Consider the following 57,671-nt stretch of genomic DNA (forward strand, 5'->3'; position numbering starts at 1 on the left):
CAGTTTGCCGCTCGCGGTGCAATGCAACGGCACACGCGTACCGGGTTGCAGATGCAGGCGCAGCGGTTCAGTGGTCTCCACGCGCTCGAGATAGAGAACAGTGTCGTGATCCAGCGCGGTGAGGTTGCAGGTTTCGCCGAGCGTGTCCACCAGCGAGCGCAGCAGCGAACGGCAGGCGCGCCCGAAGGTGTTGTTGGACAGCGTGGTGAGCGCGAGCTGCGCCGCTTTCGGGCCCAGCGTGATGCCGCGGTCCGTGCCGCGCGAATCGGGCAGATGCGTCACATAGCCCTGCGCTTCGAGCGATTCGATCAGCCGCATCAGCGTTGCTTTGGGAATGTGCAGGCGCAGCGAGAGTTGCGAAAGCGAAAACGGCTGACCCGCGGCTGCGAGTTGTTCGAGCACGGCCAATGCGCGCAGCGCCCGTGAATCCTCGGCGAGAGGTTCACCGCGTGGGGACGAGCAGAGTGCTTGCATACGCTTCCTTGCTGTCGATCAGTGGCTGTCCAGCGTCCGCGTACGCCGCGCGGGCCGGCGGGTCATTTCTAAAAGTGAAACAAAAACCGCAGTTTCTGTTTCAGATGAGCCGATAGTAGCGGGAATTTCTTGAACAGGAAACGGGCTGAACATAAATTTCAACGAAACATACCGTTTTTTATAAAACATGCAGGAGACAGGTCACATGGCAGACCGATTCGACTTTGTCGTCGTCGGCGCGGGATCGGCGGGTTGCGTGCTGGCGAACCGGCTTTCCGAAGGCGGCCGCTACTCGGTATGTCTACTCGAAGCCGGCCCCGCCGATCGCTTCATGTGGATTCATATCCCCATCGGCTATGGCAAGACGATGTTTCACCCGGTCTACAACTGGGGCTTCTATACCGATCCCGATCCGAACATGCATAATCGCCGGCTCTATTGGCCGCGCGGCCGCACGCTGGGCGGCAGCAGTTCGATCAACGGCCTGATCTATGTGCGCGGACAGAAGGACGATTACGACCACTGGGCCCGCCTTGGCAATCGCGGCTGGGGCTGGAAAGACTGCCTGCCGTACTTCAGGCGGCTGGAACACAACGAACTGGGCGAAGGTCCGACGCGCGGTGTCGACGGACCGCTGTGGGCCTCGACGATCAAGCAGCGCCATGAACTGGTCGACGCGTTTATCGCGGCCTCGAACTCGTTAGGCGTGGCAAGCATCGACGACTTCAACACGGGCGATCAGGAGGGCGTCGGCTACTACCAGTTGACTACCCGCCGCGGCTTTCGCTGCTCGACGGCCGTCGCTTATCTGAAGCCTGCGCGGCAACGCCAGAACCTGCATGTGGAAACGGATGCGATGGCTTCGAAGATTCTGTTCGAAGGCTCCCGCGCTTGCGGCGTGCAGTACCGGCAACACGGCGAGCTGCGGGAAGTGCGCGCCAATCGTGAAGTGATCCTGACCGCCGGGGCGCTGCAGTCTCCGCAATTGCTGCAACTGTCCGGCGTGGGACCGGCCGCGCTGCTGCGCGAGTTCGGCATTCCCGTGGTGGCTAACCGCGCGGGCGTCGGCGAGAACCTGCAGGACCATCTGCAAATCCGTCTGATCTATGAAGTGACGAAGCCGATCACGACCAACGATCAACTGCGTTCATGGACCGGGCGCGCGAAGATGGGCCTGCAATGGGCGCTGATGCGCAGCGGCCCGCTTGCGGTCGGCATTAACCAGGGCGGCATGTTCTGCCGGGCCTTGCCGGAGGAGTCGGCGACACCGGATATCCAGTTCCATTTCTCGACCTTGTCGGCGGACTCCGCGGGCGGCAACGTCCACGACTTTCCCGGCTGCACGTATTCGATCTGTCAGTTGCGCCCCGAATCGCGCGGCGTGGTGCGCATTCGCAGCGCCGATCCGCGTGAGGCGCCGTCCATCCAGCCGAACTATCTGGACACGGATCTGGACCGGCGCACGACCATCGCCGGCGTGCGTTTCGCGCGTCGCGTCGCGGCGGCCGAGCCGATGAGCGGGCTGATGAAACGCGAGGTGCGGCCAGGCGCGGACGCGCAAACCGACGACGAACTGCTCGATTTCTGCCGGGAGTACGGACAGACAATTTTCCACCCGTCTGGTACAGCGAAGATGGGCGCGGCAGGCGATCCGCTCGCGGTGGTCGACGAACGTCTGCGCGTGTACGGCACCCAGGGGCTGCGCGTGGTCGACTGCTCGATCATGCCGACGCTCGTGTCGGGCAATACCAATGTGCCGATCGTGATGGTGGCTGAAAAAGCGTCGGACATGATTCTGCACGACGCAAGCGGTGTCGATCGAGGTGTGGCGACGACGCCCGCGGCGAAAGTGGCCGCATAACATAGCAGGTGCAAAACAACGGCGGGCACTATCCGCCGCAATACGCAGCCGCGGGACGGCCAGCGAATGGACGCCCCGGAGGCTGCACATAAACCGCCCCGGAGGAGACAACTGGGGTTCCCGGCCGGCCGTGCGTATCGACACGCACGGCATGGCCGTCCATTGAGGAGCTGCTGCTATGGCAATCGATCCCCGCGCTATCCGTCGCGTTGCGTTCGCCAGTGTGATCGGCGCAACCGTCGAATGGTATGACTTTTTTCTTTACGGCGTGGTCGCCGGCATCGTATTCAACAAGCTCTATTTCCCCGCCAACGATCCGCTCGTGTCGACGCTGCTCGCCTATTCGACCTTTGCGGTGGGCTTCGTGACCCGGCCGCTCGGCGGCGTGATATTCGGCCATTTCGGCGATCGGATCGGCCGCAAGTCCGCGCTGATTCTGACGCTCGTCATCATGGGGATTTCGACGGCTGGCGTCGCGTTCATTCCCACCTACGCCCAGATCGGTATCTGGGCGCCGATCCTGTTGTTGTCGCTGCGCGTGTTGCAGGGCATCGGGCTCGGCGGCGAATGGGGCGGCGCGGTGTTGATGGCGTATGAATATGCGCCGCCTGAACAACGCGGCCTGTACGCGAGTTTGCCGCAGATCGGTTTGTCGATCGGACTATGTCTCGCATCGGGGATGGTCGCGGGCCTGTCCCGCTTATTGCCCGAAGCGGCCTTCCTGTCGTGGGGCTGGCGGATCGCATTCGGCGCATCGCTCGGTCTCGTTCTGATCGGCCTGTATATTCGCGCCAAAGTGATGGAGACGCCCGAATTCCTCGCGCTCAAACGCAATCGGCGCGAAGCGAAGATTCCGTTCGTCGACATGATCACGCGCTATCGCGGCGCCGTGATGCTCGGCATGGGCGCGCGTTATATCGATGGCGTGTTCTTCAACATTTTCGCTGTGTTTTCGATCGGCTACCTTACGCAACATGTCTCGATGAGCCGCACCGACGCCTTGCTCGGCGTGATGATCGCGGCGGGCGTGATGTGCTTTTTCATCCCGCTGTTCGGCAGCATGTCCGACAAGCTCGGCCGCGCGCGGGTGTATTTCTGGGGCTCGCTGATTTGCGGCGTGTCGGTGTTTCCGGCTTTCTGGCTCATTGAAATGCAGCCTGCCAACACGTTGTTGATCTGGGCGGCCATCGTGGTGCCATTCGGCATTTTCTACGCGATGGTGTACGGTCCTGAGGCGGCATTGTTTGCCGAACTGTTCGACGCCAAAGTGCGCTATACGGGTATCTCGTTCGTGTATCAGTTCTCCGGCATCTTCGCGAGCGGACTCACGCCGATCATTGCGACGATCCTGATGCGGCTGAACGGCGGAAAACCGTGGACGGTGTGCGCGTACGTGCTGTTCTCGGCATTGATATCGGCGCTGTCGGTGCGCGCGATCGAGAGGAAGCGGGGCGGTGCGTTCGATGCGGTGGTGCACGCGCAGTCTTGATTCGCAATTTGCTTTGGGTCGCAGAAGCGCGGCGCGCGGCGGCGTGCAGCACGTCGCCCACTAAGGCGCGCTCCCGGCCGCACCTAAGCTCGCGCCGCGTCATTCCCGAAACGTCTTCGCAGTCTCTTCCGCCGCGTGGCGCAAGTCAGGCACGAAGGCGAGCAGATCGTCGAGCGTGACTCTGCCCACCGGCGCCTGCACGGCAATCGCCGCGCAGGCGCGATTGCGATCCAGCATGACAGGCACCGCAATCGCGATCAGCCCTTGCAGATGTTCCTGATTGTTGATCGCGAGAAGCCGCCGCCGCGTGGTGGTCAGTTCCTTGCGCAACGCGTCGCGATCGGTGATCGTCCGTTCCGAATAACCGCGCAGCGGCAGCGTCTCGATTACGCGTTCGCGTCTGTCCTTCGGCAGAAAGCTCAGCAGCAGCTTGCCGCTCGCCGAACAATGCAAGGGCACATGCGAACCCGGTTGCAAATGCATGCGCAGCGGCCATTCGGTTTCGACGCGGTCCACATAGACGACATCGTTGCCGGAGAGCATGGTCAGATTGCAGGTCTCGCCGATTTTCGCCACCAGCTGTTCGAGCAGCACGTGGCGAGCGGCGGCCGGTCCCGCATGCATGAGCACATTGACCGCGAGCATGCGCACACGTGGCGAACATTCGTAAAGACGATCGCCCGCGCCGCGCGTGACGAGCCACGCATCCATCAGTTGCACGAGGATACGGTGGACGGTCTGCTTGGGCAGGCCGAGCGCATTGACGAGTTCCGTCATCGAAAGCGGGCCGCCCGCTTCGGCAAGCGTTTCGAGTACGCGAAACGCGCGCACTGCAGCTGCATTCGACTGGTTTGACGTCGACATCCCACTCCCTCGCCAGCGTATTCACAGCGTTGATTTTGCATCGACTTCATTGCTTTTCGGGACTATGGAAAGTACCGAATTTTGCGTTTTCCGATGCTGGCAAACGCACTGCAGTGGATAGCTCGAAAAACGGGACTTCGCCCTAAGCGCGGCTGGCTAGATTGATAGCACTGCAATCAATTCATTCACGCGGAGCGAATCCATATGAACGTCAGGGCCACAGGAGCCGAAATCGCAGGCCACCATGCGGACGGCGAAGCCGAGCGCATCGTCGCCACGCTCGTCGCGAAAGCGCGCGCGGCGCAGCGTGCTTTCGAGAATGCAGGACAACAGGCGCTCGATACCGCCGCCGACGCCGCCGCGTGGGCCATCATGGAGCCAGAGCGCAACCGGCAACTGGCGGAACGCGCCGTGCACGATACGGGTCTCGGCAACGCCGACGACAAGTTCCGCAAGAACTATCGCAAAACGCTCGGCTTGCTGCGCGACCTGCACGGACAGAAGACCGCCGGCGTAATCGCGGAAGACAGGGCGAGCGGCATCGTCGAGATCGCGCGCGCAGTGGGCGTGGTGGCGGCGATCACGCCGTCGACCAATCCGGCGGCGACACCGGCCAACAAGATCATCAACGCGCTCAAATGCGGCAATGCAGTAATCGTCGCGCCGTCCCCCAAAGGTTACTCGTCTTGCGCGTTGTTGATCGAGTTCATTCACGCGCAATTCGCCAAAGCCGGTATCGATCCGGACCTCGTGCAGATGCTGCCCGCGCCGATCAGCAAGGCGGCGACCGCCGCGCTGATGCGGCAGTGCGATCTGGTCGTCGCCACCGGCTCGCAGGCGAATGTGCGCATGGCGTATGCGAGCGGCACGCCCGCGTTCGGCGTGGGCGCGGGCAATGTCGCTTCGATCGTCACGGCGTCCGCCGATCTGCATGATGCGGCGCGCAAGATCCTGCGCTCAAAAACTTTCGACAACGCGACGAGTTGCTCGTCCGAAAACAGCGTCGTGATCGAAGACGCCGTCTATCAGCCGATGCTGGCCGAACTGGCCGCATGCGGCGGGGTACTCCTCGACGCCGCGCAGAAGGCCCGCTTGCAACAGGTGATGTGGGTCAATGGCACGCTCTCGGAGCAGTGCACGGCGAAGTCCGCCGAGGTGATCGCACGCGTGGCGGGTCTGGATGAAATCGCCGCGCGTCACCCGGCCTTTCTGATGGTGGAAGAGAGCGGCGCGGGCACCGACTATCCGTTTTCCGGCGAGAAACTCGCGCCGGTGCTCGCCGTGTATCGCGCCGCCGATTTCGATGCCGCAGCCGACGTGGTGCGCGGCATCTACGCGTACATGGGCGCGGGCCATTCGGTCGGACTGCATTCGACCGATACCGCGCAAGCGGTTCAGCTTGGCGTGACATTGCCGGTCGCGCGCGTGATCGTGAATCAGGCGCATTGCCTCGCCACCGGCGGCAACTTCGACAACGGCTTGCCGTTTTCGCTGTCGATGGGCTGTGGTACGTGGGGCCGCAACAACTTCTCGGGCAATCTGGGCTTCCGCCACTATCTGAACACCACGCGGGTCGCGTACCCAATCGAAGAGCGCGTGCCGGAAACGGACGAATTGCTCGGCGATTTCTTCGCGAGGTACGGCCGATGAACACGCCCGCCACCCTTCGCGCGCTGATCGACGAGCGCGCCGCGCAGCATCCGGACAAGCCCTTCCTGCTGGCCGCACTCGACGACGACGAAACGGCGGTTCCTGACCGGCGCGCGACCGTGCTGACGTTTCGCGAACTGCGCGACGACTGCCGAGTGATCGAGACACGCTTCAGGGAAGCCGGCCTGCGGCCGGGCGATGTGATTTCCGTGTTCATGGGCAATGGAATCCAGACGGCCCGTCTGTTGCTAGCGGCCATGTACAGCGGGCTGGTGGCCAATCCGCTCAATCTTTTGTGTCAGCCCTCGCAGGTGCGCTATATCGTCGACCATTCCGATACGCGGATGATCTTCACCGCGCGCGACACGCAGGCGGTGATCGGCACGGCCGTGGCCGAACTGCGCGCTGCTGGCTTGACGCGCGAGATCGCGTTGATCCAGACCGAACCGGACGATGCCGAACCGCCTTCGCTCGCAAAGCGTGAACCTGCTTTGGCCGAAACCGCGGCACATGGCGCGAACGCTGCCGCCGCGCCAGCGCTCGCGAAGCGCGGCCGCGCGCCGCGGCACACGGCGGATGCCGCAACGGCGCACGAGCCCACAGCAGACGAGGTCGCATTGCTGATGTACACCTCGGGCACGACGGGCACGCCCAAAGGGGTCCTGCTGACGCATCGCAATCTAATGGCGAACGCGCGCAACATCAGCGCCGAGCACCGGCTGACGTCGGACGATCGCGTGCTCGCGTCGTTGCCGCTCTATCACATCAACGGTCTGGTGGTGACGCTGCTCGCGCCGCTGTTCCATGGCGGCTCGGCGGTGATGACATCGCGCTTCTCCGCCCGCACGTTCTGGCGCGACGTCGCGCTTCATGCCTGCACGTGGATCAACGTGGTGCCGACGATCGTCGCCTATCTGCTCAATGCCGACGAAGCCTGCACCTACGATCTGTCGGCGCTGAAGTTTTGCCGCAGCGCGTCGGCCGCATTGCCCGCCGATCATCATCGCGCGTTCGAAGCGCGTTTCGGGATCGGCGTGATCGAAACCATGGGCATGACGGAAACCGCCGCGCCGGTTTTTAGCAATCCGTATGAGATGGACCGGCGGCGCGTCGGCAGCATCGGTCTGCCCTCGGGCGGCGAAGCCCGCGTGATCGACCGTGAGGGGCGCGAATGCGCCGCCAACGAATGCGGCGAACTGGTGTTGCGCGGCGAGCAGGTGATGGGCGGCTATTACAAGCGGCCCGAGGAAACGGCCGCCGCCTTCACGACGGACGGCTGGCTGCGCACCGGCGACCTCGGTTATCGCGACCAGGACGGCTACTTCTACATCAACGGCCGCGCCAAGGAACTGATCATCAAGGGCGGCGAGAACATTGCGCCGCGCGAAATCGACGAAGCGTTGTTGCGTCATCCCGATGTGCTGGACGCGGCGGCGGTCGGCGTGCCCGATCCGGCATACGGCCAGGAGATCGTCGCTTTCGTGGTGGCGCGCACGAGCGAGGGACGTAGCGCGCCCGACCCGGCGGATCTGCGCGAGCACTGCGTGCGCGAACTCGGGCGCTACAAGACGCCGAAAGAATTCCGCTTCGTCGATGAACTGCCGCGCGGACCTTCCGGCAAGGTGCAGCGGCTCAAGCTGGTGCCCACCTGACGCGGTGCCGCTCGCGAGCGGGCAAGGCGCGGGCGGAGACAGGCAGGCAGTCGCAGTCCGGTAAATCGGGCGGCCGCTCGCGGCCGTCGTCGATACATAAAAGAGATAGGAGACAGCATGGAAACGCGTATCCGGCGTGTCAAGACACGCCATATCATCCTGGCGGTCATGTGCCTGATGTACTTCATTTCGTACATCGATCGCGTGAACATTGCCGTGGCCGGCCCGTTGATTCGTCACGAGATGGGCCTCACGACCGTTCAGCTCGGCCTGGTGTTCTCGGCCTTTGCTTATCCGTATGCGGCGATGCAGATTATCGGCGGCTGGCTCGCCGACAAGTACGGGCCGAAACTGGTGCTCACGGTGCTATCGCTGATCTGGGGCGTGGCGACGCTCGCCACCGGTTTCGCGGGCAGCGTCACCATGCTGGTCGTGATGCGCTTCGCGCTCGGCATCGGCGAAGGCGGCGCGTTTCCTACCGCGACGCGCGCCTTCACTTACTGGATGCCTGTAGCCGAGCGCGGCTTCGCGCAAGGCATCACGCACAGCTTTGCGCGCCTGGGCGGCGCGATCACGCCGCCGCTCGTGCTGGCCGTGGTGGCGACCGGCGGCTGGCGCGACGCGTTCATCCTGCTCGGCATCGCGAGCCTCGCGTGGACCGTGCTCTACCTCTTCGTGTTCACGAATTCGCCGGAACAGAACCGGCGCATCACGGCCGAGGAAACCGCGGAGATCGGCTACCGCGCCGGCGATTGCGACCGCGCCAAACATGCGGCCACGCCATGGCGCAAACTGGTGCGCCGCATGTGGCTCGTCACGTTCGTCGACTTCTGCTATGGCTGGTTGCTGTGGGTCTATCTGACCTGGTTGCCGTCCTATCTGCGCGAGTCGCGCGGATTCGATCTCAAGCAACTGGCGCTCTTCACCGCGCTGCCGCTGCTCGCGGGCGTGGTCGGCGACACGCTCGGCGGCGTCGTGTCGGACAAGCTCTTCAAGATCACGGGCCGCCTGCGCTTCGCGCGCTGTGCGGTGCTGGTGGTGGGCATGGGCGGCTCGCTGGTGTTTCTGCTGCCGATGGTGTCCGCCACCGATCCGCTCACGGCCGTGTGGTTCCTGTCGGCTTCGTTCTTCTTCCTCGAAATCACCAACCCTGTGCTGTGGACGTTGCCGCTCGACATCGCCGGCAAGTATGCGGGCACGGCCGGCGGCATGATGAACACGGGCTTCGGCGTGGCGGGGATGGTGTCGCCGGTGGTGTTCGGCTATCTGATCGAGAAGACCGGCAGCTACAACGTGCCGTTCAATATCTCCGCGGGGCTGCTCGCGGTCGGTATGCTGGCGGCGCTCTTCATCGACACCAGCAAGACGGTCGAGGCCGATGAAGAACGCGAGCGCGCCGCCGGCGTCGAGTTGGGCGGCATGCCGTCTTTCCTGCACGCTGGAGCGGCGGTGCGGCTGGAGCGCCATCACTTGCGCCGGCCGTTGCGGTGGCGCAAGTGATACGAGTGACGCAAGCGGCACAAATGAGTAAGTGACGCGAGTCATGCAAGGCGGGCGCGTATGCAGCGCCCGCCGCTGTTATTGCGCCGCCTTGAGGGCCCGCAAGCGCCAGATCAGGCTCGACGTATCGAATCGATTGCCGCCGAGCGCCTGCACGTCCGCATAAAACTGATCGACGAGCGCGGTCACCGGCAACGACGCGCCATTGCGCTTCGCTTCGTCGAGACAGAAGCCGAGGTCCTTGCGCATCCAGTCGACGGCAAAGCCGTAATCGAACTTGCCGTCGATCATGGTCTTGCCGCGATTGTCCATCTGCCAGCTGGCCGCCGCGCCCTTGCCGATCACTTGCAGCACCAGCGGCATGTCGAGGCCCGCGAGCTGGCCGAAGTTGATCGCCTCAGACAGTCCTTGCACCATGCCGGCGATGCAGATCTGGTTGACCATCTTCGCCAGTTGCCCGGCGCCGACGGCCCCGATCAGCGTGACGGCCGCGGCGTAGTGCGCAAGGACCGGTGATGCCTGCTCGAAGACGGCGGGCTCGCCGCCGCACATGATCGTCAGCTTGCCGTTCTGCGCGCCGGATTCGCCGCCCGACACGGGCGCGTCGATGAAATGCAGACCTTTCTGGCGCGCGACTTCCGCTAGCTCGCGCGCGACGTTCGCCGACGCCGTCGTGTGATCGACGAACGCGGTATTGGGCGCCATGCCCGCGAACGCACCGGTATCGCCGAGCGTGATGCTGCGCAGATCGTCGTCGTTGCCGACGCACGCGAGAATCAGGTCGGCGCCGTTCGCCGCTTCACGCGGCGTGTTTGCGGCCCGGCCGCCGTACTCGGATACCCATTGCTGCGCCTTCGACGCCGTGCGGTTGTACACGGTCACGTCGAGGCCCGCTTTCGCGAGATGGCCGGCCATGGGATAGCCCATCACGCCGAGGCCGAGAAAGGCGACGCGGCGGACGGTGGCGGTGGAGGGCTGCGCGGTTGGATGATTCATTGGGGCTCCGTGGAGTGGGCTGGGTTTGGGGTTGGGGCAATCATTATGACAAGGCTGGCGTTTTTTAGCCGTGACGCGCCGTTGTGCCGCCGCTGCCGCCCGCGCCGCTTGCCGAAGATGACAAAAATCTCATTTTTCCGCCATGTTGGCACTGCGGCAGCGCCGTAGCATCGGTCGCACCTCGTCAACACATCACGCATCCATGCTCACCCGCAACCTTGCTGCCGTACTTGCGATCGCTGCGGTGAATCCGGCCTTTGCGCAAGCCGATGCGGCGCTCGTGGAAGGCAATCGGCCTTCGCCATCGACCGCACTGGCCGCGGCGTCCGACGGCGCCGCCTTGCCGCTCGACGAGGCGCTCGGCATCGCCGCCGAGAACAACCCGCTGCTGCGCGGCGCGCGCGCCGACGCCGATGCATCGCGCGGCACGTTCATGCAGGCGGGCGCCCGACCCAATCCGCAGATCTCGCTGCTGCAGGAGGGGTTCGGCCGCACGGAGCGCACGTCGACGGCACTCGTCAATCAGACCGTCGAACTCGGCGGCAAGCGTCAGGCGCGCCTCGACGTCGCTTCGTATGGACGCGAGGTGGCGCTCGCATCGCTCGATGCGCGCGGCGCGGCCTTGCGCTCAGACGTCATTGCCGCGTTTTACGGAATGCTCGCGGCTCAGCGCCAGTTGCAGGTCGCGCGGGAATCAGCCGACATCGCGGCGAGGTCCGCGGAACTGGCGGAGAAACGCGCGCGCGCGGGCAAGGTGTCGCCGGTCGAGGCGACCAAAGCGCGGGTCGCCGCCACCGGCGTTCAGATCGAGCAGGCCAACGCCGCCTCGCGGCTGACCATTGCCGCGGAAAAACTCGCCAACGTGACGGGCAGTCCGCTCGTGCGAGGACGCCCCGCGACCGGCGATATCGAAAGCGTGCCGGCGATCGAACCGCTTGCCGAACTATTGCCTCAACTGATCGACGCGCCGCTTGCGCGCGCCGCGAAGGCCGAGAGGTTGCGGAGCAACGCCGCCATTGCCGTCGAGCGCGCGAAGCGCATTCCGGACATCACGTTCAGCGCGGGCATGAAGCGGGTTGTGACCGGCGCGGTGCCCGACAACCAGGCCGTGGTCGGCATCTCCATTCCGCTTCCGCTTTTCGACACCAACAAAGGCGCGCTGCTCGAATCGGTTCACAAAGCCGAGAAGGCAAGCGCCGACTTCGACAGTGAAAAGGCGCGCCTGCAACTGGAGCTGACTCAGGCGTACGCCAATTACGAGCGATCGAGCCTGGAGGCGCGACGCCTGAAAACCGATGTCCTGCCGGCCGCGCGCGAGGCGCTCGACGCAATGTCGCGCGGTTATGAGCTCGGCAAGTTTGGCTTTCTCGATGTCCTGGATGCGCAGCGCACGCTGTTTCAGGGCCAGTCGCAATACGTCCAGGCATTGACCGATGCGCACCTGGCCTACGCCGAAATCGGCCGGCTTGTCGGTGTCCCGCTTCGCAACAGTGCGCCTCGCTTACCTTGAAGGATTTTTCATGCTGCGCAGAAAACTCATCGTCGCCACTGCGGTGACCCTCAGCGGCGTGAGCGTCGCGCTCGCCGTGTTCGCGATGACGCGGGTGTCGTCGAATACTGGAGATACTTCGGGCGCCGTCGAAGCATCGGCAAGCGCGCAGGGTTCGTCCGGCCAGCATGGCGGCACCGTGTTCAGAGACGGTGCGCTGGCTGTCGAAGTCGTCCTGTCCGAGAAACCGGGGGACGCGCGGCTCGTCGTCTATCCTTTCGTCGACGGCAAACCCGCGGACAAGGACCTGGTCGTGTCGGGTTCCATTACGCGTTACGACGGTTCGATGCAGCCATTGCAATTCGCGTCGGCAGGTCAGAAGCTGACGTCCGCCGAACCGATCGCGAAGCCTCACGTCTTCGACGCATTCATTCATCTCAAGTGGCGCGGACAATCCGCATCGTTCGTGTTTTCGCGGGCCGATGGTGCAATCGCGCTCAGCGCGGCGCAAATCGAGGCGGCGCAGATTCGTCTCGACCGCGTCGGTCCCGCGCAGATTCTCACGACATTCCAGCTTCCTGGTGAGATCAGATTCAATGAGGATCGCACGGCCCACGTCGTGCCACGCGTGGCGGGCATCGTCGAGCGAGTCGATGTTTCGATCGGTGAGAAAGTCGCGAAGGGGCAAGTGCTGGCGGTCATCGCCAGCACCGATCTTGCCGATCGCAGAAGCGAATTGCTGAGCGCGGAGCGCCGGCTCGCGGCCGCACGAACATCGTATGAACGCGAAAAGACGCTCTGGCAGGAGCGCATCTCCGCCGAGCAGGACTACCTCCAGGCGCAGGTCCAGTTACGCGAAGCCGAGATCGCCACGCAGAACGCCCGCGCGAAGCTTGCCGCGCTGAATGCCCCGCCATCGGCCGGCGCCTTGAACCGTTACGAATTGCGCGCGCCGTTTGCTGGAACGCTGGTCGAGAAGCACGCGACGCCCGGTGAGGCGATCGCCGCGGATGCCAAGGTCTTTATTCTCTCGGACCTCTCGTCCGTGTGGGCCGAAATGGCGGTGCCGGCGCAGCGCCTGAACGATGTGCGTGTCGGCCGCGAAGCCACGGTCAGCGCCACCGCGTTCGACTCGAAGTCGAGTGGTCCGATTGCCTACGTCGGCGCGCTGCTCGGCGAGCAAACCCGCACCGCGCCGGCGCGGGTGGTGCTGCCGAATCCCGATGGCGCGTGGCGGCCGGGCATGTTCGTCAATGTGTCGGTGGATGCCGGCAAACAAAGCGTGCCGCTCGCGGTGGCGAGCGACGCGCTGCAGGAGATAGACGGCGGGCCCGCCGTCTTTGTGCAGTCGCCCAAGGGTTTTGTCGCTCAGGCGGTCGAGACGGGGCGCCGTGACGACAAGGTCGTCGAAGTGGTGAAAGGACTTCTGCCGGGCCAGAAGTATGTCACCGCGAACAGTTTCGTCCTCAAGGCTGAACTCGGGAAGGGCAGTGTCGAGGAACATTGACGCCCCGACGCCATGAACCCGTCATGACCTGCGATGACTTGCAGTAAGCAGACCGCTTTCCCGAGCCTCGGTTTCCAAGGACCCTCCGCATGTTTGAAAGACTGATTCGCTTCGCCATCGCGCACCGCTGGCTGGTCATGCTGGCCGTTGCCGCGGTCGCGGGATGGGGCGTGTACAGCTATCAGAAGCTGCCCATCGACGCCGTGCCCGACATCACCAACGTTCAGGTGCAAATCAACACTTCAGCGCCGGGTTATTCGCCGCTCGAAGCCGAGCAGCGCATCACCTATCCGGTAGAGACCGCAATGGCCGGACTTCCCAATCTGGCGCAGACGCGCTCCATCTCCCGCTACGGGCTCTCTCAGGTCACGGTGATCTTCAAGGACGGCACCGACATCTACTTCGCGCGTCAGCTCGTCAACGAGCGGATTCAGGAAGCCAAGGACAAGCTGCCGCCCGGCGCGACGCCGGCGATGGGGCCGACCTCCACGGGTCTCGGCGAGATTTATCTGTGGACGGTGGAGGCCGACGCGTCGGCCGTCAAGCCGGACGGAACCCGCTACACGCCGGCAGATTTGCGCGAGCTTCAAGACTGGGTCGTGAAGCCGCAGCTTCGCAACGTGCCGGGCGTCACCGAGGTGAATTCCATCGGCGGCTTCGTGAAGGAGTTCCGGGTCGCACCGAATCCCGCCAAGCTCATGTCATACGGCTTGACGCTCGCGGACGTGGTGCGCGCGATCGACCGTAACAATGCGAATGTCGGTGCGGGCTACATCGAAAAGCGCGGCGAGCAGTATCTCGTGCGCGTGCCAGGTCAGGCCCGCTCGGTCGAAGACATCGCCAATGTCGTGCTCACCAACGTGGGCGGCGTGCCGGTTCGTATCAAGGACGTCGGACAGGTGGACATGGGCCGTGAATTGCGCACGGGCGCCGCGACGTCGAACGGCGAAGAGGTCGTGCTCGGCACCGTGTTCATGCTGATCGGAGAGAACAGCCGCACCGTCGCCAAGGCGGTCTCCGTCAAGATGGAAGACGTCAACCGTACCTTGCCACCAGGTGTGCGCGCGATTCCCGTGTACGACCGCACCGTGCTGGTCGAGAAAGCCGTGCAGACAGTGAAGAAGAACCTGCTCGAAGGCGCGGTGCTCGTGATCGTCGTGCTGTTCCTCTTTCTCGGCAACATGCGCGCGGCGCTGATCACGGCGCTCGTCATTCCGCTGTCGATGCTGATGACCTTCACCGGCATGGTCAATGCGAAGGTGAGCGCCAACCTCATGAGTCTGGGCGCACTCGACTTCGGGATCATCGTCGACGGCGCGGTGGTGATCGTCGAAAACTGCGTGAGGCGCCTTGCTCACGCACAGACGCTCGCCGGGCGGCCGTTGACCCGCGAGGAGCGTTTCGCCGAAGTCTTCGGCGCGTCGCAGGAAGCGCGCCGCGCCCTGATATTCGGTCAATTGATCATCATGGTGGTCTATCTGCCGATCTTCGCGCTCACCGGCGTCGAGGCAAAAATGTTTCACCCGATGGCGGTCACGGTCGTGATGGCGCTGGCTGCCGCGATGGTGCTGACGGTCACCTTCATCCCCGCCGCGGTGGCGCTGTTCATCGGCAAGCGCGTCGAGGAAAAGGAAAACCGCTTGATGGGCTGGGCGAGGCAAGCCTATGAGCCGCTGCTCACCGCTTTCATGACGCGCCCGAAACGTGTGTTCGCCGGCGCGGCGCTGATCGTCACGCTGAGCATCGGTCTAGCGGCGCGACTCGGCAGCGAGTTCGTCCCGAGTCTGAACGAGGGCGACCTGGCCGTTGCCGCATTGCGTATTCCGGGCACGAGTCTGTCCCAATCGGTCAGCATGCAAATGTCTATTGAGAAAACGTTGAAGCAACGCTTCCCGGAGATCGAGCGCGTGTTTGCCCGCACGGGGACGGCGGAAATCGCCGCGGACCCGATGCCGCCCAATCTGTCCGACGGCTACATCATGCTCAAGCCGACGGACACGTGGCCGGACCCGAACAAGTCGCGCGCCAAACTCGTCGAGGAAATCGAAGCGGTGCTCGCTGAACTGCCGGGCAATAGCTACGAGTTCTCCCAGCCGATTCAACTGCGCTTCAACGAATTGATTTCCGGCGTACGCAGCGATGTGGCGGTGAAACTCTTCGGCGACGACATGGCGGTGCTCAGCGGCACGGGCGAGAAGATCGCGGCGGCATTGCAGAAAGTGCCGGGCGCTTCGGAAGTGAAGATGGAACAAACCAGCGGCTTGCCGGTTCTCACCATCAACGTGGACCGGGACAAGCTGGCGCGCTACGGCGTCACGGTCGGTGACATTCAGGACACGGTCGCGGCGGCGGTCGGCGGCCAGAAAACCGGCACGCTGTTTCAGGGCGACCGGCGCTTCGATATCGTCGTGCGCTTGCCGGACGAACTTCGCTCGGATATCGAAGCGATCAAGCGCCTGCCGATTGCGTTGCCATTCCCCGCGCCGGTGAGCGGCAGCGCGCCGCTCGCGCAGGCGCCTTATGTGCCGCTCGCCGAACTGGCCACCGTCGACGTCGCCCCTGGTCCCAACCAGATCAGCCGCGAAGACGGCAAGCGGCGCGTCGTGGTGAGCGCGAATGTGCGCGGACGCGATGTCGGCTCTTTCGTGGCGGACGCGCGCGAGCAGATCCGTCAGGACGTTCAGGTGCCCTCGGGTTACTGGTTGTCGTGGGGCGGACAATTCGAGCAGTTGCAAAGCGCGACCGAGCGCCTGAAGCTGGTCGTGCCGCTGTCGCTCTTCATGGTGTTTGTCCTGCTGTTCATCATGTTTAATAATGCTAAGGATGGCTTGCTGGTGTTCACGAGCATTCCGTTCGCATTGAGCGGCGGCGTGCTGTCGTTGTGGTTGAGGGACATGCCGCTTTCCATTACGGCGGCGATCGGTTTCATTGCGCTGTCGGGTGTCGCGGTGCTGAACGGGCTCGTCATGATTTCCTTTATTCGAAACCTGCGCGATGAGGGCACGGAACTGGACACGGCTGTCCGTGAGGGCGCCCTGACGCGGCTGCGGCCGGTCCTGATGACGGCGCTCGTCGCGTCGCTCGGCTTTTTGCCGATGGCATTCGCCACCGGCACGGGCTCGGAAGTGCAGCGGCCGCTGGCAACGGTGGTCATTGGTGGCATCCTGTCGTCCACGGCGCTGACGCTGCTGGTTTTGCCCGTGCTGTACCGGGCCGCTCATTCGTCGTCATGGCGCGCTGCTGCCCTGAGCCGGCTGGCGAAAACTTCGCCCGCCCAGCTACTGCGCCGGTTCGGCATTTTTTCGAGGTAGTGTGAATGCGGATTTTGTTAGTGGAAGACGAGCCGAAGACCGGCGCCTATCTTCGCAAGGGGCTATCGGAGGCGGGATATGTTGTCGATTGGTCGGAAGACGGCGTCACGGGTCAGCATCAGGCGGAGACGGAAGACTACGACCTGCTGATCCTCGACGTGATGCTGCCGGGACAGGACGGTTGGACGCTGCTGCAAAACCTTCGCCGCACGCGGCTCACGCCCGTGCTGTTTCTCACCGCACGCGACGATGTTGGGGATCGTGTCAAGGGACTGGAGCTCGGCGCCGACGACTACCTCGCGAAACCGTTCGACTTCGTCGAGCTGATCGCGCGCGTGCGGTCGATCCTGCGGCGCGGCAAGCCACGTGAATCCACCTCGCTGAAGGTCGCGGATCTCGAGCTGGATCTGACGCGGCGCAAGGCAACCCGTCAGGGCGACGTGATCCTGCTTACAGCCAAGGAGTTCACGCTGCTGTGGCTGCTCATGCGCAAGGAAGGCGAAATCCTGCCTCGCGCGACGATCGCCTCGCAGGTGTGGGACATGAATTTCAACAGCGATACGAACGTGGTGGATTCGGCAATCAGGCGGCTGCGCTCCAAGGTCGACGACGCCTACGAACCCAAGCTCATTCACACCGTAAGAGGCATGGGCTACGTGCTGGAAAACCGGGACGGCGGCAATTGATCAGGCGCGTGGTGCCGCGAACGCTGCGGGCGAGGCTCACTGCTCTCATCATCCTGTCGACCTCGGCGATCCTCGCGTTGAGCGGCTTCGCGCTATATGAGGCGCTGCGCAGCCGCCTCGAGTCGACCTCGATCGAGCATATGGCCGGCACGATGGCGGCGTTGCGCACGCATCTGGCGGGGATCCAGAATGCCGATGGCATTGCCGGCAATGCGGAGACGTGGATCGACCTGTTGCATGGGCACCCGAACCTGGCGCTCGCCATCTACGATACGATGGGGCAGCGCCTGTCGAGCACCCTGGGGTTTCGGCCCTACCCGCCGATCCCCGCAACCGGGGCGAGCGGTGCGGCCGTGAATCTCGCGCCCACCGGTTCGAATCTTCGATACCTGGTGGAAAGCGTGCCGCTCAATGACGGAATCGGGCCATTGGTGCGCGTCGCCGTTCAGTACGATGGAACCAGTGATCAGGCTCTGTTGCGCGCGTATGCGTACACCGCGGTGGTCATCGAAGTATTAGGCGTGGTGCTCGCCGCCGCGTTTGCGTACGGCATCGCCATGCTGGGCCTGCTTCCGCTGCGCAGGCTGGTGGCTCGGGCAGAGGAGATGTCGACAAGCCGCCTGGCGCTGCCTCTGCCAGAACTGGAAGCGTCGGGCGAGTTGAAGGAACTGGAGCACGCCTTTAACGGCATGCTGGCGCGGCTCGACGAATCGTTCACCCGGCTGAGCCAGTTCTCCTCCAATCTTGCCCACGACATGCGCACGCCGCTCACCAATCTGCTCGCCGCGGCTCAAGTGGCGCTGTCACAGCGTCGGAGCGCGGAAGACTACCGGGACGTGATCGAATCGAGTGTGGACGAGTATCAGCGACTGTCGCGCATGATCGAAGACATGCTTTTCCTCGCGCGCTCCGATCAGGCTGACGCACCGCTGTCCTTGCGTTCGCTCGACGCGGTTGCGGAGGCCGAACGCGTCGCCGGCTACTACGAGACCATGGCCGAAGATGCGCAGGTCACGATCGAGGTGACGGGCGAGGGCACCGTGCAGGCCGATCTGCTGCTCTTTCAACGCGCGCTCAGCAACCTGCTGTCGAACGCGCTCGTGCAGGCGCCGCAAGGCAGCACGATTACCATCGACTGCAAGCAGGAGCCGGGCTCGACCACGCTGAGCGTGTCGGACTCGGGAGCGGGAATCGACGCTCGTCATATCGAGCGCATATTCGAGCGGTTCTATCGTGTCGACCCGTCGCGGCACGGTTCGGCCTCGGGCACGGGGCTGGGTCTTGCCATCGTGAAGTCGATCATGAACAGCCACGCAGGACAGTGCGGGTGCGAAAGCCGGCCTCATGTCAGCACCCGTTTCTGGCTGCAATTTCCCCGGCGCGAATGTTCGAATAACGGCCTGACCATGTCCATGACGGACGACGCCGCCCGCCCATAAAGATTGAGCGAGCGCGCGTCCGCGCGCAACGGGCAAAGGTATGCCGCCGGAGAGGCTCGCTTCCGGCGGCATGCGCCGCTATTTGTTCGCGACGAGTTTGTCATGCTGATCCATTGACGGTGCCTTCTCACCGGCATGCCGCGTAACCGCGTGCGTCTGCTTGTTCCGGGCAATCGTGTTGGCATCCGGCGGGTATTGTGTCTTGCTGGTTGGCGTCACGCCGTCATGCTGGGCTTGAACGAGTTCGTGGTTCACCTGCTCGCGAGACTTGCCTTGCGCCTGCGCGGCTGGTGAGAGTGCGCCGATCATCGTCACGGCAACGACGGACAGGGTGAAGAGTCTTGCAGCATTCATGTCGAGATCTCCTTTGTGGCGACCGCCGGTCGGCGATTCGTGAGTCCAGTATGAATCGCAGGCGGTGTGCCATCGTGACCGCAACATGAGAAAAATGTCAGGACAAACGGTATCGACAAAGCGGCATCGAGCGCCGCTTGCATGAGATTTTTGTCATCTTGGCGTGATGCTGGCGGCGACCTTCGCGGAGCAGGATGACTCATCTTCTTCTACGAATGACGAGGCGGCGAATGCGCGCGTTACTGCAGAAATCTGCCTTGCTGATGATCCTGGCCGCCGGTCTCGCAGGATGTGCGAGTAGCGGCAGCAAGCCAGCGGCTTCCGCTAATACGTCGGCTTCCACGCAAAAGGCGCCGACGGATCTCGCGCCAGGCGAGCAGATCGACTACGCCGGCCATCGCTGCGGCAATCCGAATCTGTATGTGAAGATGCATCTGTGTGTCTTTCCGCGCCGATAGCGTGGCCTATTTGCCGGCCCTCGTAAGAAGGCCGGCACGTCCGCGAGATCAGCTCGGATCCGCGTACTTCAGCGTCCAGCCCAACGTGCGTTGACTACCCGCCGTCAGCGCAAACGGAAGCGTCGTACAAGCGAACTTTGAATGCAACTGCCCAATTGGCGTGGTCGACAACGGATTGGTGACGCCGGCCGCCATCTCGAAGTTGGACAGCGCGCAGCTGTCGAAACCCGTGGTGCCATAGCTGGTCGCATTGCTATTCGCGTATTTGACCGAAAACCCGTCGCTATTCGCCGTGGTGTTCTGGAAGTCCGCAAACGACGTGAAATCCGTCTCGACCGCCATGTTGCCGGTCAGCGTGGCGGAGCTCAGCGTATCGGTCCGGGTCATCGAGCCATGATCGAACGTCAACACCGTATGCACTTGCAAGTCGATGTCGGTGGCGTACGTTGCATTCTTGGCGGCTTGCCGGAATTTGGCAGTGTCGAACGACACGACAACCTGACCGTTGTTTTCCTGGACACTCAGATTCTTGTAGTACGTGACCGGGATGTAGGTCTTCCCGTTATACGTAACCTGCGGAATCAACAACGCGTAGCCCAGATCCGTGGTTCCGTAGATCAGCTTGTCGGAGAACGGTGTCGGGTAATACGGCGTGTACGAGTTGTAATCGGGTGCCTGGCTCAGGTTGAGATTGATGACGCGTTTGCCATCGCGCACCGTAACGAGCGCCGCGCTGTACGGATGAGCCGTATCGCCCGGCAAGTTGTACCAGGTCAACGTGTAATGCGGTCTTGCATCCAGCCACGCTTGCAGATCAGTGTCGGACATGGGCGCCTTGCTGCCGAAACCCAGCTTGTCCCACCACGCATTCACGTACATAAACTGATGCAGCAGGCTGAAATTCTCACCCATGACGCGAGGTTTGCCGCGATACGTATCGGTCCCGCGGCCTTTCACCCACATATTTACGGATGGCGTGGGCAGCGTCGGGTCGTACCAGAACGTGTCGTAGCGATAGGCCGCCTTGTAGATGAACGAATAGGCGACCTGCATTTCCTGCGCGGTCAGTACGCCTGCATTGGCCGCAGCCGTGAGGACTTCCATGAAGGCCGAATCGCCGTATGGCCCGATGGATCGGCCGTAGTTGAAACCCTGGCCGTCGGCATTGAGTTGCGGAAGAATCAGATCGACCGATTTGCGCAGATACGATTTCAGTTCCGGCGTCAGATTGGCCTCGTTGCCCATTTCCAGCGTTCGCTCCGTCACTTCGCCGATCAGCAGCGTGCTGTATCGGTCGAAGCGCGCCTGGTCGTAGTAGGTGGTGTGCGTATTCGACGCTTCGTCGGAAAAGCCGCCGGATGAATCGTTTCGAATGTGATTGGTGAGCGTGTACAGAAGCGCGTCGCGCGCGCCCATCGTTGCCACGGTTGGATCGGTCTTGGACGAGAAGCTCGGATTGCTCCAGCCGAGTTTTTGCCGCAAGCCCGCAATGCCGTAGGAAACCGCGTAGTAGTTTTGAGCGGTATTGAGCGATGCAACGTCGATCGGCACGCCTGCCGCCGGGCACGTATTCGTTTTGCCGCTTGCGTCCGCGCCGAACATGTCGCAGAAGTTCAGCCGATTTTGCAGCGTGGTCAGCATGGCGTCGCTGAAAACTTCATTGAGCATGCCGTGCGCCTTGAAATTGTTCAGCGCAACGAGATAGTAGTACTCGCCCCAGGAGGTATTCGCATACACGTAATCGGCGCCGTGCATCTGCGTCATCATCGCGGTCGTTATTTTCTGGTACGTCGCAAGATAGTCCGCGTATTTCGGATCGCCCTTCGCTTTCATATCGATCAATATGTACGACAGGCCGAGCGCCAGCTTACCCGGCAGGAATTTATCCCCCGTGTTGGTATCCAGCACATGAACGGGGCTGCCATCGCCAAGATCCATCACCACTTGTGTGAAATCAGGCGCTTTCTTGATGAGGTCGAAGAGCGCTCTCATCTGTCCCATCATGGTGATGGGAACGCCGGCACCCGACGGCACGCTGGTGTCCGACGCGCCGTAGACAATGCCGTGAAGAGAGACGGCTCCGCCTTTCGACGGATCGCTCGGGGTGTCGCTCACGCTGCCACCGCAAGCGGTGACGAGAAGAGCGGTGAGCGTACTGAGTGCAAACGCAAACGAGGTTTTTCCTGGTGAAAGCATGTTGTCTCCGGATTTATTTGATCGATGCGTGATTCACATTTTTGATTTACCTATTACTTGCCTTTTCTTCTCCTTTGATAAGTAAAAGTGAATGCATTTTTCATTGCCGGATTCGACGCTATTCACCTGCGGGTAAGGCCACGGTGACTCGTCCTGGTATCCGACGCGACACTACGACTGGTGCTGACCTCGGCGACAACCTTCAATAACAGTCATATGTCGTCAGACAACATGAATCAAACGAACACTGCCGACCTGACGCCTGCGCCACGCGGTCACCGTCGCATGCCGCTATCGCTCACTCGCAAACGTATGCGGGTGGAATATCAGCCGAATCGGACAACAGTGAAGCATGCCGCGCCGAGCGCGGCAATGAAGAACCTAGCACTGAAATATTTGGTAAGTGGTAGGAGATCATATCTCTAGCAAGATGGCAAGTGTCATGTGAAACGGCCGCAAGGGGCGGTGCCGACCTTGCCGATGAAGGCCGTGCAGATAGCCGGCCGCAAAGTGTCCTTTTTACGTCCGCGCGCAATGGCGATAGACATCGGGTTGAAGGCGAGGGCAATAGCGCGGGGAATAGAATCTGCCTGGATTCGCTGGCCGTTGAATGCGCGATTCGAGGTCGGCGACGCGAACGCGAGTGTCTTCGCGAGTGCATTGAAGTTCTTTGCCGTTGCATGCGGACGCGGTGCTTCGCCGAACTTGCCGGTCCGCGTCGAGATATGGCGGGCCTATCCGCGGTCTATGCACATTCGAGAACAATCCTCTCCACACAGGGCCCTTATTCTCAAGCGGCCACCTTTCTAGACTGTCGTCACTGAATTACGAACAGGGCTGTTCGTAGCAGAGCAAAGCGAAGTCTGGAGGTCGTCATCATGAAGTCCCTTATTCAAGCCGTTGTGGTTGCCGCTGCCCTTGCCGCGCCGGTTGCCGTGTTCGCTCAATCGAACTCGCCTGTGACCCGTGCGCAAGTGCGTGCCGAGTTGATCGAACTCGAACAGGCCGGCTATAACCCGGCCCGCGGCGAAGATCCGAACTATCCGGCTGATATTCAGGCCGCCGAAGCGCGCGTCGCGGCACGGCACGCGGCGACAGGTTTTGGCGGCACCACGAGCGGTTCATCGGACGCGGGACGTGCGCCGGTTTCCAGCGCGGATTGGAATGCGATGTACAACCATCCGTGATGAGTGGTGCGTGAGTTTTTCAGCGGCGTGCGTGACGGCGTCATTGGCATCATCGAGCGGGCATGTGGTGACGTCGAAGTGATCGAGGTTCAACAAGCCGCCGCGGAGCAACGCCGTCATGCGCGTGACCGCTTCGGCCGTCGTTCGACGATAGCCGCGCCCGGCACTGCGTATGCCGGGCGCTACGCGTTCAAGCCTCCGACCCGGCCTCCTCATCGACCAGTTCGGCGATGTCATGTACGTCCACCGTGCAACCCACCCGGTTTCTCACGCCGCGGCCCCACGCCTGCACATGCGCGCCCGGCGTCAGATACGCGACGAGTTCGGCCGCGGCATGCGGCGGCATGCGCAGCGAAGTGCCGTCTTCCAGCAACGCGCCGCGCAATTCGCCCTTCGGTCCGTAGAGCGGCATGACGACTTCGCCTTGCACATCCATCGGCTCGCCGTCGTGCTCATGGCCGTGGCCGTGCTCATGTTTCGGGCCGTGTTCGTGAGGCCGCGGGCCTTCGTCGACGATCTCGATGCCTTGCCGGCTCGTCAGCGAAATGGCGGCGATCAGATCGGCGCCGCGCGGTTTCACGCCGCGTATGCGCACCGTGTCGCCCGGCGCGATATGGCGCGCGATCAGTTTGCCCAGATGCGGCGGGAAATGCACCTGCTGCTGCGTACCGTCGGCGTGCTGAAGAATGAAGCCGTCCGCATCGCCGTGCGGATTGAGCAGGAACAGCACGACTTTGCCGCGCGTTTCCGGCAGGCAGGCGGGGTCGATCCAATGCATGGTGAAACTCCTTTGTTCGAGTGATGAGTCGGGACTACCTGGGCGGGGTGTCGTAGAGCACCGTGAGATTGCCGGGTGTACCGAAGGCGGTGGCTTGCAGTGATTCGCCATAGCGATTACGCGTGCCGTAGCCTTGCGCCGCGATCGTCGCGCCTGGCTGCAACAGGTTCGCGAAGCGCGCGGCCGCGGGCGGCGTCAGCTTGATCACGGTGCCGTCGGTAAGGAGTACGCCGTCGGGTTCGCCGCGCGGCGCGCTGGTGACCCGCAGCACGCGGCCCGTGGCATCCAACTTGACGAGCCCGACGCCGGCGAGCGACTTCGGCAGACGCTGGGCATCGACCGGCGGCGGTTGATCGACGATGCTGCGCCCGTTGTTCGCGTCGGCGATCTGGCTGGCGCGCAGCGTACCGCCGGGCTGCGCGACGCCGTTCACGTTGACCGTGGCGCCCGGCGGGAAGGTGGCGGCCACCTGAGTGCCGATATGCGGCGGGAACCGGACTAACGTGTTGTCGGCGAGCAGCATGCCGTCGACATCGCCTTCCGGGTTGATCACATAGCGCTGGACCACGCCGCTCACACTCGCGGGAGCGCCATCACGAGGAGCCGCGGCGAAGGGCGGCGGCGGTGGCATCGGTGCGCCGGCGCTCGGCGCGGGCGGCGGCATGGTTTGCGCCGCGCAAGCTGCCGTCGCGGCGGTGACGGCGAGCGCGGCCGCCGCGCGTGCGATCGGGTTGAAACGGTTCATTGTCGGACTCCTTCGACTGCAATGTCGTGCAGGAGTCTTCGCAACCGCTATGCCATGCCGCTATGGGTTGTCGCGTAAGGCTTTCCGCCGTAGCGTCCGGTTGATGATGTCGCCTGGCTGGACGGCGGGTGTCGCCCAGTTGGACACCGGCAAGCGCATCAACCGAGCTTGTACGCGGCGATCTTCGTATAGAGCGATTGACGGCTGATGCCGAGGCGGCGCGCCGCTTCCGCGCGATTGCCCGCGCTCTGCTGCAACGCGCGTTCGATCGCTGCGCGCTCCAGCCATTCGATCGCCTGCGGCAGCGGCAGATCGAGCAGCGCGGCGGGAATCTCGCTCACGCCGGCGCGCGGCGCGGTGAGAAAAGCCAGATCGTCGGCGGTCACGAGCGGGCCGCGTGCGAGCGCGGCGACACGCTCCATCGCGTTCTTCAACTCGCGGACGTTGCCGGGCCACGCGTGCGCGAGCAGGCTCCGCTCGGCATCGCCGCTCAAGGTCCGCGCGGGTCCGGCCAGATTCGCGGCGGCGATGAGAAAGTGCGCGGCCAGCGGAAGAATATCGTCGGGACGATCGCGCAACGGCGGCAGATGAACCGGAATCACGTTGAGCCGGTAGAACAGATCCTCGCGGAACGTGCGCGCCGCGACTTCCGCCGCGAGGTCGCGGTGCGTCGCGGCCACGATCCGCACGTCGATGGCGACGCTCGTGTTGCTGCCGACCGGCGTCAGCGTGCGCTCCTGAATCACGCGCAGCAGCTTGGCTTGCATCGGCAACGGCAGGTCGCCGATTTCATCGAGAAACAGCGTGCCGTCGTTCGCTTCGACGATGCGGCCGGCGCGCTGCGTCACCGCGCCGGTGAAGGCGCCGCGCGTGTGGCCGAATAGTTCGCTCTCCAGAAGTTCGGCGGGAATCGCCGCGCAGTTGATCGCGACGAACGGCGCGTGGCGGCGCCGTGACGCGTCGTGCAGGACGCGCGCCGCAACTTCCTTGCCGGTGCCGGTTTCGCCCGTGATCAGCACGGTCGAATCCGTGGCGGCGGCGCGGCCGATCTGCTTTTGCGCGTCGCGCAGCGCCTCGCTGTTGCCGAGCAGGCGAGGCGTGCCGTCGGTGACGTCTTCGTTCGACGCCGGCAGCGCCGGGCCCGACGTCCCGCGATTGGACGCTTCGATCTTGCGCAGCAAGGACGCGATCGCGTCGCGCCCGACCGGCTTGGTCAGGTGCTCGAAGGCGCCGAGCCGCATCGCGTGAATGGTGTTGTCGCTGGTGGCGAAGGCGGTCAGCACGACCACCGGGAGCGCGGCGCGCGCCGGCATCGCGCGCAGACGCTCGAGCACGTCGATGCCGCTCAGGTCCGGCATCCTGATGTCGAGAAACATGCAGTCGATGCGCGTGTCGCTGGCTAACCTCGCAAGTGCATCGTGGCCGCTGCCTGCCTGCTCGATGACATGGCCAAGGTCGCCGAGCGTTTCGGCGAGGCTTTCGCGGAAGGCGTCGTCGTCGTCGACGATCAGGATGTGCGCCATGGGATCTCGATCACAAAACAGGCACCGCGCTCGCGCGCTTCATAAAAGGCACGGCCGCCATGCGCGGCAGCGATCTCGCGTACCACGGCGAGGCCAAGCCCCGAACCGGCAGCGTGGCCGGTCACGAACGGTTCGAAAATGCGCTCACGCTCGGCGTGCGGCACGCCGGGACCGTCGTCGCTCACTTCGATCCGCAGCGCCGCGGCGGGGCGCGCCGCGCGCAGCGTGACGTGGCCGCCGGATGGCGTATGACGCAGCGCGTTGAGGATCAGATTATCGATGGCGCGCGCCAGTTGCTCCGCGTCGAAACAGGCCTGCGCGGGAAGCCCTTCGGCGCACTCCAACGCGAGTGCGATGCCGGCCCGCGCGGCCGCGTCCTGATGCCATTCCATGCGCTCGGCGAGCCAGCTGCGCAAATCGACGGCGTGGGCGTCGATACGCACGGGCTGGGTCAGCGCGAGCAAACCCGACAGTTGCCGTTCCACCCGCTGAATCTGTTCGAGGATCGCGCCGAGTGCGCGCTGCTTGCGTTCGGTGTCGCCGTTCAGGGCATTTTCCGCCTTGAGCCGCATCGCGCCGATGGGGTTGCGGATCTCGTGCGCCATCTGCGCCGAGAACCGGCCGATTGCCGCGAAGCGTTCCGCGGCCGCGAGCTGCGTATGCAGATCGCTGGCTTGCTGCTGCAAGGACGTGGCGCGCGCGCCGTAGACGTTGAACGCGTGGACGATCTTGTCGAGGTCGGGCTCGCCGGTCGGGGCAATCGGCGTGAACAGGTCGGCGGGGCGGCTCAGGCTGGCCTCGATGCGCGCGAGATTGGCGCGCCAGCGTCGCAGCAGCACGCCGAGCGCGATGGCGATTCCGACGATCACCGCGAGCAATACCGCAAGGGTGGTCACGAGCGCTTTGCCCGACGGCCCGAGCGGAGGATGCACGCGCGACAGTGTCCACGCAAAGAGGCCGTCCCGATGCGGCACCGGACAGGCGGTGACGATCACGGCATCCTGCTGGCCTTCGACGAATTCGGATGCCGCCGCACGTGTCGTGGACGCCGCGCGCAAGGTGCGCAGAATCAGCGGCGTCTCGGCATCGGGGATGTCGCGCTTGATGCCGCTGCCCTGATAGGTCGGAAACGCGTACGCGTCGAAACTGCCGCGCGGCGCGCCTTCCGGCCGCCAGAAGCCGCCTTCCACGCCGTCCATTTGCGCGAGCACGATGTCGAGGATCGCGTGCATCAGGTCGGTGTTCGGTCCATTGGGCGACGCGGGTTGCGCGGCGGGCGCGGCGGCCGCGGGTTGACCGGCGCGTGGCGCGGCGATCGGCTCCGCCGTCCGGTCGATCGACAGGTCGTAGCGCGACCCGATCGTCTCGCAGCCGGCCAGCCCCTGCTGACGCGCGACGCTGATCTGCCGTCCGAGATTCGCTTGCGCCATGAACCACACGAGCCCGATCAGGACCGCGCACATCACCGCAACCAGCAGCCAGAAAACGATCAACTGACTGGCGAACGATAAACGTCGGGGAGCAGCGGCCATGAGTGCGTGGTGAAGGATTGGAGCTAGACAGTAGCAAAATTCCGGCCCGTGGTGCGCGAGTCACCATCAGGCGTTCGACGACGCTGCAAGCGGACAGGCGCGGGCTCGCTGTTGCGCCGCTGGACAACCGCTGTCTACGAACCGGACAGCACTCCGCGTCACCGCTGGCCGCTTCCCCACACTCGCGGCGTTCACGCGCCAATGGCATACGAGTTGCGTCAGGCTGGCCGCCGTCCCGGCACTCGTCGCCAGTGAGGTCGTCCGCATGTTGAAGCCGATACGCTCGAACCGTTCGCCACGCGGCGCGCGGGACCGCTGTGCCGCGCCGGGGGCATCGTGAAAGCCAACGCGCGCTGGAGGCGCTGAATTTCTTCGTGGCCGATGTGCAAGCCGGTATCGGACCGTTTCTCGGCGTGTTCCTGCAGGCGCGCGGTTGGGGCGCCGATCAGATCGGCACGGTCATGACGATCGGCGGCATCGCCGGCATGCTCGCGACTTCGCCGGCCGGCGCGCTGGTCGACGCGACGCGCCATAAGCGCAGCCTCGTCGTGTGCGCCGGTCCGATGACCATGCTCGCGTCCGGCTTGCTGTGGATCTCGCACGGCTACTGGATGGTGGCCGCGTCCCAGGTGGCGACCGCGATCACCGGCGCGGCGATCGGCCCGGCCTTGGCGGGCATGACGCTGGGCATGGTCAGGCAGCAGGGTTTCGACCGGCAGTTCGGCCGCAATCAGGTGGCCAATCATGGCGGCAATGTGGTTGCGGCGGCGCTGTCGGGTTGGCTGGGCTGGCGTTACGGGTTCGGCGCGGTGTTCGTCCTGAGCGCGCTGTTTGGCTTGTTGTCGATTGCCGCCGTGGCGTCGATTCCGCGCGATGCCATCGATCACGATGCCGCGCGAGGCGCCGGCGCCGACACGTCAGATGAAGGCGGCAAAGCACCCGCGAGCGGTTTGCGGGTGCTGTTGCAATCCCGTCCGTTGCTATTGCTCGCCGCGGCGCTCGGCCTGTTTCATCTGGGCAACGCGGCCATGCTGCCGCTCTACGGGCTCGCGATCGTCGCGGCCCATCAGGGCGAGCCGAGCGCGTTCACCGCGCAGACCATCGTCATCGCGCAACTCGTGATGGTCGCGGCCGCGATGCTGGCGACCCGGCTGATCCGCTGGCGCGGCTACTGGTGGGTGATCCTGCTGACTTTCCTCGCGCTGCCGTTGCGCGGGCTGATCGCCGCGTCGGTGATTCACGCGTGGGGTGTGTGGCCGGTGCAAGCGCTCGACGGCATCGGCGCGGGATTGCAGAGCGTCGCGGTGCCGGCACTGGTAGTGCGGCTGCTGGAAGGCAGTGGGCGGGTGAACGTGGGGCAGGGCATCGTGATGACGGTGCAGGGCGCCGGCGCGGCGTTGAGCCCCGCGTTGGGCGGAATCCTCGCGCACCGTTTCGGTTATCCCGCCGCGTTCATCGCGCTCGGCGCGGTGTCGACGGGTTCGCTGGTGTTGTGGCTGGGCTTCGGGGCGTCGCTCAGACATGCGTGCGCGGCACGCGACGCAGCGGGCCGCGATGCGGTCGAGGCGCCATTCCCAGTGTCGTGACACCCGTTTTCGCAGCCGCTTGGTACGCCGCTTGCTGCCCGCTGATGTTTTTATCGCAAGCTGTCACACATGCCCCGAACCCCCGCTACTTGCCAAAGGTGGAGTGCCCGTGAGATCCGGGTCTTGCACGAAATGCCGCGCGTGCTGGTCGTCGACGACAACGCCGGCGCCGCCGAGGCGCTCGCCACCTATCTCTCCTACGAAGGCGTGGAAGCCCGTGCCGCCAATGGCTGCGAGCAGGCGCTGCGGTGCGTGCGAGACTGGGTGCCGGACGTCGTGGTGCTCGACATCATGATGCCGGAGCGCGACGGCTATGAAACCGCGAGCGCGCTACGCAGCTATCTGCCGACGCAAAGTCTGGGCATTGTCGCGTTCACGTCGCTCGATGAGGATCACGTGAAGGAAACCGGCAAAGCGCGTCACAATTTCGACGGATATTGTCAAAAAGGCACGGCCCCGACGGCGCTGCTCGCGTTGATGCGCAAGCTTTGGCGGGAATAGCTGCGCGGCGTCGCGCTGCATGCGTCACGTTGGCGCAAGCAGCGGGCGCCGACCTCAAGCCAACTCGCTCTCCACTGGCTCCTCGACGATCTGCTTGAGAATCGCCTCCATCAACCCCGGAAACCGGGCGTCCAGTTCCGCGCGCCGTAGCGAATTCTGATGCACGGTGCCGGCCACGCGCGTGCGCACGAGGCCTGCCTCACGCAGGATCCGGAAGTGATGGGACACGCTCGACTTCGGGCGGCCGCCGTCGAGTTCGCCGCAGGTGGCCTCGTCGACCGACGCTAGGCGCCGGACAATCTCCAGGCGGACCGGGTCGCTCAGGGCATGAAAGAGCCGCCCGAGCGCGAAATCCTCGGCGGCGGGGTGGTTATAAGTGCGCATCCTGCAAATGATAAAGGTTTCTGCGATACTTCGTTATTCGATGTTTATCGAACTACCGTACAAGCAAGTCCAGAGGAGTTTAGCCTGATGTCCGCATTGTTCCAGCCCTACAAGCTCAAAGACGTTTCCCTGCGCAACCGGATCGCCATTCCGCCGATGTGCCAGTACACCGCCGAAGACGGCGTGATCAACGACTGGCATCGTGTCCATCTGGCCGGTCTGGCGCGCGGCGGCGCGGGGCTGGTGATCGTCGAGGCGACGGCCGTGTCGCCTGAAGGCCGTATTACGCCGGGCTGTGCGGGCATCTGGACGGACGAGCAGGCGCAGGCTTTCGCGCCGGTCGTGGCGTCGATCAAGGCCGCTGGCTCGGTGCCGGGCATCCAGATCGGCCACGCGGGCCGCAAAGCCAGCGCGAACCGTCCGTGGGAAGGCGACGACCACATCGCCGACGACGACAGCCGCGGCTGGCAAACCATCGCGCCGTCGGCGATCGCGTTCGGCGGCAATCTGCCGAAGGTGCCGAAAGCCATGACGCTCGCCGACATAGCGCGCGTTCGCGAAGATTTCGTCGCCGCCGCCAGGCGTGCGCGGGACGCGGGCTTCGAATGGCTCGAACTGCATTTCGCGCATGGCTATCTCGGCCAGAGCTTCTTCTCGACCCACTCCAACCAGCGCGACGACGCTTACGGCGGCAGCCTCGAGAACCGCAGCCGCTTCATGCTCGAAACGCTGGCGGCGGTGCGCAAGGTGTGGCCGGAGCATCTGCCGTTGACGGCGCGTTTCGGCGTGATCGAGTACGACGGACGTGACGAGGAGACCTTGGTCGAATCGATCGAACTGGCGAAGAACTTTAAGCGCGAAGGGCTGGATATGCTGAGCGTCAGCGTCGGCTTCTCCACGCCGACGGCGGCGATTCCGTGGGCGCCGGCGTTTCTCGCGCCGATCGCCGAGCGCGTGCGGCGCGAGGCCGGCATCCCGGTTTCGTCGGCCTGGGGCATCGATACGCCGGAACTGGCGGATCGTTCGGTGAAGGACGGGCAACTGGATCTGGTGATGGTCGGTCGCGCGCATCTGGCCGATCCGCACTGGCCGTACCATGCGGCGAAGAAGCTCGGCATCGAGCGTCCGTCGTGGACGTTGCCGGCGCCTTACGCGCATTGGCTGGAACGCTATAAGGTCGCCTAAGCTTCCGCCCCGAGTTTCCTGTATCGATTGATCGTGCCGCTTGTCGCGCCAATTCATGCGCCGGGGCAGGCGGCACATCTCATTCTGTCTCCACGCGAGCGGCCGGCGCCGCGCCTTGCCACGCGCTAGACCGACTGCAGCGCCCGGAGCATCTCATGTCCGAGCGCTCTGCGCGCTCGTGCTCGCCTATTTCCGGGGGCAATCGCAATCGGAGATCGCGCATACGCTCGACGCGCCGGTCGGCACGGTCAAGAGCTGGATCAGCCGTGGACTGGAGTCGTTACGCGCCATGGCCGATGCGCGACATGTGTCACATGCGCCACAGCACGGTGGGCTCTACTGATCCGTTGGCCGTGCTGCGTAATCACGGATGAATTGCCCGCGTGCCGCGCGACCAACCTCATGTGTACTAGCGGAAAAGGAATCGACGCGCTTGCGGAACGGCCCTTGCTGCAAGGTCATTTCATTGACCTGACACGGAGGCTTGACGCATGACCCCTTATATCGTCGCTCACATGATGTCCTCGCTCGACGGCCGCAGCCTGACGGACGGCTGGCACCTCGACTTCGCGTCGGACCTGTATGAAGACACGGCTGCCACTTTCGAAGCCGACGGCTGGATCTGCGGGCGCGTCACCATGCAGGAGATTTCGCACGGCACGGATTATCCGAAAGGGCTCGCCAAGGGCGCGGTGCCTCGCACCGATCATTTCGTCGAACGCAAAGCGGACCAATACGCGATTTCGATCGATCCGCAGGGCCGCGTGGCGTGGAAGACCAACACCGCGCTCAAGTCGCATGTGATCGAAGTGCTGACCGAACAGGTTGCCGACGACTACCTCGCGTATCTGCAGTCGATCGGCGTGTCATACGTGTTCGGCGGCAAGACCGAGATCGATCTCGGCAAGGTCGTGCAGACATTGGCACGTGAGCTCGGCGTGAAGAAGCTGATCGTGGAGGGTGGTTCGCATGTGAGCGGAGCGTTCGTGAACGCCGGTCTTGTCGACGAAGTGAGCGTGCTGATTTTGCCGCTGGTGGATGGGCGCAGCGAACATCCTTCCTCGTTCGAAGTGGCGATGGAGAAGTGGCAAGCGCCCGCGTATCTGAAGCTCACATCCGTTGAAAAGAAGGACCACGATTCGGTGTGGCTGCGCTATACGAAGGCCTGAAACGTGAACGGCAGAGTGGGACCGAAATCCGACTCTGCCGAGCGCTGTTCACGATCACTCCGGTTCGACAAACCGGCCGTGCATTATCAGCCTTTGGTGTGCTCCGTCGACAGCCAGCCGCCGCTTACGCCGATCTCGCCAATCTGCTTGGCCACCGCGTCGGCGAGGCGCTTCGCGTCCGCTGACACGCCGGCACGTTTGGTTTCGGATGCGGCGTGCAAGCCGCCGCCCACCGCCGCCGAAGTCGCGATGCTGCCGGCCGCCGCGCCCACGCCCGCGGTCTCGACCATGCCAGGCGCCTTGCCGCTGTCGGCGTTGGCGGTGAAGGTTTGCACCAGACGCGGTGTGCCGCCCGCGGGCTTATACAGAATCTGCACCGAGCTGCTGACCTGACTCTTGCCCGCACCGAGGCCGATCAACATGCGGCGACGGCGATTGCCCGAGTCGATCGTATCGAAGCTGCCTTGCACGAGCAGCACATTCTGATCGGCCGGTGCGGGGACGTCCGAGCGGATCGCACGCAGACCCATCGACTGCAATTGATGCACGATTTCGTTGGCGACCTGCTCGCGGACTTCGGCGGACTCGGCGGCTTGCTTTTGCGCAGCGGACGAACCTTCGAGTTGCGTCTTCACTTTCTGCATCATGCCGCCGTCCAGTTTGACCTGATCCGAATTGGCGTCGAAGGTGTAGACATAGATGTTGTCCGGGCGCACCTGGACCGGCGTGCTCGCCGTGCTTGCATCCTTGATGCTGCTGCCGGCGCAACCGGTCAGCAGCGCGCTGCAGCAAACCATCGTCACGCAGGCCAAACGGGCGGCATTTTTTCTGAGGAAATTCACTGAAGTCAACATGTTGATCCTGTCGTCGGCACGCGGTGCCGGAATGTTCGAACGGTTCTCTCGATGATCGGGCAACCGTGGGATCGTTGATCATCGGCGAAACGTCTCGCTCTTGAAGCACCCTTGATCTCATGCGTTCTGTTTCGTACGCACCGGCAGCGAAACGAAGTATGGTCGCGTCACTTCCCGAACTCCATTCAACAATTATTTCGTCCTATGTCACGGCGCGGACAGACACGCCGAAGGCGTCGCGCGGGGCTTTCGCGTGTCGCGAAAGTCAGAGGACGTAGCGGGAAAAGAGAGGCTGTGCGGATGTGGATCGACCGCGCCGGCAAGCGGCGTGAAGTTGTACAACTACGCGTGCAACCGTGCGTGCGGCGCCATGCGTATCGGCCATCAGTTCAAGGCGAGCTTGATGATGCAGCCAAGGACAAAAACCAGTAGGACGGCGGCGACGGCCAAGTTCAGCGGGTAGCGCATTCTTCACCAGGGCACCAGTGTTGCAGTGCTCATATCCTAATCACCTGACGGAAGATGAGAAGGGGTCAGTGAAGCGGCAATGTGGGAAAGCTAACGCAGCATGCTGAATGGTTAGACGGCCTACAGGCGGGAGCGCTTCCAAGCGGGCGCTTCGACCGCTTGAGTTGCCGTGCGGCTGTTTATCGAAAGAAAAATGCTCGCGTGCGCAGCGCACTAGCTTGCGTGTCGCACGGTCACTCAGCTAGCGAGCCACGCGGGGATGAAGCACGGCATGGACTGATCACGTGGTTCATGTGCGGCGTCACGGCGAAGCTGACGTCGTGACGCCACGGCAAGAATTTACTGCGCCAGAGCCGGCGGCGGCATCCCGCCCGGCGCGCCATGCGGCGCCTTGTTCGCGGCGGCGAGGTCTTCCGACAGACTGGTGCGCAGCGTCGCGATCGCCTGATCGGGATTGGCGGGCTTCAACTGCTCGCGAGCCAGCGAGTCATACACGTAGTGGCGCAGCATCGGATCTTGCGTCTTGTTCAGCACGTCGTGATACACGGCGATGATTTCGCCTTGATGTCCGCTCATCGCATACAGGCGGCGCAACTGTTCCAGATCGTTGATCACCGCGAAGCCGGGACCCATCGGACCCATCGGACCCATCCGGCCATGCGGCGGCCCGTCGCCGCGCTGCGGCTCGCCATGCGCCTGAGGGGCCGCGGGCGGCGGCGCTTCCTGGGCAAACGCGGCCGTCGCGGCCAGAGTCAGAACGGCGCTGAGCGCCGTGCTCAAGATTGCTTTTTTCATGAACTCGCTCCCATCGAGACAGGGCCGGCGCTACAGCGCGCCGGCACATGAGCAACGATAGTCGACATGCCGGTTCGTAGGGTTACTGAAGCCGCCTTGTAACTTACCGGGCCTTCCATGCCGCGCGGGCAATGGCCGTCTAGTCCCGTCGACAGGTAGCGCGCGAGCCAGGGTGTGCCCGCTGGCGCATTGTTTCCGGATGGCGCATGATTGAGCGATGTGCCGTCCGACCCCAGAACCCGCTCGTTCCAGCGGACGCTCGGCGCACGCGACGCCGTCAGTGCATGCGTCACGGAAACACCACGCGGCGATGCACCGCCGGCGAGTATTCAACCGTTAAGGAGGATTTCGCATGGACCGACCTGACGCCGCCAATCCGTTTGGCGATTTCACCAAAATGCTGGAGCAGTTCAAGCTCCCCGGCTTCGACGTACCCGCCATCATGGAAGCGCGACGCAAGGACATGGAAGCACTGGTTCAGGCGAATCAGACGGCCTTCCAGGGGATGCAGTCGCTTGCGCAGAAACAGGCCGACATGTTGCGCTCGACCCTGAGCGAATTGCAGTCGCTGACGGGCCAGTTGTCGGCCGGTGGTGCCGCGCCTTCGGGCAAAGCTGCCGAGTTGATCCAGCAGAGTCTGCACAAGTCGCTTGCCGATATGCAGCAACTGGCTCAAGCAGCGTATCAAACGCAAGCCGAGTCGTATGCGGTGATCGCAAAACGCGTAGAAGAAAACGTGCAGGAGCTCAAGTCGCTTTTGCAGCAGCAAAAAAAGTAACGGACGCTGATGCGTCGAATCGCTGACGCGTTACGTTTGAATGACCGATGCCGCGGATGACTTTCGAGTCCTCCGTGGCATTTTTTTGTTCCGCGAATCACGCTCATGGAATCGATTTTCTCTTCACACGAAAAGCCTTTTGGGGCGTCGTATTGTCAGAGGAAAACAGGCATTTTGCTCAACTTTTTCAGCACCCACTTACATTGGCTGCGCAATGCTGCGCGCGTTATTTTTTTCTGCATGGACCTTGGACAGTTTGCTTCGCTGTTGGCTTTTAGCGAGCCGTGAAGCAGAAATGCTGGGTCAAAGCGCCGCCCCTTGGTGATCTGGTCCCGAAATATCAAATACGCTAGAACGATGCCGCGCGACGGAAAGGTTTAAATCCTTTTGCAAACGATTGCAGCGTCTCGCCGCGATGGTTAAAGTTTCACGCCGCCACTCCGTAGACGCATTCACGCTGCTCAACCCGTGTGAATACAACACGGCAGCACCGGCGAAGCGTGCGCCCCTTGTTTCCCGTCCGTGATCGGCTCGGCGCCTGGTCACGAGCGTTTCACCTCGAAGGAAGTCACTTGAAACCGATGCTCTATTCCAGCATTGCCCGCGCGATGCTCGGAGCAAGCTGTGCGCTGTCGTTCGCCGCGCACGCGACGCTCGGCCAGAACGTCAGCACCGTCGACGGCGATCAGTCCCGCTTGCGCGCGGTGGCTCACACGTCCACTACGCAAAGCGCGTATTCGGTACACCTGATGACGCTGCCGTCCGGCACGCTGGTGCGCGAGTACGTCGCGCGCAACGGCATCGTGTTCGGCGTCGCGTGGGAAGGGCCGACGCTGCCGGACTTGAAATCCATACTGGGGTCTTCATTCGACGTGTACGTCGCCGCCACCGCGAAGCGCCGCGGCACGCCGCTCGCGGTTTCCAGCAGCGACCTGGTCGTGTACTCCGGTGGGCATCTGCGCGCTTTCTCCGGCTATGCCTATTTGCCACAAGCGGTGCCCGCGGGCGTTGATGTCGGCGTTATTCAATAATGGAGCGGATCATGCGACATAGGTCTTCGTTCAAGACTTTGCTGTGCGCGGCGCTGCTCGCGTTGCTCGTCAGTGCGTGCGGCGGCGGGGGCGGCAGCTCCAGCGGCTCGGGCAGCGCGGCCGGCACCAATGGTTCGACCGGCACTTCGTCCGGTCCCTCCGTGGCCAGCACCTCGCCGTCGTCGCAGACGCTGGCCGCGAACGCGGTGAGCGTGACGGTCGATTCCGGCGTGAGCGATGTGCCGAACATGCCGTTCGTCAGCCTCACGATCTGCACGCCGGGCACGACGCAATGTCAAACCATTGACCACGTGCTGGTCGATACCGGGTCGTGGGGCCTGCGCCTATTCGCATCCCAGTTGCCCGCTTCGATGACGCTGCCGCAACAGAAAGACGCGTCGGGCCATCTGGTTGCCGAATGCATGCAGTTCTTCGACGGCTACACGTGGGGCCCGGTCAAGCTCGCCGATCTGCAGATTGCCGATGAAAAAGCCGCCTCGCTGCCGATCCAGGTCATCGACCCGAACTACGCAACGCTACCCGCCGATTGCGCGAACTTCGGCGCATCGCGCAATACGCCGGACACGTTGCAGGCCAACGGCATTCTCGGCATCGGCGTGTTCAAGCACGATTGCGGCGCGAACTGCGTGCAGCAGGCACTGGCAGGCACGTACTATGGCTGCAGCGGCACGACATGCACGTCGATTCCCCTCGTCGAAGAACTGCAGGTGGCTAATCCGATTCCGTACTTCGCCGCCGACAACAACGGTTCGATGCTGAGCCTGCCGACGGTATCGGGCGCCGCGCAGTCGGTCACCGGGCAACTGGTGTTCGGCATCGGCACGCAGACCAACAATTCGCTGGGCGGCGCGCTGGTGATCGGCGTGAATCCGTCGAATGGCACCTTCACGACCGTGCAGAATGGCACCACGTATTCGCGCAGTATCCTGGACAGCGGCTCGACGGGCCTGTTCTTCCAGACCAGCGCGTTGCCGGTCTGCGCGAGCCCGAACAGTGCGTACTACTGCCCGGTGTCGACCGAGCAACTGAGCGCGCTGATCCAGGGCGTGAACGGCGCCACGAGCACGGTGAATTTCAGCGTCGGCAATGCCGCGACGATTGCGCAGATGTATAGCGGTAATTCGGCGTTGCCGCTGCTGGCGGGACCGGCTTTCGTCACGTCCGCGATCTTCGATTGGGGGCTGCCGTTTTTTTATGGCCGCAATGTGTACGCCGCAGTCGAGCAGCAGCCGACGCCCGGCGGCACGGGGCCTTACGTCGCGTATTGAATCGGTTGAAGCCATAGACGTCCACATTCGATTCCGGCAGCGTCGCGTAAATCGACTTTCTGACGTACGCGAGATCGATGCTTTCGCTCCAGCATGTCATGAAATGGAATTTGACCGGCACGCGCGCGGTATGAGCGATCGCCTTGCACGTCTCGATGGTTTCGAGCGCACCCGGCTAGCGCCGCCTCGTAGCCCGCTTCGCCGGGGCTGCCTGAGCGGCGACAGGCGCGGGCTGCAACGGCGGCTCGGACGCCACGGGCTGCTGCGGCACAGGTGTCACGTCCACCGATTGCAGCGGCGCGGGTGAAGCCTCGATCGGCGCCGCCGGCTGCGCGCCGGCTTGCGCGGCACCCTGACCCGGCGGCGTCGCCGCTTCTCTCGGCTGCGACTTGTCGCCAGCCCCTTCGATCACGCGATGCACGAAGCGCAGCTTCTCCACCACCGGCGCCGCCAGCGTGAACGGATACCCGTCCGGCATGCCGAGACTGCGATTCAGGCTGTTCAGCGCATAGGTGAGCGGAAACCAGCGTTTCATCAGATTCTCGAAGCTCGCGTCTTCCACCGGCGTGCGGTCGGTCAGCGTCGGCTCGCTCGGGTCGTCGGGCAGGAGCGCCACACCGTACGAGGTCGACGTATCCAGCACGTCGACGATCAGCATGTAATGCGCCCACGTCTCGGCCCAATCTTCCCAGGGATGCATCGTGGCATATGCGCTGATATACGACGCCTGCCACTCGGCCGGCGCGCCGTCGCGATAGTAAGCCTTCAGCGCCTCGCCATAATCGACGCTCTCGTCGCCGAACAGTTTGCGGAACGGCTCGAGCCAGCGCGGGTTGTTCTCCACCAGTTGGCTGAAGTAGTAGTGCCCGGTCTCGTGGCGGAAATGGCCGAGCAAGGTGCGGTAGGGCTCGCCCATCGCGGTACGGACTTTCTCGCGATACGCGTCGTCGGCCTCGGCGATGTTCAGCGTGATGAGCCCGTTATCATGGCCAGTCATGACGCGCGAACCGTCGCCGCCGTCCTCGAGGAATTCGAAGGCGAGGCCGTGCTCGGGATCGGCCTGGCGCGACTTCACGTCGAGGCCGAGTTCGGCCAGCGTGTACAGCAGACGGCGTTTGGCCATCTCCAGCCGGTACCAGTAGAGCCGGTTGTCCGGCGCGCTCAGATTCGGGATCGTGAGGGTCAACTGGCAGGCGCGGCACAGCACGTCCGGCGAGTCGGCGGGAATCATCCAGTTGCAGACGTTTTCGACGGCATAGTTATGGCATTGACGGAACAGCGCGCCTTCGGCGCCCGGATGCAGGCTGCGCCAGCGGCCTTCGCCGGCATCTTCGAACGCGCTGATTTCCGCCAGTTCAGGCACATAGCCGAGCAATGACTCGCAACGTTCGCAACGAACGTTTTCGTAGAACACGAGGTGCGAGCAGTGATTGCAGTGGAAGGTTTTCATCGGTCGAGTTTGGGAGGTAGGAGGGCAGTCATAAGCGAACACCTGCCGCAATCTTCATGCCGCATTTGCCAGACGTCACTGGTTTAACGCACATTACGTGCATGATCGTGCATGAGCGCTGCGCCGCTTTGGTGCGCGGCCTTGAAAACGGCGGTGGAAGGGCGCTTGGTTCGATCGACCGGACGGTCGGCGAGGCGCGGCATACTTCACGAGAGGCGGTGATCCGGGCAGTACAGGCAGTTCACGCAGTTTTTCGCACTTGTTCAACAAGCGTTCAGTAAACGGCATGAAGCTTGCTTTTTGGCGGGCTGCCATCCTTCGTCCAGGAGTCCGGTGTGTCCATACGCGTCGCGTTGCATCATGTCACACATTACCGTTACGACAGGCTGGTTTCACTGTCGCCCCAGGTCGTGCGTCTCAGGCCTGCGCCGCATTGCCGGACCCCGATTCTTTCGTATTCGATGCGGGTCGAGCCGGCCGAGCACTTCATCAACTGGCAGCAGGACGCGTTCGCCAACTATCAGGCCCGCCTCGTCTTCCCCGAGAAGACGCGCGAATTCAAGGTGACCGTCGATCTGGTCGCCGAGATGGCCGTCTACAACCCGTTCGACTTCTTTCTCGAGCCCTCGGCCGAGCAGTTTCCCTTCGACTATTCGCCCGGCCTCGCGCTGGAACTCGCGCCGTACCGCGTCAAGCGGCCGATGACGCCGCGCTTCGCCGAGTTCGTCGCGAGTATCGACCGCACGCCGGCCGGCACCGCCGACTTCCTCGTCGCTCTGAATCAGCGGCTGCAACGCGAGATCCGCTACCTGATCCGCATGGAGCCGGGCGTGCAGACGCCCGAGGAAACGCTCGTGAGCGCCGCCGGCTCGTGCCGCGATTCAGGCTGGCTGCTGGTGGAGATCTTGCGGCAATTGGGACTGGCGGCGCGCTTCGTGTCCGGCTACCTGCTGCAACTCGCGCCCGACGTCAAATCCATCGACGGCCCGAGCGGCACCGAAGTCGACTTCACCGACCTGCACGCGTGGTGCGAGGTCTACCTGCCGGGCGCCGGCTGGATCGGCCTCGATCCGACCTCCGGGCTGCTGGCGGGCGAAGGGCATATCCCCGTCGCCTGCACGCCCGAGCCGGGCAGCGCGGCGCCGATCTCCGGCGCCGTCGACGAGTCCGAGGTCGAGTTCGACCACACCATGTCGATCGAACGGGTCTTGGAGACGCCGCGCGTCACCAAGCCGTTCAGCGAAGCGGTATGGGCCGACGTCCTGAAAATGGGCGCGCAGGTCGACGGGCAGCTCGCCGACATGGACGTGCGTCTGACAATGGGCGGCGAGCCGACCTTCGTCTCGGTGCGCGATCGCGACGCCGCCGAATGGAACACCGACGCGCTCGGCCCGACCAAACGCGGCTACGCGGTCGCGCTGATGGACAAGCTGCGCTCGCGTTACGGCGCGAACGGCTTCCTGCATATCGGCCAGGGCAAGTGGTATCCGGGCGAGCAATTGCCGCGTTGGGCGATGTCGCTGTACTGGCGCGCCGACGGCGAGCCTTGCTGGCACGACCCGGCGCTGTTCGCGGACGAACGCGAGCCCGGCACCTACACCGCCGCGGACGCGCAACGCTTCCTCGCGCATCTCGCGACCAAGCTTTCACTCGACACGGACTGCATCCAGCCCGGTTTCGAGGACGTCTGGTACTACCTGTGGCGCGAGCGCCGTCTGCCGGTCAACGTCGATCCCTTCGACGCACGGCTGGACGACGAACTGGAGCGCGTGCGCCTGCGCCGCGTGTTCGACGCGGGGCTGGGCGGCGCGACTGGCTTTGTGCTGCCGCTCGCGCGCGAACGCGAGGTGCCCGGCGAGGCGCCGCAATGGGTCAGCGGCCGCTGGTTTTTCCGCGACGAGCGCATGTTCCTGATTCCGGGCGATTCGCCGATGGGTTATCGCTTGCCGCTCGATTCGCTGCCGTGGGTGTCGAAGACCGACTATCCGTACCAGCACGCGCACGATCCGTTTGCGCCGCCCGTGCCGTTGCGTTCAGCCGCGCAGTTACGCATGCAATACGACGGCGAGCAGCGCACCATGAGTCCCGCCGACGCGCGGCGAGCGGCGGCACTGTCGTCCTCGGCGGCGGAGTTGCTGAGCGGCATGCCAGGCGGCGGCGTGCTGGCCTATGCGCGTCAGCCCGGCGACCAGGCGGCGCCGGCGCGCGGCCAGTCGTCGAAGGAAACGATCCGCACGGCGATTTGCGTCGAAGCGCGCGACCCGAAACGCGCGGCCGGTCCGAAGGCCGAAACGGACGCGTTCGGCAGCGGCCGCACGCTGCTGCATGTGTTCATGCCGCCGCTCACCGAACTCGACGACTATCTCGATCTGCTCGCCGCCGTCGAAGCGACGGCCGCCGAGTTGCGCATGCAGGTGGTGCTCGAAGGCTATCCGCCGCCACGCGACGCGCGTCTGAAAGTGCTGCAGGTCACGCCGGACCCCGGCGTGATCGAGGTGAACATTCATCCCGCGGCGAACTGGGATCAACTGGTCGATCACACGGAGTATCTGTATCAGTCGGCGGCTGAGAGCTATCTGAGCAGCGAAAAGTTCATGACCGACGGCCGGCACACCGGCACCGGCGGCGGCAATCACTTCGTGCTCGGCGGCGCGACGCCCGCCGACAGTCCGTTCCTGCGCCGTCCCGATCTGCTGGCGAGCCTGATCGCGTACTGGCACAACCACCCGTCGCTGTCGTATCTGTTTTCCGGGCTGTTCATCGGGCCGACCAGCCAGGCGCCGCGCATCGACGAAGCGCGCAACGATCAGGTCTATGAGCTCGAAGTGGCGTTCCGCGAATTGCAACGGCAGATCGACATGCTCGGCGGCCGGGACAGCGCGAGCCTGCCGGCGTGGATGATCGACCGCTCGCTGCGCAATATCCTGATCGACGTGACGGGCAACACGCACCGCGCCGAGTTCTGCATCGACAAACTCTATTCGCCCGATGGTCCGACCGGCCGTCTCGGCCTGCTCGAATTGCGCGGCTTCGAAATGCCGCCGCACGCGCGCATGAGTCTCGTGCAGCAACTGCTGCTGCGTGCGCTGGTTGCGCGTTTCTGGCACACGCCGTACACACAGCGGCTCACGCGCTGGGGCACCGAACTGCACGACCGCTTCCTGCTCGGCACCTTCGTGAAGATGGATTTCGACGATGTGCTCGGCGAACTGAACCGCGCGGGCTTCGCCTTCGACGGCAGCTGGTTCGCGCCGCACTTCGAATTCCGCTTCCCGCTGGTCGGCGAGACGACGGTCAATGGCGTCTCGCTGACCATCCGCAACGCGCTCGAACCGTGGCACGTGATGGGCGAGGAGGGATCGCCGGGCGGCACGGTGCGGTATGTGGATTCGTCGGTGGAGCGGCTCGAAGTGCGCGCGCTCGGTCTGAACGACAACCGCCATGTCCTGACCGTCAACGGCGTGCCGGTACCCTTGCAGCCGACCGGCCGCGTCAGCGAATATGTGGCCGGCGTGCGCTTTCGCGCGTGGGCGCAGCCATCGGCGTTGCATCCGACCATCGGCGTGGATGCGCCGCTGACTTTCGATCTGGTCGACACATGGGCTGGCCGCTCGGTGGGCGGATGCCAGTATCATGTCGCTCATCCGGGCGGGCGCAATTACCAGACCTTCCCGGTCAACGCCTATGAGGCGGAAAGCCGGCGGCGCGCGCGCTTCTTCGCGTCTGGACATACGCCGGGGCCGCTCACGGTCGATGCGCCGCATCGCAGTCTGGAGTTTCCGTTCACACTGGATCTGCGCTACTGGTGAAACCAGCACACTCTTAAAACGACACGACCTTGGCCTTTCAATCGACTTTTCCCTTCGAAACGTCCGCGGCGCGCGCGGACGCTTCGTCCCTGTTGCGCCTGCTGCCGGCCCACGAGGGACATTGGGACGAGTTACGCGACACCTCGGGCGCGTTGCGCGAACCGTGGCGGCAATTCTTCGAGCGGCTCGGCGAAGACGGCATTGCGCGGCTCGACGATCACCTCGCCTCGGTCGCGCAGCAGATCCGCGACAACGACATCAGCTACAACGTCTACGCGGATAACGGCGAGCCGAGGCCGTGGGCGCTCGACCTGCTGCCGTTCCTGATCAGCGAGGACGAGTGGGCGCATATCGAGCATGGCGTGACGCAGCGCGCGCATCTGCTCAATGCGATCGTCGCGGACATTTACGGGCCGCAGACCTTGCTGGAGCGCGGACAATTGCCGCCCGCGCTGGTCTTCGGCCACCCCGGCTATCTGCGCTCGGTGAAGGGCTACGCGCCGCCGGGCGGCCAGTTTCTGCAAGTGGTCGCGGTCGACCTGGCGCGCACACCCAACGGCGACTGGACCGTGATGGCGCATCGCACCGAGGCGCCGTCCGGGCTCGGTTACGCACTGGAAAACCGCCTGATCGTGTCGACGCTGTTCGCCGATCCGTTTCGCGCCATGCATGTGAGCCGGCTCGCGCCGACCTACTCGCAACTGATCGCGACACTCGTGCAGGCGGCGCAGGCCACGATGCGGCACGACAGCGAAGACGCCGAGCATTCGCCGCATATTGCCTTGCTCACGCCGGGGCCGTTCAGCGAAACCTACTTCGAGCACGTGTTTCTGGCGCGCTATCTCGGCGTGACGCTGGTCGAGGGCAAGGACCTGACCGTGCGCGACGACAAGCTCTATCTGAAGACCCTCGCCGGTCTCGAACGCGTGCATGTGGTGCTGCGGCGTCTGGACGATGCGTTCTGCGACCCGGTCGAACTGCGCGCCGATTCGAGCATCGGCGTGCCCGGCTTGTTGCAGGTGATGCGCGCGGGCAACGTGATCGTCTCGAACGTGCCGGGCTCGGGCTTCGTCGAATCGCCGGCGTTGCATGGTTTTCTGCCCGGCATTGCCGAAGTGCTGCTCGATGAAGACCTCGTGTTGCCGAGCGTGGCGACGTGGTGGTGCGGCGAAGAAGCGGCGCGCGACCATGCGTTCGCGCGTCTCGACGAAGCGTTCGTCGTGCCGACGTGGCCGGTCACCGGGCGCGATGCGCCGCCCGGCGTGGAGCAAGGCCGGCAGCGCTTATCGACGTGGCGCGAGCGGATCGAGGCCATGCCCGACACCTACACGATCCAGCAGGCGCAGCGCTTTTCCTGCACGCCGCGTTACGAGGAAGGCACCATCGGCCGCCGTCCGTCGGTGCTGCGCGTCTATGCGATTGCGGACGTCAACGGCGGCTGGCATGTGATGCCGGGCGGCTTCACCCGCATGGCCGCCGAACGCCAGGCCACCGTGTCGATGCAGTACGGCGGCAGCAGCGTCGATACGTGGGTGCTGTCGAGTCAGCCGACCTCGACCTTCACGCTGTTGCCTTCGCCGATGCAGCCCGCCGACCTCGCGCGCAAGCATCGCACCGTGTCGAGCCGCGCGGCGGAAAACCTGTTCTGGGCAGGCCGTTATGGCGAACGCGCTGAAAACAACGTGCGGCTGTTGCGCCTTATCCTCGGCTCGCTGGAAGGCAATGATGCCGACGCGATGTTTCCGACTCTGGTCGAACTCGCCATGCACTGCGGGCTCGTGCAATCCGGCGACATGTTCGCGCCGCATTCGCCGCCAGCTTTCGAGCGTGCGCTGGTCGCCAATCTGAGCGAGAGCACCGGCGCCGCGAGTATCGGCCAGAACCTGACCTCGCAGGCGCGCTCGAATGGGGAAGTGCGCGGGCGTCTGTCGAACGATCACTGGCGCACGATTCTCGCGGCGCGCAACGACTTCCGCGACGCGTTGCAGATGTTGATGCCTGCGCCGGGATACGGCGGTGGTTCATCTTCGTCTTCGTCGCAAAGCAATGGCAACGGTGGCGCGAACGGCCGCGGCGAACGCTACGAGCGGTACGACCGCGTCACGCTGATGAACGCGCTCGAACACCTGTCGGTGCAGTTGTCGGCGATCAGCGGCGCACAGGGCGACCGCATGACACGCGACGAAGCGTGGCGTCTGCTGTTCGTGGGCCGCCACATCGAACGCGTATCGGCGATGACCTCGTTCCTGCGCGTGGTCGCCGACAAAGGCCAGCTTTCTACGCCCGCCGGTTTCGATCTGCTGCTGCAATTGTTCGACAGCACACTGACGTATCGCTCACTCTATCCCGGCCGCTTCGAAGTGCCGGCCTTGCTCGACCTGCTGGTCATCGAGCCGACCAATCCGCGCGGCATCTACGGCGTGTACGAGCGCCTGCGCAAAAAGCTCGACGAGATCGCCGTGGCGGCGGGCAGCACGCGGCATCGTCCGTTCGCTGAATTGATGGCGCCCACCGATCTGTTGCCGACGCTCGAATCGCTGTGCGAGGTGGACGAAAACGGCACGTACGCCAATCTGATTGCGGTATGCGATCAGATCGGCGGCTTCGTCGGCGCGGCCGCGCATGAAATCAGTGCGCGCTATTTCAGTCATGCCAGTACGGTCGCCTCGCAGGTGTGGTCATGAAGCACACGCCGACCGTGCTGTCCGTCTCGCATCGCACGACCTATCGCTACTCCACGTATGTGGAGACCGCGCAGCATCTCGCGACAATCCGGCCGATTGCCTGTTCGTGGCAACGGGTGGTCTCGCACAGCGAAAAGATCGAACCCGAACCGTCCTATCTGAATAGCCGGATCGACGCATTCGGCAACGACGTGCTGTATTTCGCGCTGGATGCGCCGCATGAGCGCTTGCAACTCGTCAGCGAAACGACCGTGGCGCTCATGCCGCGTTGGACCGATCTCGATCCGGAAGCGACGCCCGAATGGGACGACGTGGCCGATGCGCTGCGCTTTCGCGTCGGCGGCCAGTTCCGGCCCGAGGTGGAGTTCTGTTTCGCGTCGCCGAATATCGTGCCGCGTCCGTCGCTGCGCGACTATGCATTGCCGAGTTTTCCTCCCGGCATGCCGGTCGCCGCGGGCGCGATCGATCTGATGCACCGCATTCACGAAGACTTCGCCTACAAGCCTTCCGCGACGATGTTCGATACGCCCGCCGAACGCGCCTTCGAATTGAAGAGCGGCGTGTGTCAGGACTTCGCGCAGGTGATGATCGGCTGCTTGCGCTCGCTGGGTTTGCCGGCGCGTTACGTGAGCGGCTATCTGCGCAACGATCCGCCGCCGGGACAGCCGAGACTGATCGGTGCGGATGCGTCGCACGCGTGGGTGTCGGTGTATTGCCCCGGCAGCGGCTGGATCGATCTCGATCCGACCAATGACGTGCTCGCCGATATGGATCACGTGACGCTCGCCATCGGCCGCGATTACAGCGATGTGTCCTTGCTGCGCGGGATGATTCTCGGCGGTGGCGCGCATCGGGTGGAAGTGGGGGTGACGGTGCTTGCGCTGTAGGGGCCGCGCCTTCCCTCTCTATTTCACATAGTTATCCCCGGCTTGGATAAGCTTCAGACCGCGACCCATGTGTCGCGGCTGCCACGCTCACGGCTACGCTCCTCTCCCGCATTCGCAAATCTCCCGCTGGTGCACGTTTGCACTCGGCATGCAGCAACGCGGCTCAATGCTTGTACCGCGCGTAAAACCTGCGGCCCTATTGGGAAAGTTCCGGCCTTCTCTCAGTGAAATCGTCTAGCTGGCGCGAGCGCCAGCGCCGATACTTTCGTTCGAAACGCGGCCACGCAGAGCCACGTGCACATCGCTACACGCATAACGAACACTGACGGTTGAAATGGCGGGGAAAAGACAGTCCGAATTCGCGCGGGGATTGAATAGGCGTGCGTTCAGGCATACCCATGCGCTGATGTTCGGCGCGCTCGGCGCTTGCGTGCCGGCGTCCGGGCACGCGCAGGCGCTTGCCGGCGTTAGTAGCGTGTTCAGCGGCCAGCGCAACGACGATCGCGTCGATGCTTCGGCAATAGTGCCTGAAGTGCCTGCGCCCACAAGCGAACCTGTCGTGAATCCGTACGCTGAGAGTCCGTCGGCGGCGCTCGGCTACGCGTTCAATACGTTCCATACGTCCAGCGAAGGAGCAGCGGACACACAGAGTTATCTTGGCTTTACTGCCGGCGTCAATATCGGCAACTGGCGAGTGCGCGAGCGGGGTGTGTTGCAGTCCAATACGGGCCGGGGCACGTCCTACCAGAATGTCGCGGCTTACCTGCAGCATGACATCCCCTCGTTGAAGAGCCAGCTCGTGCTGGGGGACCAGTTCACGGACGGCGCTGTGTTCGACAGCATCGGCGTGCGTGGCGTAAAGATGGAGAGTGTCGATAGCGCGGTGTCTGAGTCGCTGCCCGGTTACGCACCTGTGGTGCGCGGCGTGGCGATGTCGAATGCGCTGGTCACCGTTACGCAGAACGGCAACCGTTTATACGAAGCGACAGTTGCGCCAGGGCCGTTTGAGATTGATGACGTTGCACCAACAGGGTACGGCGGCAATCTGCTCGTTACCGTGGCGGAGGCGGATGGAAGTCGGCACAGTTTCACCGTGCCGTATACATCTGTCGTACCGCTTGTGCGGCCAGGCTCGACGCGCTTCAGCATCGTCGGTGGCGTGACCCGTGACGCGCAGATCAGGCATCACGGCGCTTTGCTGCAAGGCGCGGTTCAGCATGGTATCAACAGCGTGATGACGGGCTATGGCGGGGCGATCGTCGCCGACGGCTATCTGTCCGGCCTGATCGGCGCGGCGCTCCGTACGCCGATCGGCGCACTGTCGGCCGATGTCTCGGAGGCTCAGGCCGATGTATCGCATGCACGGAATATGCGCGGCACAAGTCTGCGCATCGGCTATAGCGAGTTCATCGAGCAGACGGATACGAACGTGTCCGTCGCGGCGTACGGCTACTCATCCGGTGGCTTCCTCACGCTGCGCGACGCGATGCTGGGGCGGGACGCAATGCAAGCGGGTTCTGGCGCAGACGGCATCCGACGCCGGCGCAACCAGTTGCAGATCACCCTGAACCAGCGCGTCGGCGCCGGTGACGGTTCGCTTTATGTGGTCGGCTCGACCTCGAATGATTGGAACCATTCGGGCTCCGATACGCAGTTTCAGATCGGATACACCGGCGCGTTACGTGTGGCCGAAACGAATCTGAACTACACCGTATCGGTTTCCCGTCAGCGCAACGGGCTGGCAGGGCCAATGAGCAATCAGGTGTTCGCAAGCGTCTCGGTGCCGCTCGGCAAGGTGGAGCGTGCCTCGTCGCTGTCGATGGGCCTGATGCATGACAGTCGTGCCGGCTGGTCCGAGCAGGCCATGCTCGCGGGCTCCGACGGCACCGCAGATGAACTGCGCTACGGCATATACGGAACGCATTCGGAACGGTCGACTACAGGTGGTGGCAGTGCGCAGTACCAAAGTGCCTACGCGACTTTCGGTGGGAGTGCGAGCGGCGGTTCCGGTTACTCGCAGGCGTCGGCGAATATGCGGGGCTCAGTGTTTGTTCACCGGCGAGGCATTGCGCTGGGCAACGAACCTGGAGTCACAGCGGACATTGTTTTGCCGAAAAACGGCGTAAATATCAGCGCGCCAGACTCTATTGGCCCGAACGCGAGCAGTCCCGGTTATGTGCCGGTGCCGCATCTGGAGCCGGGCGGTGCGGACCGGATTGAAATCGGCGTCCGGCGCGAATTGGCCAACGGCAGCGCCGAGCCGACGGATCCGGAGACTGCGTCGCGATGGAATGAGTGGGTCATCAAGCAGGAGACGGTTGGCGACAACGTCGCTGCGAATGTCGCCACCGCGGACCAGACGGAAGGCGCCGAGCGTCTGATGCTGTTCACGAACATCATGCCGATGAAAGTGTATGCACGTAATTCGGTTGTTTTGTGGTCGGACGTCGAGCGCGGGAACGGGCATCACTGAAATAGCCGGGGGCGCTCACGCGAGATGTCCTGACTCGGGGCTGTCTGAAAATCTGCGTGGCCCAGATGGATAAAGATTCGAGAATTGGCCGAGTCTCACTGGAGGCAAAGCCATGTTTTGTAGGTCGTAGTCTGTAGTTATAGCTGTACTAACTTTATTTCACAAAAAAGGCAAGAAAATGCAAAAGATCGATCGTAACGCGCTGGCTCAATCGAAAATCGCCGGTGGCTGCTGCAAGGGCTACTGTGCACCGGCGAAGCCGGCTCCGGCACCGGCACCGAATTGCCACGGGGGGCGTAACTAAGCAGCGTTAAGGGTGTAAGGGCGGGCTGATTACCCGCCCGCAGTCTCGCGAAGCCCGATCGTTCGCGATCGGCCTTCGCGTTCAGATGACGAATGATGGCGTTCCCGCGGAACGGCTATGTCACCGTGACGAAGGAGCCAGCATGGGGTTGTTAAAAGCGTTGCGCGCGTTGCCCGTTGCCGTCAGGCGCGGTGCGAGGCGCGGCCGCGCCTGGGTGCAAGGCGCCTGTCTCGCGCGCATACCTCTGCGTGCGATCGAACCGCTTGCAATTTTCGCGTGGTACGTGGGGAGTCGTTTCAACGCTCGGCTACGCTGGAGCGGTATTGAGCGGCGGGATGTCGGGCGCGACGTGTTGAAGCTCGAACAGATTGACGACCATCGCGTCCTGTCGGGCAGGGTGCTCGAGAAACTGATCGATCAGCGGCTTCATTTTGGCCGCCAGCGCAATCGCGCCGAAACCTGGCCGGATTTGCAACGCGCGGCTGGCGTCCTCGCGCAGATCATCAGGAAAGTGAAAACAGCGACGCCGGAGCGGGCGGTCATCGTTTCGCCGTTTCACTACCTTTCGCAATACGCCAATATTTATCTGATCGACGAACTGCGCAAGCAACTCGGTCTCGCGTCCATCGGTGTCGTATCGGGCGTGCCGCAAGACATCTACGGAAGCGATGAGGCGATGACTCCGCACATCGACATCCTTCACACCTATAGCGAAACGAACCGCGGCGGATTGGGATTGCGCGCGGCGCGCTCGCTCAGACGCAACGGTGTCGTCGTGCTGTTTTCCGATGCGCCGCCGTTCGCGTTGAGCGGCTATCCGATGGAGACGGTCGGCGTGTCCATTTTCGGCCGATCAGCGCGTATTCATAACGGCGTATTCCGTATGGGCGCGCCGCTCGACGCGCTGCTGCTGCCGTTCTATCTGCGCTTCGAGCGTGGGCGTTTCAGTGCGGTCTTTCTCGAGCCGCTCGAGCTCGCGCGAAGCGACGCGCCTCAACGTGTCGCCGACTGCATCGAGAAAGCGCTGAGAGAGAACTATGCGCGCTCACTGGCCGCCGGACATCCTTCAATGTACGCATTTGCGCCGGCCAGATAACCCACACGAGCAGCGTTGGAAAGACACATCTCGTCTCAGAAGAGAGGCGGCAGGACAGTAATGGAACCAACCAGTATTCCGCAGTTCAAGGACATTTCCTGGCGCTGGATCGCTTATGCCGCGTCGGCAATCGTGGTGGTGGCGATTGGCTTCGGCTTTCTGCATGAAGTCGAGCTCAAGCAGGACGTGCAGTGCGAAATCGTGTCGGCATCCGAAGTGAAGGTGCGGGGTTTGAGCGGACTCGTGACGTCGGTGTACGTGCACCCGTCGGAACGTGTGGCGCCGGGTGCGCCCTTGTTCACACTGCAGCGCGATCTATCGTTATCGAGCGACGGCCGCCAGCGCAATGTGTTCGACTCGCAAATGCGCGACGAGCAGATTCGTGTCGCAGACGAGCAGTACACGCAGCGCAAGGCGCAACTCACCGCGCAGCGCGATGCTTCATCGCTGACCGGCGCGAGCCGGAGAGCGGAACTCAGCGCGCTGGATGAACAGATCGCCCAGAACCGCCAGCTTGCGGACGAATCGCAGCAGAAGCTCGTGCGTCTCAAGTCGGTGTCGGACTACGTGACAGCCGATCGTATCGAGCAGGCCAGCGCGGACGAGCATCAGGTCAAGGTCTCCATTGCTCAAGGCAGGGCGCGCCGCGAACAGTTGCGCGGCGAGATATCGACGTTAAGCGGCACGCTGATCGACCTCGATGCGCAACTGAAAGAGAACGACGCCAGGCACGAACAAAGCATTCAGGAAATCCAGATGCGCTTCGAGCAGTCGCGCCTCGACGCAACGATCTCGGCACCGCGGGCGGGAGTCGTCACGTTTTCGAAACTCGTGCCGGGTCACACGCTGGAGGCATCCGACGTCGCGCTCGTCATCGCGACGGACGAGAAGGGTGCGTTGCGGGCGGCGCTGCGCATTCCGTCGCGGCGTCGTGGGTTCGTCGAAAAAGGTCAGACCGTACGGCTTAAATTCGATGCGTTTCCGTACGCGAAATTCGGCAGCTACGAAGCCCGCATCGACGCTATTTCCGACACGACGATGCAGGCCTCCGCAGCGCCTCCTGGCGTTCCCGCCTCGCTGGCCGCTCAAGGCGGTGGAGACGGCGACTATCTGGCGTGGGCAACGCTGCGGGGCAAGACGTTCGACTACGGCAAGCAACATTTCGACATCTTGCCGGGGATGCGGGCAACGGCGAGCATCGTCGTCGAGCGCAGGACGATCGCCGAATGGGTGCTGGCGCCGCTTTTCCGCATGATCAGAGGCTAACAGGAGACCCGGTGCGAACGATCTATCAGAACGAAGTCGCGGAATGCGGCTATGCCTGCCTGGCAATGGTGCTTTCACATCTCGGCCGCGCGACTGAAGTGCGCGAGTTGTCCGCGTTCAGGCCAATCTCGGCAAATGGCCTGACTTTGATGGATCTCTACGACGTGGCGACCGACTTCGGCCTGGCCGTACAGGCCTACCGGTTCGACATGGCGGATCTTCATTCGGTCAAGCGAGGCTCGATTCTTCACTTCGGCGGCGCGCATTTCGTGGTGTTCGAGAAGTGCGGGCATGGCTACGTTCAAGTCCTCGATCCGGCCAGCGGGCGGCGGCGGGTCTCGATGGATACATTTATGGCGAGCGTGTCCGGTTATCTGCTGGAATGTTCGGCAACGCCTTCCATGCCGCGTATTCGCGCGAAATCGCCGGTGCCCGGTGCGCTTGAACGCGTGCGGGCATTGAATCCCGCACTGCGCAGGCAACTGGCGAAAGTCATGTTCGTCGCACTGGGAAGCCAGTTTGCGATTCTCGCCATGCCTTATCTCGGCAACCTCGTGCTCGACTACGTGGTCTCCGCGGACAACCTGAATTTGCTGAGCGTGTTAGTGCTGACATTTGCCGGCATTTTCGCGGTCGGGGCGCTGAGCCAGTATGTGGAGTCGCGCCTTGTCGAACTGCTGCATCAGCTTACGCAGGTCAACATGACCGAGGGATTGCTCGGCCATCTCCTGCGCAACCCGATGTCGTGGTTCGAAAAGCGTCATGTCGGCGATGTCTTCGCACGCGTCAAGGCGCAGGACGAGATCAGCGTCTATGCGACCCGAACCGTCACGTCGATGTGCATCGACATCGCGGTGGGATCTCTGGCGCTGGGTCTGATGCTGGTGCAGAGCCGCATGCTGACGGCCGTCGCCGTGGCCATGTTCATCCTCTATCTTGCCGTCGCGCTGGGCATGTTCGCGCGCATGCGGGACAACCACGCGCTTGTGCTGGAAACGTCGGCGCGCTGCGACGACGCATTGATCGAAACGATCCGGGCTGCGAGCCTGATTAAGCTCGCGCAGGGCGAGACGCGCCGTACGGCGCTCTACATGATCAAGTACAAGGAATATGTGGGCGCGCTGCTGGCGAGTAACAGGTTGAACAGCGCGCGCGACGCGATCCTCAAACTGGTCCAGTACGCGGACACGATTGCGATCACCTGGTTCGCCGCGCGGCTGATGCTGGCCGGCAGCGTTTCCGTGGGCGTGTTCTATTCGTTTCTGATCTACAAGTCGTTGATGTCCGAGCGCTTTGCCCATGCCGTCAATGGCGCGTTCGCGTATTTCATGCTGAGCGTGCCGACCGCGCGCGTGGCGGATATCGTCGAGTGCGAGGAAGAGCGATATACGCCGTTTGCCGAGCGCAACCGTGTGACGGAGATACGTATGTTCGAGCGTATCGAGGTGCGCAACGTCACGTTTCGCTACGGCGTGTCCGACCAGCCGGTTCTGCGAGACGTGAGTATCGATATCCGGCATGGCGACAAGATCGCCATTACGGGTCCGTCGGGCGCGGGGAAATCGACGTTATTCAAACTGCTGTCGGCTGCCGAGCCGCTTCAGAAAGGTCAGATCATGCTCAACGGCATCGCATGGCCCAATCTGACTATCGACGAAATCCGCCGGCATGCGGCCCACATGCGTCAGGGCGACCTGATTCTGCACGGCTCGATTGCCGAAAACATCACGTTATTCGCAGCCAGTATCGACGAAGACCGCGTACACGCGCTGCTCGAAGACGTCGGATTGATGCAGGACGTCATGCGTCTGCCGATGCGCACCCGGACCGTGATTAGCGACACGATTGCGAACATCTCCGCTGGCCAGCGGCAACGCCTGCTGTTGGCGCGTGCGCTCTATCAGGGCCGAAGTCTGCTGCTGCTCGACGAGCCCACGTCCAATCTGGATCCGGCTTCGGTGCAACACGTGGCTGCCTTGCTGCGCCGGCTGAACTGCACGGTTGTCGTGATCACCCACGACCGGTCACTGGCAGCCGCGTTCGACGTTCGGTATCGCCTTGTAGACGGTGCACTGATGCCCGAGCACTTACATCCTCTGCCGGAGCCGATCCATGCTTAAGTTCCGTGTCGCGCGCGTTGCGGTGCACCTGTTTTGCGCCATGGCGAGTCCCGCATTTGCGGCTGACCTCCTCACCGTCACGCAGCAGACGCTCGGCCGCGACTCCAGCCTCGCGCAGGCACGTGCGGGCTACGCGGCCGCGCAGCAGGCTGTTCCGCTGGCGCGTGCGGGATTACTGCCGCAGATTTCCGCAGGCTGGGGGCGCACCTACAATCGCCTCGCGACAGATGGTTTTCCGACCACGACCTACTGGCAATCGGGCTGGACCGTCAATATCGCGCAGCCGTTGTTTGACTGGACGAAATGGAGCAATTACAAGCAGGCGGATTTTGTCGAAGCGCGCGGCGCTGTCGAACTGAATGCCGCGCAACAGGCGGCGATTCTGCGCGCCGTGCGTATCTATTTCGAAGCGCTTGTCGCCGAGGATGAACTGAGGCGCGTGAGCGAATACGCGGCCGCGGTCGATCAGCACCTGCAGTTGATCAATCGGGGCAAAGCGGCGGGTGAAGCAACGCTGATCGATTTGCGCGACGCCCAAACCGCGCGCGAGAAGGTCGCGATCGAGCGGATGGATGCTGAAAACACGTTGCTTGCGAAGCGCCGCGCGTTCGAGCAGGCCACCGGCGTGCCGTTCGAGACGCTCGCGCGATTGCCAGAGTCGTTGCCCATGCCGCGCCTGCAACCTGAGGACATTGATGCATGGGCCGCGCAGGCGAAGAATCACGCGTTCGACGTGCAACTGAAACAGCTGGACTGGGAGATCGCCCGGACGGAGGTGAGCAAGGCGCAGTCGGCGCACTTGCCCTCGGTTTACCTGACCGGAAGCTATACGCCCGCCGGCGCGGCCTCCGGTTTCTCGCGACCCACAACCACGACAACGGGCATGCTGGCGGTCTCGATACCGATTTTTTCCGGCGGTGAGACACAGGCAAAGGTGGAGGCGTCATCGGCGCTGGAAGACAAGGCGCAAGAGGGCTTCACGGGCGCCACGCGGGACGCCGAAGCCGCGGCCCGCGACGATTACAGCCGCTATCAGTACGGCCGCACGCGAATCGACTTGCTTGCCCATCTGGTGGCGTCTTCGCAAGAAGTGCTGGCGGCAAGTCGGGTCGGTTTTCGCGTGGGTAGCCGGACGGCCAGCGACGTGCTCAGAGCGATCGACGCACTCTATTCTGCGCAACGCGATTTGCTGGCGGCTCGTTATGACGCCATCGTCGCGTTGATGCAACTCAAGGGCGACACAGCCGCCCTGAGCATTGCCGACGTGGTTCAGATCAACAATGTGCTGGTGCACTGAAGGAACAGTGATTTGGCCCGTTGATATGGCCGACGTGCTAAAAATAACACTTTCGCATGGGTAACCCCATATAGCGGGAAGCAGCATGGATGAGGCCGTTGCCCAAATTCAGCAACACTGTGTTCAAAATAGCCAAACTTGACTCTGTGCGTATGCACATATAGACTCCAGCTCATGAACCGTCCCATCTCTTACGACGAATGCAACTGCTTCGCGCTGCGCCAGGCGGCCCGGCACGTCACGCAAATCTACGAACGCCACCTCGGCGAAGTGGGCCTGACGGCTGCGCAGTTCACGATTCTCGCCAAGCTCGCGCGCATGCCGAATCTGCCCATGGTGGATCTGGCGGACGCCATGGTGATGGAGCGCACCACGCTGGTCCGCGCTATGAAACCCCTGCAGCGCGACGGGCTGGTGGTGGCCGAATCGGCGGAGCATGACGGCCGCACCCTTCTGTTCAGCCTGACGGACAAGGGCGAAGCCACGTTCGATCAGGCGGCCATTGCGTGGCGCGCCGCACAGGACGAGTTTGAAATGAAGTTCGGCCATGCGCGCGCCAAAACGCTGCGCGCCGAACTCTTTAGCATCACCGGCTAGTTGAGGCGTACCCGCTCGTTCCGACGAGCATCGGTTCGCCTGTTTATGTGCAGACGCACTCACAAACGAGGAAGTGCAGCAATGGAAGGGCTCTTCGACGACGACTGCTTTGCCATCCGCCAGGCCGCGCGTTATGTCTCGCAGATATACGACCGGCACCTGGCGAATGTCGGGCTGACCATTACGCAGTTTTCGCTGCTGGGACGGCTCAAACGCACCGGCCCCATGACGATGAAGCAAATGGCTGAAGCCATGCGCATGGAACGCACCACCCTGGTCCGCACGATTCAGCCACTGCGCCGTAACGGCCTCGTGTCGAGCGAGGCACTCGGTGCCGACGCGCGGGCGCTGACGATCACGCTCACGCCTGCAGGCGAGGCGCGTCTCAAGGCAGGGGGCGAACATTGGCATGCCGCGCAAGCCGAATTCGAGCATCGTTTCGGCGAACGGCGCGCGGCTGCATTGCGAGGCGAATTGTTCGCCATCACACGGGATTCAATCTGAAGTCGCGGATACGGCGACGTACAGCCGGCGCAATCCACGCGCCGTTTTTTTAACGTAACGAGTGCATACGCACATATCGACACCATGTCCACTACTCCATCGACTATCGCCCCGCCGAGCGCGGCGCAGACCGCCAAACCGGCACGGCGCATTCCGTGGATGCTGCTCGCGGTCATCACGGTCATTGCCGTGCTGGCGCTTGCTGCGTCGTACTGGTTCTTCGTCGGCCGCTTCGTCGAAACGACTGACGATGCCTACGTGGGCGGCGATGTCACCGTGATGGCGCCGAAGGTGAACGGCTTCGTTACGGATGTGCTCGTGCACGACAACCAGTTCGTCCACGCGAACGAGGTGTTGATCCGGCTCGATGCGCGCGATTACGACGCGCGGCTCGCCCAGGCCACGGCGGAAGTGCAGAGCGCACAAGCCGCGGTGATCGAACTGCAGGCGAAGAAATCCTTGCAACTCGCCACCATCAATGAGCAGGCCGCCGAGGTGCGCGCGTCCGGCGCCGAATTGACGCGCAGCGCCGCGGACCAGACGCGCTACCGCGAACTGGTGAAGGACGACGCGGTATCGAACCAGGTCGTCGAACGCGCGGATGCCGATCTGACCAAAGCGCGTGCGGCGGTCGATCGCAGCGGCGCCGCGCTGATCGCGGCGCAACGTCAGATTGCGGTGCTCGACGCGCAAATCGGCGACGCCGAGGCGCGTATCGCGACGGCGCAAGCCGCCCAGCGTGTCGCGGCGCTGAATGTGGAGTACACGACGATTCGCTCGCCGATCGACGGCTATATCGGCAATCGCACGGCGCGTGTCGGCCTGCTGGCGAACACCGGCGTGTCGCTGCTGACCGTGGTGCCGTCGAGTGGATTGTGGATCGACGCCAACTTCAAGGAAGACCAGTTGAAGAAGATGCGCGTCGGCGACAGCGTCGATGTCGATCTCGACGCATCGAGCACTGCGATTCACGGTGTGGTGGAAAGTCTGGCCCCGGCCACCGGCGCAACGTTCAGCGTGCTGCCTGCCGAGAACGCCACGGGCAACTTCACGAAGATCGTGCAGCGCGTGCCGGTGCGTGTGCGGCTGAATGTGCCGAAGGAAATGCAAGGCGTGCTGCGCCCCGGTCTGTCGGCCACGGTGAAAGTGCATGTGAGTTCCGGCAACGCGCCGGCGCGCGGATGAGCCGATCATGACCCAAGTTCTCGCCAACCCCGCCGACCTGCCGACGCGAACCAAAGTCCTGGCGTTCACGCTGATGTGCGTGGGGTTTTTCATGGCGACGCTCGATATCCAGATCGTGGCGTCGTCGCTCAAGGATATCGGCGGCGGTTTGTCCGCGAGCCAGGACGAACTCTCGTGGGTGCAAACCTCGTATCTGATCGCTGAGATTCTGGTGATTCCGATGTCCGGCTGGCTCACCCGCGTGTTCTCCACGCGCTGGGTGTTCGCG

General features: G+C 63.6%; 45 protein-coding genes (2 of these 45 running past the window's edge). 32 read left to right on the top strand and 13 right to left on the bottom strand.

The window, feature by feature from the left end:
* Window positions 1–474, bottom strand: the 5' portion of a protein-coding gene (locus tag P0D80_RS02540) for an IclR family transcriptional regulator (RefSeq protein WP_132377972.1). 363 nt of this gene lie to the left of the window's left edge; only the first 474 of its 837 coding nucleotides appear in the window; its start codon is at window positions 472–474; its stop codon lies off the left edge, out of view.
* A 205-nt stretch (window positions 475–679) separates the two neighbouring features.
* Here P0D80_RS02540 and P0D80_RS02545 point away from each other — a divergent pair, with 205 nt between their 5' ends.
* On the top strand, window positions 680–2,335 hold the full coding sequence (locus P0D80_RS02545; protein ID WP_408280879.1) for a GMC family oxidoreductase: 1,656 nt from the start codon (window positions 680–682) through the stop codon (window positions 2,333–2,335).
* Window positions 2,336–2,513: 178 nt separating this feature from the next.
* The gene (locus P0D80_RS02550; RefSeq protein WP_408280882.1) at window positions 2,514–3,824 is read left to right on the top strand and encodes an MFS transporter; all 1,311 of its coding nucleotides are present in this window, start codon (window positions 2,514–2,516) and stop codon (window positions 3,822–3,824) included.
* A 99-nt stretch (window positions 3,825–3,923) separates the two neighbouring features.
* Here P0D80_RS02550 and P0D80_RS02555 read toward each other — a convergent pair whose 3' ends face one another.
* Window positions 3,924–4,688, bottom strand: a complete 765-nt coding sequence (locus tag P0D80_RS02555) for an IclR family transcriptional regulator (RefSeq protein WP_132377965.1) — start codon at window positions 4,686–4,688, stop codon at window positions 3,924–3,926.
* A gap of 204 nt (window positions 4,689–4,892) precedes the next feature.
* Here P0D80_RS02555 and sauS point away from each other — a divergent pair, with 204 nt between their 5' ends.
* The 3 genes from sauS (at window position 4,893) to P0D80_RS02570 (ending at window position 9,490) form a co-directional block, all read left to right on the top strand.
* Entirely contained in the window at window positions 4,893–6,338 is a 1,446-nt protein-coding gene (gene sauS, locus P0D80_RS02560) for an acylating sulfoacetaldehyde dehydrogenase (RefSeq protein WP_408280886.1), read from the top strand.
* The gene (locus tag P0D80_RS02565; protein WP_408280891.1) at window positions 6,335–7,990 is read left to right on the top strand and encodes an AMP-binding protein; all 1,656 of its coding nucleotides are present in this window, start codon (window positions 6,335–6,337) and stop codon (window positions 7,988–7,990) included. Before sauS ends, P0D80_RS02565 begins: the two co-directional genes overlap by 4 nt.
* A gap of 117 nt (window positions 7,991–8,107) precedes the next feature.
* A complete protein-coding gene (locus P0D80_RS02570) occupies window positions 8,108–9,490 on the top strand; it encodes an MFS transporter (RefSeq protein ID WP_342960570.1) in 1,383 nt (460 codons plus the stop codon).
* A gap of 78 nt (window positions 9,491–9,568) precedes the next feature.
* Here the strand turns inward: P0D80_RS02570 and P0D80_RS02575 are convergent, their stop codons facing one another.
* The gene (locus P0D80_RS02575; RefSeq protein ID WP_408280893.1) at window positions 9,569–10,486 is read right to left on the bottom strand and encodes an NAD(P)-dependent oxidoreductase; all 918 of its coding nucleotides are present in this window, start codon (window positions 10,484–10,486) and stop codon (window positions 9,569–9,571) included.
* 202 nt (window positions 10,487–10,688) lie between these two features.
* Here P0D80_RS02575 and P0D80_RS02580 point away from each other — a divergent pair, with 202 nt between their 5' ends.
* The 5 genes from P0D80_RS02580 to P0D80_RS02600 all read left to right on the top strand — a co-directional run bounded on the left by P0D80_RS02580 (window position 10,689) and on the right by P0D80_RS02600 (window position 18,918).
* Complete coding sequence (locus P0D80_RS02580) at window positions 10,689–11,996, top strand: TolC family protein (protein ID WP_408280896.1); 1,308 nt, start codon at window positions 10,689–10,691, stop codon at window positions 11,994–11,996.
* Between the two features lie 10 nt (window positions 11,997–12,006).
* Window positions 12,007–13,482 (top strand): efflux RND transporter periplasmic adaptor subunit, encoded by a 1,476-nt coding sequence (locus P0D80_RS02585; protein ID WP_408280899.1) that lies wholly within the window; start codon window positions 12,007–12,009, stop codon window positions 13,480–13,482.
* A gap of 89 nt (window positions 13,483–13,571) precedes the next feature.
* Window positions 13,572–16,793 (top strand): efflux RND transporter permease subunit, encoded by a 3,222-nt coding sequence (locus P0D80_RS02590; RefSeq protein WP_408280902.1) that lies wholly within the window; start codon window positions 13,572–13,574, stop codon window positions 16,791–16,793.
* Between the two features lie 5 nt (window positions 16,794–16,798).
* Complete coding sequence (irlR, locus tag P0D80_RS02595; RefSeq protein WP_408175096.1) at window positions 16,799–17,479, top strand: heavy metal response regulator transcription factor IrlR; 681 nt, start codon at window positions 16,799–16,801, stop codon at window positions 17,477–17,479.
* Complete coding sequence (locus P0D80_RS02600) at window positions 17,476–18,918, top strand: heavy metal sensor histidine kinase (RefSeq protein ID WP_408280905.1); 1,443 nt, start codon at window positions 17,476–17,478, stop codon at window positions 18,916–18,918. The genes irlR and P0D80_RS02600 overlap by 4 nt, the downstream gene beginning before the upstream one ends.
* A 78-nt stretch (window positions 18,919–18,996) precedes the next feature.
* Here the strand turns inward: P0D80_RS02600 and P0D80_RS02605 are convergent, their stop codons facing one another.
* The gene (locus P0D80_RS02605; protein WP_408280907.1) at window positions 18,997–19,272 is read right to left on the bottom strand and encodes a DUF4148 domain-containing protein; all 276 of its coding nucleotides are present in this window, start codon (window positions 19,270–19,272) and stop codon (window positions 18,997–18,999) included.
* 230 nt (window positions 19,273–19,502) lie between these two features.
* Between P0D80_RS02605 and P0D80_RS02610 the strand changes: the two genes are divergently transcribed.
* Window positions 19,503–19,730, top strand: coding sequence for a hypothetical protein (locus P0D80_RS02610; RefSeq protein ID WP_408280910.1), 228 nt, complete (start codon window positions 19,503–19,505; stop codon window positions 19,728–19,730).
* 48 nt (window positions 19,731–19,778) lie between these two features.
* Here the strand turns inward: P0D80_RS02610 and P0D80_RS02615 are convergent, their stop codons facing one another.
* Window positions 19,779–21,926 (bottom strand): hypothetical protein, encoded by a 2,148-nt coding sequence (locus P0D80_RS02615; protein WP_408280913.1) that lies wholly within the window; start codon window positions 21,924–21,926, stop codon window positions 19,779–19,781.
* An 878-nt stretch (window positions 21,927–22,804) separates the two neighbouring features.
* Here P0D80_RS02615 and P0D80_RS02620 point away from each other — a divergent pair.
* Window positions 22,805–23,113, top strand: coding sequence for a DUF4148 domain-containing protein (locus P0D80_RS02620; protein ID WP_408175090.1), 309 nt, complete (start codon window positions 22,805–22,807; stop codon window positions 23,111–23,113).
* Between the two features lie 190 nt (window positions 23,114–23,303).
* On the opposite strand, the gene P0D80_RS02625 is transcribed toward P0D80_RS02620, so the two are convergent.
* From P0D80_RS02625 to P0D80_RS02640, 4 genes are all read right to left on the bottom strand, one after another.
* Entirely contained in the window at window positions 23,304–23,891 is a 588-nt protein-coding gene (locus P0D80_RS02625) for a hypothetical protein (protein ID WP_408175089.1), read from the bottom strand.
* A 34-nt stretch (window positions 23,892–23,925) separates the two neighbouring features.
* Entirely contained in the window at window positions 23,926–24,636 is a 711-nt protein-coding gene (locus P0D80_RS02630) for a hypothetical protein (protein WP_408280917.1), read from the bottom strand.
* A gap of 158 nt (window positions 24,637–24,794) precedes the next feature.
* Window positions 24,795–26,159, bottom strand: coding sequence for a sigma-54-dependent transcriptional regulator (locus P0D80_RS02635; RefSeq protein WP_408280920.1), 1,365 nt, complete (start codon window positions 26,157–26,159; stop codon window positions 24,795–24,797).
* Window positions 26,144–27,691 carry a sensor histidine kinase gene (locus P0D80_RS02640; RefSeq protein WP_408280923.1) on the bottom strand — a complete coding sequence of 516 codons (1,548 nt, stop codon included), beginning with the start codon at window positions 27,689–27,691 and terminating at the stop codon, window positions 26,144–26,146. The genes P0D80_RS02635 and P0D80_RS02640 overlap by 16 nt, the downstream gene beginning before the upstream one ends.
* A 317-nt stretch (window positions 27,692–28,008) precedes the next feature.
* On the opposite strand from P0D80_RS02640, the gene P0D80_RS02645 reads away from it, so the two are divergent.
* Both P0D80_RS02645 and P0D80_RS02650 read left to right on the top strand, forming a co-directional pair.
* Window positions 28,009–29,277: an MFS transporter gene (locus tag P0D80_RS02645; RefSeq protein WP_408280926.1), complete on the top strand. Its 1,269-nt coding sequence runs from the start codon at window positions 28,009–28,011 to the stop codon at window positions 29,275–29,277.
* Window positions 29,278–29,346: 69 nt separating this feature from the next.
* Entirely contained in the window at window positions 29,347–29,778 is a 432-nt protein-coding gene (locus tag P0D80_RS02650) for a response regulator (RefSeq protein ID WP_207915701.1), read from the top strand.
* 54 nt (window positions 29,779–29,832) lie between these two features.
* Here the strand turns inward: P0D80_RS02650 and P0D80_RS02655 are convergent, their stop codons facing one another.
* On the bottom strand, window positions 29,833–30,162 hold the full coding sequence (locus P0D80_RS02655; protein ID WP_132377930.1) for an ArsR/SmtB family transcription factor: 330 nt from the start codon (window positions 30,160–30,162) through the stop codon (window positions 29,833–29,835).
* 87 nt (window positions 30,163–30,249) lie between these two features.
* Between P0D80_RS02655 and P0D80_RS02660 the strand changes: the two genes are divergently transcribed.
* The 3 genes from P0D80_RS02660 (at window position 30,250) to P0D80_RS02670 (ending at window position 32,516) form a co-directional block, all read left to right on the top strand.
* Complete coding sequence (locus P0D80_RS02660) at window positions 30,250–31,347, top strand: NADH:flavin oxidoreductase/NADH oxidase (protein WP_408175082.1); 1,098 nt, start codon at window positions 30,250–30,252, stop codon at window positions 31,345–31,347.
* 178 nt (window positions 31,348–31,525) lie between these two features.
* Complete coding sequence (locus P0D80_RS02665; RefSeq protein WP_408280930.1) at window positions 31,526–31,690, top strand: sigma factor-like helix-turn-helix DNA-binding protein; 165 nt, start codon at window positions 31,526–31,528, stop codon at window positions 31,688–31,690.
* A gap of 148 nt (window positions 31,691–31,838) precedes the next feature.
* Window positions 31,839–32,516, top strand: coding sequence for a dihydrofolate reductase family protein (locus P0D80_RS02670; RefSeq protein ID WP_408175079.1), 678 nt, complete (start codon window positions 31,839–31,841; stop codon window positions 32,514–32,516).
* An 86-nt stretch (window positions 32,517–32,602) separates the two neighbouring features.
* Here P0D80_RS02670 and P0D80_RS02675 read toward each other — a convergent pair whose 3' ends face one another.
* Window positions 32,603–33,370 carry a DUF4410 domain-containing protein gene (locus P0D80_RS02675; protein WP_408280934.1) on the bottom strand — a complete coding sequence of 256 codons (768 nt, stop codon included), beginning with the start codon at window positions 33,368–33,370 and terminating at the stop codon, window positions 32,603–32,605.
* 807 nt (window positions 33,371–34,177) lie between these two features.
* Window positions 34,178–34,633 (bottom strand): hypothetical protein, encoded by a 456-nt coding sequence (locus tag P0D80_RS02680; protein WP_408280936.1) that lies wholly within the window; start codon window positions 34,631–34,633, stop codon window positions 34,178–34,180.
* Between the two features lie 352 nt (window positions 34,634–34,985).
* Here P0D80_RS02680 and P0D80_RS02685 point away from each other — a divergent pair, with 352 nt between their 5' ends.
* From P0D80_RS02685 to P0D80_RS02695, 3 genes are all read left to right on the top strand, one after another.
* Window positions 34,986–35,411 (top strand): phasin family protein, encoded by a 426-nt coding sequence (locus tag P0D80_RS02685; RefSeq protein ID WP_132377920.1) that lies wholly within the window; start codon window positions 34,986–34,988, stop codon window positions 35,409–35,411.
* 581 nt (window positions 35,412–35,992) lie between these two features.
* Complete coding sequence (locus tag P0D80_RS02690) at window positions 35,993–36,442, top strand: DUF2844 domain-containing protein (protein ID WP_408175372.1); 450 nt, start codon at window positions 35,993–35,995, stop codon at window positions 36,440–36,442.
* Between the two features lie 11 nt (window positions 36,443–36,453).
* A complete protein-coding gene (locus tag P0D80_RS02695; RefSeq protein ID WP_408280938.1) occupies window positions 36,454–37,731 on the top strand; it encodes a DUF3443 domain-containing protein in 1,278 nt (425 codons plus the stop codon).
* A 175-nt stretch (window positions 37,732–37,906) separates the two neighbouring features.
* Here P0D80_RS02695 and P0D80_RS02700 read toward each other — a convergent pair whose 3' ends face one another.
* Window positions 37,907–39,181 carry a zinc-binding metallopeptidase family protein gene (locus P0D80_RS02700; protein WP_408280941.1) on the bottom strand — a complete coding sequence of 425 codons (1,275 nt, stop codon included), beginning with the start codon at window positions 39,179–39,181 and terminating at the stop codon, window positions 37,907–37,909.
* 335 nt (window positions 39,182–39,516) lie between these two features.
* Between P0D80_RS02700 and P0D80_RS02705 the strand changes: the two genes are divergently transcribed.
* The 12 genes from P0D80_RS02705 to P0D80_RS02760 all read left to right on the top strand — a co-directional run.
* Window positions 39,517–42,990, top strand: a complete 3,474-nt coding sequence (locus P0D80_RS02705) for a transglutaminase family protein (protein ID WP_408280943.1) — start codon at window positions 39,517–39,519, stop codon at window positions 42,988–42,990.
* Window positions 42,991–43,019: 29 nt separating this feature from the next.
* Window positions 43,020–45,674: a circularly permuted type 2 ATP-grasp protein gene (locus tag P0D80_RS02710; protein WP_408280946.1), complete on the top strand. Its 2,655-nt coding sequence runs from the start codon at window positions 43,020–43,022 to the stop codon at window positions 45,672–45,674.
* Window positions 45,671–46,561, top strand: coding sequence for a transglutaminase family protein (locus P0D80_RS02715; protein WP_408233880.1), 891 nt, complete (start codon window positions 45,671–45,673; stop codon window positions 46,559–46,561). The genes P0D80_RS02710 and P0D80_RS02715 overlap by 4 nt, the downstream gene beginning before the upstream one ends.
* Window positions 46,562–46,931: 370 nt before the next feature.
* Window positions 46,932–49,034 (top strand): fimbria/pilus outer membrane usher protein, encoded by a 2,103-nt coding sequence (locus P0D80_RS02720; RefSeq protein ID WP_408280949.1) that lies wholly within the window; start codon window positions 46,932–46,934, stop codon window positions 49,032–49,034.
* A 446-nt stretch (window positions 49,035–49,480) separates the two neighbouring features.
* The gene (locus P0D80_RS02725; protein ID WP_408280952.1) at window positions 49,481–50,434 is read left to right on the top strand and encodes a lysophospholipid acyltransferase family protein; all 954 of its coding nucleotides are present in this window, start codon (window positions 49,481–49,483) and stop codon (window positions 50,432–50,434) included.
* 60 nt (window positions 50,435–50,494) lie between these two features.
* Entirely contained in the window at window positions 50,495–51,700 is a 1,206-nt protein-coding gene (locus P0D80_RS02730; protein ID WP_408280955.1) for an HlyD family secretion protein, read from the top strand.
* An 11-nt stretch (window positions 51,701–51,711) separates the two neighbouring features.
* The gene (locus P0D80_RS02735; protein ID WP_408175064.1) at window positions 51,712–53,820 is read left to right on the top strand and encodes a peptidase domain-containing ABC transporter; all 2,109 of its coding nucleotides are present in this window, start codon (window positions 51,712–51,714) and stop codon (window positions 53,818–53,820) included.
* Window positions 53,813–55,117, top strand: coding sequence for a TolC family outer membrane protein (locus P0D80_RS02740; RefSeq protein WP_408280958.1), 1,305 nt, complete (start codon window positions 53,813–53,815; stop codon window positions 55,115–55,117). The genes P0D80_RS02735 and P0D80_RS02740 overlap by 8 nt, the downstream gene beginning before the upstream one ends.
* A 174-nt stretch (window positions 55,118–55,291) precedes the next feature.
* Window positions 55,292–55,714: a MarR family winged helix-turn-helix transcriptional regulator gene (locus P0D80_RS02745; protein WP_408280961.1), complete on the top strand. Its 423-nt coding sequence runs from the start codon at window positions 55,292–55,294 to the stop codon at window positions 55,712–55,714.
* Between the two features lie 81 nt (window positions 55,715–55,795).
* Entirely contained in the window at window positions 55,796–56,218 is a 423-nt protein-coding gene (locus P0D80_RS02750) for a MarR family winged helix-turn-helix transcriptional regulator (RefSeq protein WP_408175061.1), read from the top strand.
* Between the two features lie 84 nt (window positions 56,219–56,302).
* Window positions 56,303–57,403 carry an HlyD family secretion protein gene (locus P0D80_RS02755; RefSeq protein WP_207915700.1) on the top strand — a complete coding sequence of 367 codons (1,101 nt, stop codon included), beginning with the start codon at window positions 56,303–56,305 and terminating at the stop codon, window positions 57,401–57,403.
* A 7-nt stretch (window positions 57,404–57,410) separates the two neighbouring features.
* Window positions 57,411–57,671 carry the start of a DHA2 family efflux MFS transporter permease subunit gene (locus P0D80_RS02760; protein ID WP_408175059.1) on the top strand. The gene runs 1,311 nt beyond the window's last position, so 261 of the gene's 1,572 nt are visible here — the first part of the coding sequence; the start codon lies at window positions 57,411–57,413; its stop codon lies off the right edge, out of view.

The sequence above is a fragment of the Paraburkholderia sp. RL17-373-BIF-A genome, from assembly GCF_046030175.1.
In the GTDB taxonomy this organism is placed as follows: domain Bacteria; phylum Pseudomonadota; class Gammaproteobacteria; order Burkholderiales; family Burkholderiaceae; genus Paraburkholderia.

Excerpts from the sequence above, each read along its gene's own strand:
- P0D80_RS02615 (WP_408280913.1), bottom strand. The coding sequence starts at position 21,926 with ATGCTTTCACCAGGAAAAACCTCGTTTGCGTTTGCACTCAGTACGCTC.
- P0D80_RS02725 (WP_408280952.1), top strand. The coding sequence starts at position 49,481 with ATGGGGTTGTTAAAAGCGTTGCGCGCGTTGCCCGTTGCCGTCAGGCGC.
- P0D80_RS02640 (WP_408280923.1), bottom strand. The coding sequence starts at position 27,691 with ATGGCCGCTGCTCCCCGACGTTTATCGTTCGCCAGTCAGTTGATCGTT.
- sauS (WP_408280886.1), top strand. The coding sequence starts at position 4,893 with ATGAACGTCAGGGCCACAGGAGCCGAAATCGCAGGCCACCATGCGGAC.
- P0D80_RS02675 (WP_408280934.1), bottom strand. The coding sequence starts at position 33,370 with ATGTTGACTTCAGTGAATTTCCTCAGAAAAAATGCCGCCCGTTTGGCC.
- P0D80_RS02730 (WP_408280955.1), top strand. The coding sequence starts at position 50,495 with ATGGAACCAACCAGTATTCCGCAGTTCAAGGACATTTCCTGGCGCTGG.
- P0D80_RS02750 (WP_408175061.1), top strand. The coding sequence starts at position 55,796 with ATGGAAGGGCTCTTCGACGACGACTGCTTTGCCATCCGCCAGGCCGCG.
- P0D80_RS02700 (WP_408280941.1), bottom strand. The coding sequence starts at position 39,181 with ATGAAAACCTTCCACTGCAATCACTGCTCGCACCTCGTGTTCTACGAA.
- P0D80_RS02550 (WP_408280882.1), top strand. The coding sequence starts at position 2,514 with ATGGCAATCGATCCCCGCGCTATCCGTCGCGTTGCGTTCGCCAGTGTG.
- P0D80_RS02565 (WP_408280891.1), top strand. The coding sequence starts at position 6,335 with ATGAACACGCCCGCCACCCTTCGCGCGCTGATCGACGAGCGCGCCGCG.
- P0D80_RS02655 (WP_132377930.1), bottom strand. The coding sequence starts at position 30,162 with ATGCGCACTTATAACCACCCCGCCGCCGAGGATTTCGCGCTCGGGCGG.
- P0D80_RS02680 (WP_408280936.1), bottom strand. The coding sequence starts at position 34,633 with ATGAAAAAAGCAATCTTGAGCACGGCGCTCAGCGCCGTTCTGACTCTG.
- P0D80_RS02620 (WP_408175090.1), top strand. The coding sequence starts at position 22,805 with ATGAAGTCCCTTATTCAAGCCGTTGTGGTTGCCGCTGCCCTTGCCGCG.
- P0D80_RS02695 (WP_408280938.1), top strand. The coding sequence starts at position 36,454 with ATGCGACATAGGTCTTCGTTCAAGACTTTGCTGTGCGCGGCGCTGCTC.
- P0D80_RS02670 (WP_408175079.1), top strand. The coding sequence starts at position 31,839 with ATGACCCCTTATATCGTCGCTCACATGATGTCCTCGCTCGACGGCCGC.
- P0D80_RS02610 (WP_408280910.1), top strand. The coding sequence starts at position 19,503 with ATGCGCGCGTTACTGCAGAAATCTGCCTTGCTGATGATCCTGGCCGCC.
- P0D80_RS02605 (WP_408280907.1), bottom strand. The coding sequence starts at position 19,272 with ATGAATGCTGCAAGACTCTTCACCCTGTCCGTCGTTGCCGTGACGATG.
- P0D80_RS02755 (WP_207915700.1), top strand. The coding sequence starts at position 56,303 with ATGTCCACTACTCCATCGACTATCGCCCCGCCGAGCGCGGCGCAGACC.
- P0D80_RS02745 (WP_408280961.1), top strand. The coding sequence starts at position 55,292 with ATGAACCGTCCCATCTCTTACGACGAATGCAACTGCTTCGCGCTGCGC.
- irlR (WP_408175096.1), top strand. The coding sequence starts at position 16,799 with ATGCGGATTTTGTTAGTGGAAGACGAGCCGAAGACCGGCGCCTATCTT.
- P0D80_RS02635 (WP_408280920.1), bottom strand. The coding sequence starts at position 26,159 with ATGGCGCACATCCTGATCGTCGACGACGACGACGCCTTCCGCGAAAGC.
- P0D80_RS02690 (WP_408175372.1), top strand. The coding sequence starts at position 35,993 with ATGCTCTATTCCAGCATTGCCCGCGCGATGCTCGGAGCAAGCTGTGCG.
- P0D80_RS02715 (WP_408233880.1), top strand. The coding sequence starts at position 45,671 with ATGAAGCACACGCCGACCGTGCTGTCCGTCTCGCATCGCACGACCTAT.
- P0D80_RS02740 (WP_408280958.1), top strand. The coding sequence starts at position 53,813 with ATGCTTAAGTTCCGTGTCGCGCGCGTTGCGGTGCACCTGTTTTGCGCC.
- P0D80_RS02660 (WP_408175082.1), top strand. The coding sequence starts at position 30,250 with ATGTCCGCATTGTTCCAGCCCTACAAGCTCAAAGACGTTTCCCTGCGC.
- P0D80_RS02570 (WP_342960570.1), top strand. The coding sequence starts at position 8,108 with ATGGAAACGCGTATCCGGCGTGTCAAGACACGCCATATCATCCTGGCG.
- P0D80_RS02685 (WP_132377920.1), top strand. The coding sequence starts at position 34,986 with ATGGACCGACCTGACGCCGCCAATCCGTTTGGCGATTTCACCAAAATG.
- P0D80_RS02625 (WP_408175089.1), bottom strand. The coding sequence starts at position 23,891 with ATGCATTGGATCGACCCCGCCTGCCTGCCGGAAACGCGCGGCAAAGTC.
- P0D80_RS02590 (WP_408280902.1), top strand. The coding sequence starts at position 13,572 with ATGTTTGAAAGACTGATTCGCTTCGCCATCGCGCACCGCTGGCTGGTC.
- P0D80_RS02545 (WP_408280879.1), top strand. The coding sequence starts at position 680 with ATGGCAGACCGATTCGACTTTGTCGTCGTCGGCGCGGGATCGGCGGGT.
- P0D80_RS02650 (WP_207915701.1), top strand. The coding sequence starts at position 29,347 with ATGCCCCGAACCCCCGCTACTTGCCAAAGGTGGAGTGCCCGTGAGATC.
- P0D80_RS02580 (WP_408280896.1), top strand. The coding sequence starts at position 10,689 with ATGCTCACCCGCAACCTTGCTGCCGTACTTGCGATCGCTGCGGTGAAT.
- P0D80_RS02555 (WP_132377965.1), bottom strand. The coding sequence starts at position 4,688 with ATGTCGACGTCAAACCAGTCGAATGCAGCTGCAGTGCGCGCGTTTCGC.
- P0D80_RS02575 (WP_408280893.1), bottom strand. The coding sequence starts at position 10,486 with ATGAATCATCCAACCGCGCAGCCCTCCACCGCCACCGTCCGCCGCGTC.
- P0D80_RS02630 (WP_408280917.1), bottom strand. The coding sequence starts at position 24,636 with ATGAACCGTTTCAACCCGATCGCACGCGCGGCGGCCGCGCTCGCCGTC.
- P0D80_RS02585 (WP_408280899.1), top strand. The coding sequence starts at position 12,007 with ATGCTGCGCAGAAAACTCATCGTCGCCACTGCGGTGACCCTCAGCGGC.